The following is a 56,174-nucleotide window of genomic DNA, read 5'->3' on the forward strand; positions in this document are numbered from 1 at the left end:
ACCACCCGCTCGATCGTCTCCTTGTCATACTTCGCCGGCATAACCCTCATCCTCCTAGATGGGATCAGAGCCTCCACGGAACCCAGGACGGTTCAGCCATCGCCTGGTGCGCAGCCGACACCAACCACGACGTCCGCAACCGATACCCGCGCGGGAAACAGGGCGAACCGTGCATCCACCCCGTCACCGACGAGCCCATCCCCGGCCCGTCCTACGCACCCCTCACCACCATGTTCTGAAAGAGGAGCACTCCCGTGACTGAATCCGACACGCCCACCTCCACCATCAACGCGCACGTCGAGCAGGTCGCCGCGCTCCTGCCATTCCCCGTGGAGCTCGACGCCGACATGGGCGGCACCTTCGCGCTCCAAATCGACCTCGGACAGCGCGGGGGAGTAGACGACCCACACGACACCGCCGGCATCGACCCCGACAACCCCCGCTGGTGGATCGACATCGAAGGAGGCGAGAAGACCCTCATTTCCGACTACGGCCTCGACGAAGATCCCGCCAGCGTCGCTTCCTGGATCGCGCGTGTTGCCCGAGAGGAGTGCTGCCCTGCGGCGGTGTCCGGGTCTGAGCAGCGGGTCCGCTCGATCGTCAGCGCGTCATTCCCCGCCGTGGCTGGAGAACTATCGTCAGCGAAGCCCACCCTTACGGATGCTCCAGCGCCGACCACGAGGAAAGGACACGAGCGCTGACCTCACGCTAGCTGTGGCGAGCAGTACGCCAAGATGGTTCAGGCGGTCACGCGCGACTTCTTCTTTCGGTACATCAAGAGAAGTGTGCGCGGCAATGACGTCGACAGAGCTGAACGATTGACGGCGTCAGGGCAGCGGCTGGCAGGGCGGCCGCTGCTGAGGAAGCATTGGGGAGATGAGTGACGCCGACGATCATTGAGGAGCGGACGGTGAAATCACGGCATCGGGTCAAGACCTACGGTGAGGTGTTTACCCCCCGGCATATGGTCGATCGCATGCTGGACCTGGTTCGTGACGAGCTCGAAACCGGGCCCGACTTCGTCGGCAAGACCTTTCTTGAGCCGGCCGCAGGCGACGGCAACTTCCTCGTTGCGATTCTGCGTCGAAAGCTCCAGGCAATCCAGAAACGGCTCCCTGCCGACTCGTGGGCGTCGGAGTCGCTGTTCGCGGTCTCCTCGATCTACGGGATCGAGCTGCTCGAAGACAACCATGCGGATGCCAAAGAGGCCATGCTCGCCGAGTTCGTGGGTTTTCATACGCGCCACCGCACGGCTTTCGGTCCCGGGACGGACATGGCGCGTGCGGCAGCGTTCCTGATCGACACCAACGTCATCCGAGGCAACACCTTGACCGGGTTGGACTGGCGTGGCAACGAAATTCAGTTCTCGTGGTGGACCCGTGTCCCGGGTCGACCGGGCATGGTGCAGCGTGAGCCGTTCTCGCTCGCGTCTCTGCGCGCGAATAGTGGGTTCGACTTCACGGTGTACGACACCTATGCGGTGTGCCCGATCGACAAGGTCCATGAAGAAGTGAGAGCCGATGGCTAGTCCGAACATCAGCACGTTCCGCGAGGTCGTCCCGTACATCTATTCCTGGAAGACCCCCGACATCCCGAAGTATGACGGGTGGGAGAAGATCGGATACACCGAGCAGGAATCCGCCGAGAAGCGGATCGCGCAGCAAGGTAGTCAGCTGGGCATCACCAGGATCAAAGTGTGGGCGTACCGGGCGGCGTTCATCACCGAAGAAGGGGGAACGTTCCGCGACTCCGACTTCCACGCATTCCTCAAGCAGCAGGGCATTGAGCGGGAATACGACCCGACCCGCACACCCAGCCGCACCGAGTGGCACAAGTTCGCCGGCGCCCCGAAACCGAGCCAGCAGTACTTCTTCGACTTCGCCTCGAAGTCCTTCACCACACCGCTCGGGCCGACGCAGGACGAGTACACGCTGCGACCCGAGCAAAAGCAGGCGGTCGCCCAGGCTCTCGACGCGTTCGGTCACCGGGGCGCCAGCGAAGTGCTGTGGAACGCGAAGCCACGCTTCGGGAAGACGCTGACGACCTACGACCTGATGGTGAAGATGGACGTCAAGCGTGCACTGATCGTCACCAACCGGCCGGCGATTGCCAACTCGTGGTTCGACGACTACCAGCGGTTCATCGGCCACAGGACGACGTACCAGTTCGTCTCTGACTCTCCGTCGCTCGCTCAGCGCAGCCCGATGACCCGCGATCAGTGGCTAGCGTATCTGCGGGAGACAACCGATCAGGACCCTCGCATCATCGAGTTCGTCTCCCTGCAGGACCTCAAGGGGTCGAAGTACTTCGGGGGGTCCTTTGACAAGCTGCGGGACATCGCCGACGCAGAGTGGGACTTGCTCGTCATCGACGAAGCGCATGAAGGTGTAGACACGACCAAGACGGATGTCGCTTTCACGCAGATCACGCGCAGCCACACCCTGCACCTGTCGGGCACGCCGTTCAAGGCGCTGGCGTCGGGACGGTTCGGCGCCGACCAGATCTTCAACTGGACATACGAGGACGAGCAGAACGCGAAGACGTCGTGGACGGACTCGTCAATCGACAACCCGTACGCTCAACTGCCGACCCTGAATATGCTGACCTACCAGCTCTCCCGGATGGTCGCTGACCGGCTCGCTGAGGGTGTCGCGCTGGACGAAGACGCGGGAAACGTGGACTACACGTTCGATCTGGCTGAGTTTTTCGCGACCAAGGACAACGGCTACTTCGTCCACGAAGCGGACGTGGCACGGTTCCTCGATGCGCTGGCCACGCAGGAGAAGTACCCGTTCTCGACCCCCGAGTTGCGAGACGAGATCAGGCACTCGTTCTGGCTGTTGAACCGCGTTGCGTCCGCGAAGGCTCTGGAGCGGATGCTGAAGAAGCACCCGGTCTTCGGCGAGTACACCGTCGTCCTGGCAGCCGGTGACGGCAAGCCGATCACGGAGGACAGCGACGGGCTCGATGAGGACGCCGACGACTCGGTGACGGTGGGGCAGTCGCTCACCAAGGTCCGTGCCGCCATCAAGAAGGCCGAGGCCGAAGGGGGCAAGACCATCACCTTGTCGGTGGGTCAGCTCACCACGGGTGTCACGGTGCCGGAGTGGACGGCGGTGATCATGCTGTCCAACCTGTCTTCCGCCCAGCTGTACATGCAGGCGGCATTCCGGTCGCAGAACCCCTGCACGTTCACCCGCGGCGACAAGGTGTTCCAGAAGAAGAACGCGTACATCTTCGACTTCGCGCCCGAACGCACGCTGACGATCTTCGACGCGTTCGCCAACGACCTCGCCCCGAACCCACCGGTGAACGCCGGTGAGCGCAGGGAGAACATCCGCCGGCTGCTGAACTTCTTCCCGATCCTGGGTGAGGACACCGAGGGGCGGATGATCGAACTCGACGCCGCGCAGGTGCTCACCTTCCCCCAGGTGTTCAAGGCCCGGGAGGTCGTGCGGCGGGGGTTCTTGTCGAACCTGCTGTTCGCGAACGTGTCCGGCATCTTCCGAGCCGTCGAGCACTTCCAGGACATCCTCAACAAGCTCCCCGTCGCGAAGGAGAACAAGACCAAGAACGGCGAGCCCGTCGAGATCCCGGTCCCGCCGCCGACCACGGACACGGCCGGCAACGTGCAGGTCGACGTCGCCACCGTCATCAACCCGAAGATCGCCGAGCTCGGCAAGCCGATCTACGCCGACGCCGACGTGCCCTCGCTCGACCCGGAGACGACGAAGGCGACCGACGCAGCCAAACAGGTCGCGGCCATCATCACCGAGAAGGCCCGCGAGACACGCGCGAAGGCCGCCGCCGAGTACGGCATGAGCGCGAAACAGGTCGCGAACGACGAGAAGGCCACCGAGGCGCAGGTGAAGACCCAGGTGGAGCGCGCCTACATCGACCATCAGATCGCCCTGCACCACATCGAAGCCGAGTCCCGCGATGCTGCGACCGAGGCCGATTTCCTCGCCGTCGGAGCGAAGAAGGCGGAGGCGAAGGCGGAGCTTGACGCGCAGATCCTCGCGATTGTCCACCAGACCCTCGACAACGTCACCGAGACCGTTGTCACACGTGAGGAAACCAAGAAGGCCCAGTCACAGGCGGACAAGACGATGGATACCGCCCGTGACCACCTCCGCGGGTTCGCGCGCACCATACCCATGTTCCTCATGGCCTACGGAGACCGCGACACCACCCTGGCCAACTTCGACGACTACACCCCCGACGACGTGTTCGCAGAGATCACCGGCATCAGCGAAGACGACTTCCGAAAGCTCCGCGACGGCCGCGACATCACCGACGAGGACACGGGTGAGGTCACCCGGATCCCTGGTCTTTTCGACGAGGCCGTGTTCAACCAGGCGATTCAAGAGTTTTTCAACAAGAAAGAGGAACTCGCCGACTACTTCGACCCCGCGCTGACCGAGGACATCTTCGCGTACATCCCGCAACAGAAGACGTCGCTCGTGTTCACACCGAAGCCCGTCGTGCAGCTCATGTGCGACACGCTGGAAAAGCAGAACCCTGGCATCTTCTCTAACCCGGATAAGGCATTCGCCGACTTGTTCTCCACCGCCGGGCTGTTCCTCATGGAGATCGTTCGCCGGCTCGACAGGGGCCTAGCGGACACCATTCCCGACCAGAACGAACGGCTGCGCCACATCCTCACGAAGCAAGTGTTCGAGATGAGCCACAACAAAATCCTCCACGCGATCACCCTCGAGGCCGTCAGCGGCGGCGTACCCGACCGTCGAGCGTGGATCGAAGCCTCCGGGCACTTCCGAGTCGGGAACCTCGCACGAATGACCGCCGAAGAACGTAGAAATGTTGTCGACGAAATGCTGGGAGCGAACTGACATGGGCAGGAAGTTCGACGTCGTGATCGGCAACCCGCCCTACCAGGAAGAGGCCCAAGGTGGGGGGACCCGCGACACGCCGATCTACCACCGGTTCATGGACGCTGCCTACGAAGTCGGAGACAAGGTGGTGCTCATCACTCCAGCTCGCTTTCTATTCAACGCAGGCCTCACCCCGAAAGCGTGGAACGAGAAGATGCTCGCCGACCCCCACCTATCGGTCCCGCACTACGTGCCGAACAGCAACGAGCTCTTCCCGGGAACAGACATCAAGGGTGGCATTGCGATCACCTACCGCGATGGGGCTCGCGCTGATGAACCCATTGGGACGTTCACTAAGTATCAGGAGCTCAACGAGATCCTGCACAAGGTGCTCGAGGTGCACAGCACGTCGCTGATCCAGATCGGGATCACCAGCTCAAGGTCGTATCACTACACCGACCAGCTGTATAAGGAACACCCCGAGGCCGTTACGCTCCGCCCTGAAGGCAACGCCGCCCTCGTGAATACGAACGCCTTTGAGCAGTTCTCGTTCCTGTATAACGCAGCGAAGCCATCCGATGGTCACGACTACGTCCAAGTCCTTGGCCTCATCAAGAACAGGCGTACGTCCCGATGGATCCGCGCCGAGTACATCACGGGGCCCGAGAGTTTCGGCGCCTTCAAGGTAGTGGTTCCCGCTGCGAACGGCTCTGGCGAACTGGGCGAGGTGCTGTCCTCACCGCTCGTCGCTCCACCCCAGGTTGCAGTCACGCAGACCTTCATCACAATCGGGTGCTTCGAAGCAGAAGCGGCCGCTGATGCTTGCCTCGCGTACGTGAAAACCAAGTTTGCGAGAGCCCTGCTGGGTGTCCTAAAGATCACGCAGCACAACCCAGCGAAGGTGTGGAAGTACGTCCCCATTCAGGACTTCACGTCAGCCTCGGACATCGACTGGTCGAAGTCGATCCCTGAAATCGACGCGCAGCTCTATGCGAAGTACGGCCTGGACGACGCCGAGATCGCGTTCATCGAATCCCACGTCAAGTCGATGGATTGACTCAAACGAGGGTGGCAGCCGGCGTATTGCACACCGCCCGCCCGGATCTGGCAAGAACAGCCCACAAGGCAAGTCATCGCCCAGCATGGGGGAGGGGGTGCTGCGATGAGTCAGTAGCGCTCGAGCAGGTCCGCCTTTTTGGCGTCGAACTCCTCCGCGGTGATCAAACCTTCTTCGCGAAGTTTTGCCAGCTGCCTGATCTTCGTCACGGTTACATCAGAGTCGTCGTCCGGAGTAGTCGGAGACGGCGCCGCCGGCGCCGACGCATGCCTCGCCAAATTTGCGCGAACGGAATCCTGCCATGAGGGACCCTGAGCCACGGATGCAGCCCCGCTTGCCTGATTCACTTTCGCGACAAACTCACGCGCCGTGGCTGTGATTGCGGCGTGCCCCTTGACAGGGATGGCGCGAACAATGACCGTCTCAGGACCTTCGATCGTAAGGAACAACTCCCGATCGTCGATGCGCTTCGGCACGCCCGCGGCGAGCACACCGAGAGTCGCAATGCGCGTGACCGTGAAACGACGATTGACGGTGCCGCCTTCCTCCACCTTCGCGACCAAACCGGCCAGTCGGTGTCGCTGCAGCTGGCTTCCGCCCTGCTCTTCGATCAAGGCTTCCCGAGTGAGCCTCAGGGAGTATCCCTCTGACAGGTACAGCTTCGCGACTGAGTTTGGGTCGCCCCCCGCGCCGAATAGCGCTTGAAAAATCCGCTCCATGTGGGAAGCCTATTGACGCCGCCGGTGACTCACGATGAGTTCGCCGGCGCGGACGTCGGGACTCTCGCCGGGACCGTCCCAGATGGGGATCGTCTCGCGCGACAGCCGACGGGCGATCCAGGTGCGCGGACCCCGCGCGAATGAGTTGTGTCGTTTGGGGTGATCGCATTAAATCTCGCTGAGGCACGCCCATCCGCGATAGACGAGGGCTGTCTCGTATCTCTTGCCTTACGCGACAGTCCCCGTCTCTCGAAGGCTTGGCCGGTGAACGTCTCGTTCTCGGCGGCTCGTGCGGCACTGGACGACCGCGCGTAGGGAGGCCGCCAATTACGGCGCGATTTTGCGAGGTGGATACGCGTCCAACGGCGGTCATAATCGCAACGGCAGTGCCCGTGAACTGGTCCCTGCACGGTGCACGGACAAGCCGATCGCAACGTCTTCGACGTGATGAACTTTTCATGAACACCGCTGCGGCCGTGTAACCCGAAGGTCTATCGTGTCGTCATGGCAGAACTCGTCGGAATCACTCTGATTGCCGCGTTCTTCCTGGTTGCCGTCGGATGGCGGCTCCGCGAGGGCGCCCGAACTCGCGGCGCAGCGCGCGACGACACTCGTCGGGCTGGCGAGGCTACGGTTCTCACGTCCGACGCTGCGGCACGACGCGCAGAAGGCACTACGGCTTGGACCCGTATCTCTGGACCCTAGCCTGAACTATCGAGCTCGGTTGAGACGCTGTCAGTCGTGGGCCCCCTAGGCCGTGTCTCCCAAAGCACCACTGGCGGGTTGAGAGACTGTAGGACGTGGCGGGGTTTCATCATGTCGGGGTGAATCGCCCTGTGTCTAGTGGAGGGTCTGATTCCCAGCCAATCTGAGGCGAGTGCTCAATCGTGCGGTGGCTGGCCGTCTGGATCCGCTTCACCCAGGGCAGCTCGAAGCTGCTTTCTCGTTTTGGCGAGGCGGGATCGGGCTGTTGACGGGTTGATGCCGAGCACTGCCGCCGCTTCGTGAGACGGTAGTCCGTCCCAGTAGACGAGTCGCACTAGTTCAGCGTCGTCGGCGGGCAGTGCCGCTATTGCGCCTCTTAGTTCGGTTGAGACGTCGTCTATCGCGAAGGTCGGCGCGGTCGCTCTCATCTCGTCCGCGAGGCGCTGCACTGCAGCGGAGCGTCTGGCGACGGTGCGGCGCGAGTTCAACATCACGTTCCGCGCGGTCACGAACAGCCACATCCTCGCTTCGGTCTGATCGGCAGGAATCCGGCGCCGAAGTTTCCATGCGGTGAGCAGCAGTTCGCCAAACGCTTCTGCGGCGTCTTCGCTATCGAGGAGACGGCGTTGAAAGTAGCGGGAGAGGTCATCCTCGTTCTGTCGCACGAGCTCATCGAATGCCGCGGTTCGGGTCGTGACGGAGCCCATCAGCTGCAGTCGCTTGTCTGGCTCGAGAGGCTCACTTCCCGGCCCGGCTGCATTTCATTCACACGGTCACCCAGCCCCGCCCATAGCTGTTCGGCCACAAGTTGGTGGATCGCCTGCTGCTTGACTTCCGCATCACTCATTTCGATGGACGTGATCTCTCCGTCCAGATGCTCCACCGGCTCGGATGCCGCGAGGTCAGCCCGGATCTGTTCCTCCTTTGCGGATGTGTCCAGAGTCGCCAGATCGATTCCGCCGACAATCGCTTTGGCGTCCTGCACGAGCGGGTCGTCTTCGGAGAGACCTTCCCAGCGGACGACAATGCCCTGGAAACACGCAGATCCGTTGGTGCGCTCGATGGAGAACACGTTGTCGGCGACCCATCCCCAGGGCGTCTCATTCCCCGCACCCGCCATCGCGACCGAGCCGCCCCCGATCAACACCCCGGAAGCCGCGACACCGGCAGCCCAAACCCGAAGCCGCCGCCCACGCCGCCCACGTGCCTCCGCAAGGATCTGCGCTCGATGCGACGCCAACCCCGCCGGCACCGTCACCCGCGGCGCGGCATCACGGATACGCCTTCCCAGCTCGTCGTCTTCCAAGGCGCCCACTCCTTCACTGAGGAAATCATTCGCTCAGTACATGTCCGCACCACAGAGAACTGTCCAACACAGGCAGATTTGAGTTTGGATGCTCGGCGACTGCGGAAGGCACCACCACAGCGGGCTCCCGCGGCGCGAAGACCAACGAGCGGCCCGCGGACCTCACTGAGCTGCGCGGGATCACATCGGCCGAGCGAATAGCGCCGTCACGATCCAGGCGATCCCCGCCAGGACTGCCGCAAGCGCGAAAGGCACATGTATGTAAGGGTCTCCGAACACGGGGTTGGCGAGCATGATGCCCATCGAGATGAACGACCCGACGGACAGGATGCCGACGCTCGTCCCATGTCGGGGATCGGACCGAGAGAAGAACAGTCCGCTGCTGATCACTAGTGCGCCTGTCGCGAGCAGTACCAGCACAGCGCCCGGTATCGGGATGATCCATGCCAGATAGAACGGCCAACTCCAGTAGACGAGCCAGAGAGATCCGCCCGTTACGAGGGCCCACCAGCCGGTGCCGTCGAGCGGCACCATGCGAAGGAGCAGGAAGCCGACGAGGATGAGCAAGAACGCGACCCCTGTCATGGTGAAGTAGGTCGTCAACGGGACGGGGCTCATCGTATTGACAGAGAGGGACCCATAAAGATCGATCGTGAGAAGAACGGCCCCACCGATCAAAACGAGCACCGGCGGAATGACCGCAGACAACACCCTCCAAGTGCGCAGAAGGTCTTCGTTGCCGGACAAATCCCCTCGAATCTCCACGTCGGCCGAAAACGCAGTTCTGAACTCGAACGTACCTGAGCAATCGATTAGCCGATCTCGCGACGCGGGTGACCTGCGATCGCACGCCGACGGACCGTCCGTCTCGTATCCCTTGCCATGCGCTGCTCATGGTGTTGCGGAGACAATCCGCGTGCGCACGGGTTGCTCCATTTCACCCATCGCCGGGTCAGCAGCTCGGCACTCACTGTTGAGCACCAGGTAGATTTCAGTAGCACCCAACATGACTTCGAGGTGCAGAATGAACACCAGTTCACATCTTGCAGATCGTCGAAGGACCGCTATGGCCGTAGTTCCCTGGATCGAGTCCGCCTGGGCAGTCTTCCTGCAGACCTATTGGCCCACGACTGTGGCCCTCGTCGTCGGTATGGGAGCGATGGCCACTACGATCACCCTTCAAGCCGTGGCACCGCATCGCAGAGTTCGGATTAAGCAGCGCTCGGAGCGGTGACCGATCGACCCGCGCGCACAGGCCGGTGCGCGCGCGAATGTCTCGCGTTACTCAGCTCGAGATCGGTAGATGTCCACGGTGTCGCTGCGGACGCGCGCTGAGAGCACGAGGGCGATTAATCCGAGCCCGATGGTTTGCGCGAGGAATGCCAGCGCGGCTAGCAGGAAAGCCGCCTCGGCGTACCCCTGAAGGCCGGTCGAGGCAGCTGCCGGGTAGAGGAACTGCTGAGCAACAGCGGCGACAGACCATGCGATCAGTGCCCATAGCGGCGCCCACTTCCACGGCGACGGAACCGCCTTGGCGCGAGCGATCTGCACGCACGCGAGCAGCGTCGCGGCGACAGAGACCAGCAGGTTCACAAAGAACGCCGCGGTCAGGACGCGCCCGGCGTCCCGATACGCGTCGAGGCCCGCGTCAAACGTCGCGGCGTCCATGGTGGGCAACAGCTGAGCTACAGCCCGAATGAGAAGTGGCCACAGCGCAACGATGACGAGTGCCGCGACCCCGAGTGGTCGCCGCGCTACGACGCTTGACTGCGGGGACAGGCCGATCGCGAAAAGCAGCACCGACGCCGCGAAGACGGCATCGAGCACTATCCCTGTGACCTGGGCGATGCCGAAAACGGAGTACTGCAGCAGCCCGATCACGCCACACAGCACAAGGCCGACGCCTCCGATCGTCCAGGTCAGGCGCTGCTGTCGCATTCTCTGACCCTAGTGACCACACCGCGCGAGGTAGAGTCACCGCCCATCGGCACAAACCGATCGGCTCGCCGATCGCTCTCCTATCGAAAGGTAAGCCGGCGATGCACGTGGTCGTTGGCAGACGTCATCTCTCCGTCATCCGGCTTCTGGCACGACCCGTCCCGTGAGAATCGCACGGCGGCAGCGACGCGCGCACACCCTGTCTCGTATCCCTTGCCTTGCGTTACATCCCCTGTCGCACTTGGGATCTGCATACGGGTGGTGCGCGTTGACCGGGCCCTTATCGGCGCTCAGATGTCAGTTCGCGGAATCCGAGTCGAGCCGACTAGGGCGGCCTTGCGCCGCACGCCGCCCGGCTAGGAAGGCGACCGACAGGAGCCCGGTCATCAGAACAGCCAATCCGACGATCGTCGTGCGGGACAGGAAAACTCCGCCGCCGCCGGGAACGAACGTGGCATCGGCCAGTGGCTGATACGCGAACCAGCCGAACGTTACCGGCGTCAGCAATCCGAAGATCAGCACGACAGCGCCGACGCCGACGACGACAGTGGCGATCGCCCATGCCAAAGTCGCTCTCTTGCGTTCACTCACGCGTCGACACTATCGATGCACGTCAGCGCAGGATCGTTCAGCGGTCGCTCTGTGCGAGCCGCATCTCGATGTCGTTAAGTTCAGAACGGACGCGTTCGATCTGCTCAGGGATGAAGCGAATCACTTGTAAACGCAGGATGCCGTCGGCCGCGATCTCGGAGATATTGAACAACTCACGCAACCTCTGCACGGCGTCGGTCTCATCCCGGGAGCTAGCGCATACTGCCAGGACCTTCGGCAGGTTTTCGAGGGCATACATGTAAGCACGAACGATCTCGTGGCGCGCAAGCAGATTGCTTCTCTCGTCCATCGGCCTGAAGATAACCCATGTGTAATCTAGAAAGTGGCCAATCCAAAGAATTGGTACACAACACACACGAGTCGTGGGACGCGGCGTCTCGAGCCAGCTGTGCGGCAAGCTTGTGTAGTGAAGCCGAGCCGGGACTCATGGAAGTCGCTGAACGCTGAGGTGCTGCGTTTCCTCACCGACCTCGACCCCTACGGGCTCACCCCAGGCGCTCATGACGGCGCTCCCGCTTACGAGTACGACACGGAGGCGATCCCGATTGCCAGCATCCTCCGGAGGGACGGAATGGTCGCCGCCGAGCAGGTCGATGCTGTGTGGCAGAAGTGGTTCGGAGAGCCCCTGACCGCCGTCGTCGGCCGCGAGCGGGTCGACAAGCTCACCGCCGCGATCTGACTTCGCTCGGTCGACCGTGACATTGAAGGGTGTGCTGACGCACGCGAACTCAGGTCGCGCGTCAGAGGGGCAAACCAGGTCTCTCCTGACGCGTACATCTTCGATCGCGACCTGCCTCGTATCCTTTTCCTTCCGCTACGCCCGCTGTCGCGCTCGGTATCCCAAGAAGGTGGACGTCAACGGCGGACTTAGCTGAAGGCGAAGAGGTAATGCTCCTGTGCTACCGCGAACGCCGAGAAGAATGCCGCGCCGCCCACGACCGCGGTTGTCGCAAACGTCAGGGCACCCCAGCCCAGTCTTTTCGTCGTCGACCGCATCTTCGAGATGATGGCGACAGCGACCGCTCCGACAAGGGCAAAGACAACAGCGCCCCAAGCGAGATAGCCACCCGAGTAGTAAACGGCTTCCTCAGCTGGCGTCGCAGGCCACGGCATATCGCCTTGGACGGTACCGAGCAGGAACCCGCCGAAAGCGAGCAGGAGCGCGGACACCACGACCGTTACTGCGATCGGTAACCATGGGCCACGGACTCGACTAAGTTCTTCGCTCGCCCTTGCGTTGGCTGTGGGTGACGTTCGTGGATGAACCAAAGGGGATGGCGATTTCGTGTGGTCGCGGTGATGAGACCCGCCTCGACGATTGGGGCCCGCCCGACTGAGAACGAAGAACTTGCCCGGCATAACTGAGCACGGGAGAGATCGATCAGCGCTCGTTTGAAGGCTAAGCACAACGTGGGTGATGAGGGTTCAGTCGCCGCAGCTTGGGGGCAGTTCGTCTCGGTCCACCCTGACCGATACAGAGTCCAGGCGTGGGTCATTGCGGAGCTGTCTGAAGATCGGCAGCTCCGCGGCGATGACGAGGGAATCGGGGTAGAGGCGGCTGCCCCATGCCAACCGTCGGTCTGCGTCCCAGACAAATTCCGGGATGCGTCGCTCCGCCGCGATATCGGCGGGGACGAGATCGGCTTCGAAGTAGTCCTCTCCGTGCACGCGAACGGAAGGAGCGGTGGGTACCTCGCCGTATCCCACCCACCGGAGGCACCGCATCTGCAGGTCACCGATGGCGTCGCGGAGCGCTTGCGCGGTGGATTCGTCCGGCTGACCCATGCACGAGACCAGGTCGTCAATTCCGGGATGCTCCGCCACGAGGTGACGGGTCGCTTCGAACCAGCTCAACGACGCGGAGTTCTCCTCGACATCGACGTACTGCGACCAGCGGACGAAGCTGCCGTCAACGTCAATGAAGGGCAGGTAAACGCGCAGCATCGGCAAGTCCCGATGAGAGGCAGGGATGAAGTCGCGAGCCCAGGTGTGCCATCCGGAATCATCCAATTCCGCGGTCCTATCGATCATGCAGTCGACCGTAGCGAAGGCCGTTGCGCCGCCAAATGACCAGCCGCCGAGTCGTCCTTGGCGAGGCGATCGCACGCGCCGACGGACCGCCTGTCTCATATCCCTTGCCTTGCGCTAGGCACCGTTGCACTCGGGATCCGCAGCTGCCGCATGGCGGCGCGCTTCAATCGGCGAGCTTCTCATCTCGTGTTCGGGTGGGGCCAGATGGCGCGGATGATGCGGATGGTCTCTTCCATGGATGTGTTGTGCTCGAGGCTTGTGTCAACGAGGGCGCGAGCGTCTTGAAGGACGGCGCGGTGGGTGGTGGTCGCGGCGGGGCTCACGCGGGTGCCGGCGCCGGTGCGGGTGACGAGGAGACCTTCTTGCTCGAGGGCTCGGTATGCCTTGGCGACGGTCCCTGAGGCGAGTCCGAGGTCGTGTGCGAGTTGTCGCACCGAGGGTAGACGTTCGTGGCTGGCGAGTTGGCCGGAGGCAACGAGCCCACGGATCTGGTCGCGGATCTGGTCTGCGGGTGGGGCCGAGCCGGACAGGACGATCATCATGCGTAGGCCGGGGCTGGGACAATCCTCCGCGTCGGCAAGGCGGACAGCGCTACCGCAGTCCACAGACCGACTCCAAGTGCCGCAGCAACGTAGGAGCCGATGGACAGCGCCGCTTCGAGCGCAGCGAATGGCGTCCAGACGCTGTAAGTCCCGATGCTCGAGGAGAAGGACCCTCGCAGCGACGCGGTCCCCGCGAGCGACTGGAAGATCACGGCGAGATGGAGCGAGAGTGCGGCTGTGGTGGCGGCGACGACGTTTCGTGACCGAAGCCTGCGGGTGCGCGACTCCTCAGACGGATCCGTTCCTAGCCTTGGCCGGGCGATCGCGGCTAGGACACCAACAGTGATGGCCAGGAGAGAGACAAGGGCTACAAGGGCCGGAACCGAGTAGAACCAGCCATAGATGCCCGATCCCACGCTGTTCTCACCGCCCAGCTCGATCACGTATGCCGTGTAACGGCCGGTGACCTCATCTGGTCGTGACGCGAGGCCTGCCGGGATAGTCAGAAGGATGATCAGCCCCAGGATCATAAGTGGCGCGATGAACCATCGGCCCTGAGAGAAGCTGAACACTCCCCGCCGCGACAGCTCAGCCACACCCGCAGTCCGACGCTTCGACCATGGCAACGCAAGGACAGCGACCAGCACAACACCAACAACAAGCGGGGCGACGAACCGGAACTCTGAGTACCCCACCACGAGTTCGTACGGAATGGTCAGCCCGGCGGGGAACAGAAACGGGACGCTCAGTAACAAGGTGCATACATACGCCGCCAGCCCGAGGATGCCGACACCCGCTGTGACCCCTCTGACAACGCCACCCGACAGCCCTTCTCGACGGCCACGCACGGCAAACCACACCAACGCGGCACCCGCCCCGACGACCAGCGACCCGAACACAGTTATTACGAGCAAGCCCATCCATGCCTCCCCAGGTGACAACGCGGACAATGTATCACTTGAACAATACAAAGCGGTTACATCGGAAGCCCCCCACTCCCGGCCCTGCACGAGATCGGCAACAGGGCCACATGCGCCGCACTCCGCGAGTCACGATATGTCTCGTATCCCTTGCCTTGCGCGACAGTCCCCGTCTCTCGAAGGCTTGGCCGGCGAACGTCTCGTTCTCGGCGGCTCGTGCGGCACTGGACGACCGCGCGTAGGGAGGCCGCCAATTACGGCGCGATTTTGCGAGGTGGATACGCGTCCAACGGCGGTCATAATCGCAACGGCAGTGCCCGTGAACTGGTCCCTGCACGGTGCACGGACAAGCCGATCGCAACGTCTTCGACGTGATGAACTTTTCATGAACACCGCTGCGGCCGTGTAACCCGAAGGTCTATCGTGTCGTCATGGCAGAACTCGTCGGAATCACTCTGATTGCCGCGTTCTTCCTGGTTGCCGTCGGATGGCGACTCCGCGAGGGCGCCCGAACTCGCGGCGCAGCGCGCGACGACACTCGTCGGGCTGGCGAGGCTACGGTTCTCACGTCCGACGCTGCGGCACGACGCGCAGAAGGCACGACGGCTTGGACCCGTATCTCTGGACCCTAGCCTGAACTATCGAGCTCGGTTGAGACGCTGTCAGTCGTGGGCACCCTAGGCCGTGTCTTCCAATGCACCACTGGCGGGTTGAGAGCGCACTGGTGTGCGAGGGCTCGGGCAACGTCAAGGACGGCACGGCTGGTCTAGGCGGAGCGGCTGACGCGCGTGCTTCTAGCGGTGTTGGTGCTCAGTAGGCCACCGGCTTCTCGCGGTGGTCGGCGATCGGTGCGAGCACGGTCTTCAGGCGACTTATCGCTCGTTGGTACCGACCTCGGGCGGTGGACTCACGGATCCGCAGGATTGTGGCCGCTTGTGGAACCGTGAAGTCCTCCCAGAGCACGAGACGTACGAGCTCTGCCTGGTTGGGGGGCAGCTTCGCTAACGCGCGCTGCACATCGAGCTGGAGGTCTGACGGGACGCTTCCCGATACACCGGAGGTGTCGATGGTCTGTCTGAGCTTGGCTGCAAGCTCAGACTGTCGCCGCCGTGAGCGTCGGCTGTTCGAGAGGACGTGACGGGCAACACCGAACAGCCACATTCGGGCTTCCTCAGGTGGTGCGGGTAACGCTCCTCGTCTCGTAGCGACAAGAAACGTCTCGTTCAAGAGGTCGGCCGCGTCGGCAGGGTCGTCGACCCGCCGGCCAAAGTAGTTGAGCAGGTCGGCAGCGTTTGCCAAGTATGCGGCCGTCAGATCCGCTTCCGAAGAGGGAGCGGCCATCAATCGTCCGAGCCTTCAGCGGGTGAACATGTTCCCGCCACCTCGAGAGACACTCCGGGTCGGTCATATCCGGCGCGAAAGAATTCGTTGCTGATGCGATCGCCCATGAGCTGCCCGTTCACCGCGAGAGCGGTGGCGTTGGGATCTCGCTGCTGCTCCTCAGCGAGGGCTTCCGCGAGATCGTCTTCAGTGATCGAGGCGATCACCGAGTCCCAGTCGTGAGAAGCGAGATGTCTGCGCGCTTCCTCGGTTCGCCGCTCCGCTTCCGCGTTCGGGACCCCCGGCACTCGGTACACGGGGACCACACGCGCGACCACCTCGCAGTCACCCAGCACCGACCCCGACTCGGTGTAAAAGGTTCGCTGCGTCGCCGCATCTGGGGTGAACCTGGCCCACTCCACAAATGCGGGGGCCGCGACCGCCGCTGTGCCGCCCAGCGCCAGCAGCCCTACCCCCAGCCACAAGCCCAGCACCGTCGATCCTCGCCGCACCGGCTGACGATGAGCGGCAGCCAACCGAGCGAGAGCGACAGCTTCGGCCAACACGGTCGGTTCATCAGCCAGCGCCACCGGCTTCGCTTTCTGCACCAGCGTCTCTACTAGCACGTCGTCCATGCCAGCCCCCTCGATCGAGTCCTACCAAGTACATGTCCAGGACCCGTAGATCCTTAACACTTGATTCGTGGCCGTTACGCTGAGTTGAGGCCACCTCCGCGCGATCGCACCGTGCGCAGCAGCGCTCGGTGCGCCGCTCTGCCATTGCTCATTGCGATCGCACTCCGTTGATGCCGGCTTCTGTCTCGTATCCCTTCCCTATTGCGACGTCTCATTCACGAGGCGTCGTTCGCGCAGCACATACACCCAGAGCGGCTTGTGTAGGCGAGATCTCAGCACAGTTCAGGTGATGTGCGAGTCTCAGAACTAAGTCTCGCTTCCCCATTCCGCGGATCGTGCTTCGTCGATGGTTCTGAGACACGTCATAGCGAGAGGAAGGGCTCCTCAGCTGCGCTCACTGCTCCGGAGATTTACTTAAGCGAAGAGCGGCGCGGGAGTACGCTGACTCCTGCGCCGCTCTCCTGTCCTGATGGGTCAGCGCGCAACCCCAGCACCGGCGTACGAGGCCGGTGTTGCTACCGGCCCCGAGGCGTGAGTCTCGGGGCTAGTTGCTTTTGGGGCGCGTGTCACGTTGACGCTCGTGTATCTGAGTGAGGCGCCGACGGTGTCCGCGACGATGTCTCGCGTCTCGCGAGTCTGGCCGGTCTCCTTGTCTGTGTACGACCCGAACCGAAGATCGCCGGCGACGAGCACGCTGTCTCCCTTGCGGAGCGACTCAGAGACGTGGCGCGACTGCTGACTAAACACCACCACGCGGTGGTAGACCGTGCCAGCGTCTTCCCACCGACCTGTCGTTTCGTTGAGACGGCGGTCGTTGACAGCGACCGTGAAGCGGGCGTACTCGTTGCCGGCGTCACTTGCTCCGTGTTCAGGGTCACCGGTGAGGTTGCCCTCGATCGTGACCGGGATTTTCGTAGCCATCCTTTTCCTTTCTTTTTGGGACACCGTGCGGTGCCTCAGTGAGCGTGGCTCTGTGTGATCCACGCGTCCCACTCCTCCTCGGCGGCGTCCTTCGGCCACGGGCGGGAGGGATGCTCTCTGTGTCCGTTGCTGCATCCGCCGGCGTATGCCTTCGCCAGCCGTTGCATCGCAAGAGCGAGCCGCTCGTGCCATCCGATCGGACCGTTGCCGCTGTCAGAGGGGTCATAGGCTGCTCGATGGGCGCAGTGGAGGGCCGAGATTTCCTCGACGAGCTGGCCGTGCCGGAACCAGCAGGGCGGAACGATCGTCTCGGCGACGCGGTATCGACGCACGAACCACTCGGTCCAATCACGCAATGCGGCCCACTCGGCGGGTGCCTGCTCGTCAGTCATGGTGCGCCAGTTCGTCGCACGTCCGCCGATCATCGCCGATGGCCCGCGGCCCGGCCGTGGGTAGTCGTCAGGGAGCTGCGGCAGACCCGCCGCGTCGTCGGCGAACAGGCGGCTGGGTTGGTAGTCGTCGCCGGTCACCGCGTCTCCTTGGAGTTGAGCGCATCACGGATCCGTGCAGCGGCGATCGTGGTCGCGTCGTGCCGGGTGCGTTGGCGCGAAAGGACTGTGTCACGGTCGATCAGGCGGTGGACCAGGTCGTGGCAAGTCGGGTGCATCGCCACCAGGTCTGCGTGCTTTTCCTGTGCCCGCCATCTCCCGGCGACGAGAGTCACCCCCGCGTAGTCCAGATGGTGAAGTTCGAGATCCGATGCGGATGCCGCGCCCCCGCAGACTCCGCACATCGGGGTCCGTCCGCGGCGCTGTTCCGTCAGGAACCACCGATTTCGGCGGGCAAACCATGCCCGAGACCGGAGGTACTCGGACCGATAGGTGGTGGCACCCGTGACACGGCGATTGCTCATTCGGGCGCTTCGATCTTTGCGGCGGCATCAGCGGTGTGGCCCGTCATCGGACGATCGGCTGTGTCGCGGAACACTCCTTGCTGCTCTTGCTCGGTCGCGCGCTTGCCGGACTGGATTGCCCGCGCGTCGCGGCGGTCGTCCCATCCGGCGAGGTCGAGAAGCACCCCGCGGCGGTTGCGGTAGGCAAGGAGGCCGGTGGTCTGCGGCATCCGTCGAATCTCGTCGACCGACATCAGCGGCCGGCGTTCGTGCTGTTCGCTGGTGTTGTGGCCCGCCTCGCGGGTCGACCACGACCGTTGGGTGCGCCGAGTATCGCGCGAGCCCAGCAGTGTCTCCACATCGCGTAGGTGATCTACGTGGGACGCGCCGCCGAGCAGGACCTTCGCCGTCGCCGCAGCCCAGATCGTGTCGGCCTCGGCGCGAGACCACGCCGTCTCGGCTTGCGAGAGGGCCTGCAGGACGACGAAGGTGCAGATGCCTCGCCCGCCGCCGTCGGCCATCACGCGCGGTAGGTTGCCCCACCGGAACATGTTGGCGATCTCGTCCAGGATCAGTCCGAGCGGGAGAGCGAGACGCGAACCGGGCGAAGCGAGCGCGCGGACTCGAGCGACCTCGACGATGTCATCGACGATCGCCCCTAGGAACCCGCCCATTGCGGACGCGCCCGACGATGAGCCGATGAGATACAGGGTGTTCGAAGCCTGCAAGAACTCGCGCGCGTCGAACACGGGGTCGCCACGCCGTGGCATGAGCGCGTCACGGATTTGGGGGACGGCGAGTGGGGCGACGGCGCCGGACACGCCGAACCAGATGGACGAGACGAGCTTGTCGTCGCCCGCGATTGTTGCTTCCAGGCTCTCCGCCCATCCCGGCGCACCTCCGTCGCGAAGGTACTCGATCGCATCTCGGGCAAGGGTAGGGCTGTTTCCCCAGGAGTAGAGATCGCCAATCGAGCATCCGCCGACGGCCGCGGCGTGCAGCAGCCGTCCGAGAACGACACCCGAGGCCTGCGCCCACTCGGCGTTCGTCGACGAGGTGCCGAGTGCCGTCCCGGTGATGATCGCGGTGCCACGCTGAATCGCCACGAGCGGGTCTTCGCACCCGGTGAGCAGGTTGATGCGGAGAGGGTGGCGGATGCCGGAGAGCCCTTGGGGGTCGAAAACGCGCACGTCGCCGCGGCTCTGTCGCATGCGCATTGTGGCGGTGAGGTTGTCGTTCGTCGTCGAGGTCGTGACCAGCGGGCCCGACCAGTCGAGGATTGCTGAGATCAACACTCGGTATCCCTTGCCCGAGCGCGGCGGCCCCTCGAGCGCAACGGAGTCTTCGATCGACACGTACACTCCCATGCCACGCGACTTCCCGACCCGCCATCCCACGTCGGACGGCAGCGGGTGCGTCAGATCGGGTCGCAACTGACGAGCGCGCTTGAGAACGGCCCTCGCGGACAGGTGCTCGCGGATTTCACTGGAGCGCGCGAACCCGGGCCGTGTGCGCAGGTCTGCGATGAAGGACGCATCCGACTGCTGGTACTGCCGCACCTTGGCCAGGATGAGCGCCGCCAGCGCGCCGAAGGCGAGCAGGGCGAGCGCGTCGGCAACGCGGATTTGCCACAAGGGGAGCGCGCATGCGGCGGGCGCGGTGTAAGTCGTCGGGTCGCCGGTGAGCGCGAGCCAGAGTCCGGAAAGTGGACTCGATGCCACGCCCCTTGCTCCGCACAACAGCTGGGTGATCGCGTCCGCGATGAAGGTCGTCGCCAGTCCCACCACGGCAACAACCGCAATGAGGATGGCGATCAGCTTGCCGAGCAGTCCCTGGTTCATCGTGCGTTCTCTTCCCGCCTGAGCGCTAGCCGGTCTGGCTCGTCCCGTGCTGCGTTCAGCCAGTCGGTGCCGAGCTCCGCGGCATCCATCAACGGAGCAGTGGCATCGAGGTGGTCTGCGGTCTGCACAGCTTCGTCAGTCTTGAACAGCTCGTACTCCCAATCGGTGGACGTCGCGAAGCAGTCGACGAGGTAGGAGTATTGACCGACGTATGCGAGGAACTGCCCCTTGGCTAGCTGTCTCGCCATGTCGACGTGCGGGGCGGGCATGTTCAGGCGCTGGCGAAGGCTGGTCTGCTCCTGGTGGTTGACGCGGAAGATGAACTTGTTCTCGATGTCGCCGACGATCGAGTATGCGAGGTTACGTTCCTGCGAGTCGGCGTCGCCCACGGCGTCGAGGTCGCCCATCTTGTGCAAGATGACGATGTTGCTGATCCCGTAATGGCGTGACAACTTGAGCCACTGCTGATACATCTGCAGGGCAGCCAGTGAAGTCATGTCGCGCCATCCCTCTTCTCGGATGACGTAACGCGTGCGTTTCGCCGAGCGGTCGGAGACGACCGCCTGGATCCACGCCGTCGTGCACACCTGGGTGAGCTGTGCCACGAGATCACCGCGCGAAAACAGCTCAGAGGTGTCGACCACGACGATCGGAGCATCCTGATCGAACGACACCGTGGATTCGTCCTCGAAGAGTCCCGACAGGTCGCCGTCAACGAATCGGCGAAGCACGAAGCGCGGCTGCACAGCGCCTTCGGAGAGCCGGAAATCACCTCCGGTGTCGGCGACCATGAGCCCAAGTTGGTCGTACACGCCACGGAGCGTCGGGCGGTCATTGGTGTCATGAATGCAGCGGCCAAGCGCTTCATGCATCGCCGCGTGCTCGACGGCGGTGAGGCGAGTCTTGCCCAGCGCCATCTCGACGAGGGCGATGAGTGTTGCGATGCGGCGTTGTCGGACCATCTGTTCGTGTTGGTCGTCTGTTGAGTTGCTGCGCCGTGGGCCACGGTCGAGCGGATTGAGCCGGGCGGAGGTGCCGTCGCCGAGACGGATGACAGTGCCGCCAGGGATGGCGTCGGCGATGACGACCCACTCGCCCTTCGCGTCAGAGGGGACGACGGCCTGGTGTCCGAATGCGAGTGACCGGGTTACCAGGGTTTTCACGGCGGCGCTTTTCCCTGCCCGGTAGGCGCCGAGCACGAGGATGTTGGTTGAAAACGATCCGCGCTCGGTGACGTCGGTGTACGACTCCCATGGCGAGAAGTGCCATAGCGAATCGGCGTTCAGGTCGACGCCGACGATGGGGCCTCGTGAACCGAGACCGGCGTCGGCCACGAACGGGTAGATCCCGGCGATGTGCTGGGACGTTGCCTGATGCGGCGGGACCGAGGGACGAGCGAGGTTCCAGTAGTTGCCGTCCACCAGGCCGGGGCCGAATGGGCCGGGGACGAGCGGCTCGGGAAGTCCGCGCTCGCGGCGCGGGGTGCGGGCGTCGGGGCGCCTGTGTTCGGCATCCCAGACGGCTCGGCGTAGTGCGCGACGTTCCTCGTCGGTGAGGCCGGACGGGGCGAAGACGACGGTGCGGCGGGCCATCACTTCATCCCCAAGCCGATGGGCAAGGCGTTCACCATGAGCGCTTCCGCCTGCTGGCAGTACAGGATCTGCGCCTCCATCCCCATGCGCGCGAGTGCGTTGCGCATGCCGGCGATGGCCTGGTCAAGGTGCTCTTCGTCCGGAGCGCTGACCGTGAGGTATGCGCCGTACCGGAACTCGCCGTGACCGGCGACGATCTCCTCCTCTTGTTTCTCGAGGGCGGCCCAGTCCGCCGCATCCGCTGCAGATCCATCCGCGCCTCGCTTGGCGCGAAGCCGCTCGTTGCCGCGCCATACCTTCTTTTCGTCACGGATCCGTCGCAACGCACTTGCCACGGGGACGGGAGTGAGAACGAGAGAGAAGATGTGAGTGACGGCCTCATGAGTGTGCGGATGCCGCGCGAACACCAGGGGGGCCACGAACCCGACCGGCGCGTCGGAGCGCGGCCACTCGTGAATCCACATGGTTGTGTGCACGCCGGAGTCGGAGCAGACGATCCCGTTTCGTCCTTTTGGTTCTTCCAGATACATGGGGCCAATGGCGGAGGGATCGACGCCGCCACGGATGTCGGGCCGGTTCTGCACGTTCGGCGCTGACTCCGGATCCATGGCGAGGCGGCTGAGCGCAGCGAGGTCACGCGAGGACAGCCAGCGCCGCACCTTGACCTTCGCCGACTGCAGTGCGTCGGCGAGATTGCTGGCCTCGAGCCGCGCGAGGTCGATGATCGCGTCCTTTCCGCCCCCGAGTGCTTTCACCTGCGGAGTGAGAGCGACGAGGTCGAGGGTGAATGTGAGGTAGTTGCGATGGGCGACCGCGAACCGCTCCGAGCGATTCATCACTTCCTCGTAGTTGGCTGCCGCGGGCGATGCGGGGTTGAGCCCTCGACGGCTGACGACCGTGTCGTAGTGGTCGCGGGCCGTTCGAATCGTCGTCGGGAGAGTGCGCTCCTGCAGCGTGATTCGCTTGATCCCGGCGCGCTGTGTGAACGAAGCGAGCACCTTGGACCATTGCTGCGCGAGGTCGAATCGTTCTGGAGTGTCGTGCATGAGGAACCCTTGCACCTCGAGTTCGGCCATCACTGACACGCTTCGGTCGTGGGGGTTGTAGACGCACGCGATGCCGTTGCTCTCCCAGAGTTGTAGTGACGCGCGCGTCCCCGGCAGATTGAGGGTGCCCATGAGCTTGGGCTGCTCGGGCCGGAAGGTGTAGGCGGTCGCGCCCATCGCATGGCGCAACTGCTTCATCGCCCACGCTCCCGCCATCCGAGGTGCCGAGATGCCGTGCACGGTCTTCAGCGCTGTCGCGCCGAGTGCGAGATAGAGAGGCGCCGTCCACAACAGCCCGAGTGGCCCGAATCGATTGACACTGATGAGGATGACGACGCCAGCGGCGGCGATGAATGCCAGCTGCCAGGGATCCATGCCGAGCACGACGCCTTGCCGTGATCGACGGGGGAGCCGGACCGGGCGGCTCAAGTCAGAGGTCGAAGTCATCGCGGACTCCTTTCAACGGGGCGCGGAGGTGATGGTGGTGCGGCGGGCTGCGGTCGCGCAGGTGACGTGGGTCGAGGGGTCGACGCGGCGCCTTTTCCTGCGGGGCCGCTTGCGGTTGTCGGGGCCGACGGTGTCGAGCCCGAACGTGTCTGAGGGCCGCGCGTCGAGGGTGCTGAGCCGGCTGTCGCACGCCCCCCACTCGCGCTTGACCCCGCAGGGGTCGAGCCCAGTCGGGTTGGCAGCTGCATGGCCGAGCGAGAAGCGGAGGAAGCGACCCTCCCGGCGCCCGAGCCGAGCCGGCTGCCGATGCCATCCGCGGCGACCGCTCCAACGAAGCTGAACAGGCCGAAGATCGCGAACGGCGCAAACGCAATGAGGGCAAGTCCGATCAGCAGTGGCCACGCTTGCGGATCCCAAATCGTCTTCACCGAAGCGAGCCCATTGATGATGAGGGTGACGAATCCGACGGTCAACGGGCCGGTGAGCAGTAGAACGACGACCGCGGACACGTAGCGTACGACCCACTGCGGCCCGACCCCGCGGACGGGAAACAGCATCCATGCCACAGGTCCCACCGCGATCAGTGCGGCCAAGACAATGTTGCGGAACGCGAAGACCAGCGCCAGGAGCAGCATGGCGATCAACAAGAGACCATGGATGAGGAAGGCGAAGAAGTAGTTCGCTTGCCCGCCCGCCCACATGACGCTTTGCAGGGTCGTGAAGATCTCGAATGGGCCCTGTCCGCCGAGGATGTACCACGTCATGTCGTCGATCGCGTTCAGGAGATGCCCGGTGACCCATAGCGTGAGCGGAACAGCGGGGATCGCGATGAACGACCGCAGGAGTGCCCCGACGAGCTGCTCGCGATCGCCGGAAACTATCGCCGCCGCGATCGCCCACAACATGGCGCCGAACAGCACCATGAGGATCGCCCACTGCCAGAACGACCATTCGCTGACCGCTGCCGTCCATAGCAACGTGCTCGTGTCGAACTGCATATTCTGAGCGACGAGGAACATCATCCCGGTCGCACTCAGCGCCATCCCCCGGCCAGCGTTCTCAAACGTGACGCACACGACGTCGCCGATGCTGCAGCCGTACGCAACGGTGATGGGCTTACCGCCCGATGCCTTGAGGGCATCAACATGCCCCTCGTAGGTCGTGCAGACGGTCGCGCGGGTGCCATCGGAGATGAGTCCAATCAAGCACTGCTGCGGTTTGACCAGTGCCGGGTCAGTGGGAGTGCAGCTGATCTGTCCGCCGGCTTTGAGGCACTTGACCGGGTGTGACGGTGCCGACCACGTTTCGCCGGAGATTTCGGTCGCTGTCGTGGCGCGCGCGGACGCGGCATCCGCTTCGACTGCCAGCGCAGGCGACAGCGCGCCGACCGTGAGAGTCAGCCCGAGGGTCACCCCAGCCGCGATGGTACGCCAGAGCTTCATCAGAAGCCGAAGTCGAAGTTCACAAACCAGGCGAAGAGCCCAGACGCGGCACCCAGGACCGCGGCAGCGATGAAAATCCAGAGGATGTTCTCTCCAGCCCATGTGCGGACCCGGTCGGAGGCCAGCCCTCGGAAGGCAAGGGCCGCTCCTGCGATGATCAGCATGATCAGGACGACGAGCATCGCGCCGGCGAGGATGTAGGACGCGATGACCTGGAATCCCTGGAAGAAGGGCGCAGAGAAATCGGGTTGGATGTCGGGGATGTCGACGTCGGTCGAGAGGATGCCGGTCACGGGGGTTCCTTTGTTCGTTGTCAGGTCAGGAGGATGCCGCGCGCGGCCATGAACGGGACGGGGTCGATCGATACCCCGTCGTGAATGACTTCGAAGTGGAGGTGGCACCCGAACGAACGGCCGGTGTTGCCCTCGGCGCCCAAGGGCGTGCCGGGTGTCACAGCTTGCCCCTCACTGACGCGGAGTGAGCCCCACTGCATGTGCCCATAGAGGGTGATGAGGCCGTCGCCGTGGTCGATGCGGACGGTGTTGCCCCACCCGCTGAGGGCACCAGCGCTGAGCACCGTGCCAGGACCGGCGGAGAAGATCGGCGAGCCGCACCCCTGAGACATGTCGTAGCCCTTGTGCTGTACTGAGCAGAACCCGCACCCGGTGACGGGGTTGTGTCCGAACCCACGGCCGAAGGAGTACGGGCCAGCCATAGGGAGGCCCCAATCGCCTTGGGCCGTGGGAACTGGGCGTGTTGTGTCGGGCCCGTTGGCGACCGAGCTGCCTGCGATCGCGAGTGGGATCGCGATGAGCGGGGTGGCGGCGAACGCCGATACGAGAAGAACGAGGGTCAGTGCCCCGATCGCGATCTTGCGACCAATCCTCGTTTGGCCGAGGGCGGCGATCGCGGTGACCGGGGCCGGCATGTCAGGGCTCCACCGGCTCTGAGAGCAGTCGGACCACCTTGCAGTCCCCGGCCGCCTGGCTGGAATCGGGCGTGGGAACAGATGCCTCTCCGCACAGCACCTGCACGCTGAGGCGGGTCTGCTCCTCGTATGAGACCTCGCCGCCGGCGCCGTCGGAACGGGTGAAGGTGATTGTGATGTCGGCTGTGCCGATCGACATATCGCCCGATTGGTCCTCGGGGACCGGCGAGAAGACGACGTCGCCGGTCGTTACGGAGCTGACTCTGCCGTCCTCGCCCGCGAGAGAGTCCCACTCCGCTTCCGGCAAGACGACGGTCTGGCGCATCTCGAGCTTCGCCGCTTCGAGTTCGGCGATGCGGTCAGCCTCTGAGGCGTAGCGCGTGTCCGGCGTGAACCACGTACCGAGGTAGGCGATCCATTCCTCGTACTCGGCCTTCGTGGTGTCGAAGGTCCCCGCCGCGGCTAGAGCCGCGCGGACGTATGCCTCGGGATCCGTAGTGATCGGCTCGGGCACCCATCCGCGGTTGATGACGGACTCGTCGACCACCGCGGTTGTGAGCGTGGGAGCCGGGTCGGGGGTGCTGGCGGAAATCGTTGTCGGATCGGGAGTGGGGGGAGCGGAGCCGGCATTGCTCAGCGAGGCGATGATGAGCGCCACGATGCCGATGATGAGGACGATTGCACCGATGACTGCCCACGCGATGCTGCGCCGGATCGTGCGTGCCGTCATGTCTGCTCCTCGCCTTCGAGAGCAGCGAATGTGCTGACCCAGGTCACCGGTCGTGACAGACGCTGTCCCGGCATCCTAAGCACGCAGGGAGTGGATCGCGAAAATCTATCTGATCTGGGATTTATCGCGTGCGCAGCGATAGCGCGAGGCGCCCGAGGGGTTGGCATCATCGCGTTGCGTCCCGATGCTACGTCGGCCCTCGTTGCCGTGTCTGTAGGTCTTTTGGGGGACAAGGTGACGCAGGCCGATCGAGCATCCCGTGCTCGGGCGGACGTTGTTAGCCTTGACATGAGTGCATGGTACATAGCTACACTCGCGGAGCAAAGCATTTTTTCATGCGGTTCTCTGGACTGACCCGGTGGTCAATCGAGAGAATGGGGTGTGCCCAAATACGCCCGCCCCGCGAACAGCGATCGCGCGGAGGACCCTATCGAAGCGTTCGGGAACCGGCTACGAACCGGCATCATCGGCTACTTGAGAGAGCATCCGAACTCGTCTCGCGCTGAGATCTCCGCTGCGCTTGGGGTTCCCTCGCCAACCGTCTTCAACGCACTGGAAAAAATGTTGGATGCCGGGCTGCTCGTTGCAGACCCGCCGCGCGAACAGTGGGAGCGAGGGGGTCGGGTCCGTTACAGCGTGGACGGCCAGTTGGTGTCGCTGCTCTACCTGCAGCTCGGGCAGGCGCTCGGGGAAGTGTAGGGCCGTCAGCGAAGTCGCGTTGCCTCTCGCAACTGAGCCACCACGGAAACACCTTGCCGTGGAATTCTGCCCCATCGTCGGCGCTTGGAGCGCCAGTCCAGGCCGCGGATTCGATGACGGCGTGGACAGTTCGTGCGCAGAGTTGTCAGTCGTCCTTGGCTGTAGCGAGATAGGTCGCTCGAGCCGAAGCTCAGCGGTCCGCGGCCAGGCTCGTTTTGTTTGCCGGCGACGTCGTCATCGTCACCGTGGGCGCGTGCCGTCGCGTAGATCGCGGGGAGGCTGAGGTGTCGCTGGCGACGGCTTGAGCGGCCGTAAGGAACACCTCATCGTGACGACCTGCGTGTCCCTCGGGCTGTCATAGCCATCATCGTCGGAGCCGCGCTCGGGCTGGCAAGTGCAGTGATGCAGTGTCGACAGGCGAGGCTCTCGCGGATCTCGGGATCCACGGCGACTCAGCGGGTGCCCTGTTGTGCGGTGGGAGCCGGTGTTGCGGTGACGGGGGTGACGTCCGCGGCGGTTTCGTCTTGGCCCGGTGCCGAGAGGGCGTTCAGAGTGTCGGCCGGAGGGAATCGTTACGCACGACCGGCAATGCATACCGGAGGTGTGTTCAGGGGGAAACCGGCCACACCGCTCGCGTACGTCCTCAGACGAGCGATACCACAAAGAGAAACCCCGGGTCTTTCAAGAGTAGTCACTCCCGCCACACATGGGTCCCAGGCGCGACGTGGATGATTGACCGGCGCGAGAGGTCCTCGGCTCTGGGACTTTGATCTTTGAGAGCGCTGTCCACGGAGATGGTGGGGTCGAGCAGAGTGGCGGCGTCGACGTCGCGGTCGAAGGTGCTCACTGTCTCCTGTTCAAACGCAGTCGGCCGGGGAGGGTCATCGACAGAAGAACCTGGTGGCGGGGGGCGGCTTCCAGGGGAGGGTCGGCTGCTGCGTTCGGCAGTTCGGGTGAGGAGTGCGGCGGCGACGCCTGCGCGGCCGAGGGTATTTGCGTGGGCGAAGGCGTGCTGTACGTGGTGGTGGGTTCCTTGCCAGGGCTGTTGTGTCCAGGGCAGGGTGGGGTCTTGGTAGACCGTGAGGACGGCGTAGAGGATGAGTTGTTCTGTTGCCGCGAAGGAGGTCCTTTTTTGGGGACCGATGTTGCGGAGCAGGAATAGTCCGCCGCAGAAGGGGTCGACGGAGGCGGCATGGAGGAGGTCCGCTGCTTCCGGCGTCCCGGTGGCCAGGTGGCGTAGCCACGCGTGAACGAAGTTATTGATGTCGAGGTCGCCGAGGATGTAGAGCAAACGGCCTTCTCCTTCCGACCAGGGGAAGCGATTGCGTGCGGGGCCGGTGACGCGAAATGGGGGCTATCAGGTGTTCACAGTCGTACAGATTCGCGATTGCGGGAAGGACTTTCGTCCTACCCGCGGCATTTGGACCCCACGGGTGGGGCCCGGCACAAGCGGTCTGCACGTTTCTGGTGATCGCCTGGATCGAGACGGGAGTGTCGATGTGCTCGGACAGCCGCCAGCGTGGTCACGGCGGACGCGGTCGCGCGTACACAGGCATCACCCCGCGTCCGCCCGTGTCTGGCGGACGCGGGGTTTGTCGCCCGCCGGGTGAGGATGATCCCCAGGGAGGGGTCCACCCCGGGGGATCATCACCTAGCGAGCTTTTAGCGGTCCATGGGGCGGGCGTCGTCGTCCAGTTCGATTCGTTCTTTACGGACGTCGGCGTCGACAGTCTCGGTGTCAGTGACGGCCTCGGTGTCGAGTCGGACGCGTTCGACGGGAACGGTCTCTTTGTCGATCACCGGGCGTTCTTTGGTGAGGACGACTTCGTGTTCTTCCTCGCTGATGTCGGGACCGGTGAGGGCGTCGTCGGCGTTGGCGTCGGTGATGGGTTCCCGCTCGAGGCGCACCTCTTCTCGGGTGACGGGCACGGTGACGGTTTCGTGTTCGGTGACCACGTACTTCCGGAGCCTGGCCCGCCCGGTCTCGACCCGTTCGGTGCCCACGCGCAGCTGCTCTTCGGAACGGGTCATCGCGTCATCCGTGGTCGGCCCTGAGGTGTCGTACCCGTCTGACGCAGACGCGTACGCGCCGGCATCTTCACGGCCGATGCCACCGCCACTGAAGGTGTCGGCGTCGTCGGCGGGGGCGCTGCTGACCTGGTAGTACTCATACAGTTGATCTTCTTCGGCGTCGGTGAGGTCGGTGTCGGTATCGACGCGGGGGGCGTCTTTGACTTCGTCCTTCGAGTAGGGGACCCGCAGCTCCCCGTCCGCGGTAGCGTCGGCCCGGTCCAGCGGGACGAAGGACTCGGAGGTGCCGAACAGGCCGGTGACAACAGTGGCCCAGTTGGGGCGGCCGGTGTCGGGGTCGACGTAGATCTGTCCGACGGTTCCGATCTTGTGACCATCGGTATCGGTGACGTTTCCGCCGATGAGGCTGGCGATGTTCTGTTCACTGATCATTCGTGTGCTTCCTTTCAGGAGAGAGGTGTCGCGGCGAGAGGATCATGGGGGAGGGGTTAGCGGCCGAGGCCGACGCGGTCCACTTTGCGGTGGTACCGCATCCCGGCGAGACCGCCGAGGATGGCGCCGAGGAGGGTGATGAGGGCGGCGCCGATGGCGGTGAGGATGCCGGTCGTGGTCGCGGTTTCAGGGGTAACGGGGATGCGGGGGAACCCTTGCAGGTTTCCCAGGATGTCCCACTGGGCGCCGGCGATGGCGGTGATGATGGCCACGACGATGGCGATCACGATCGCCCACAACCACACCGCGATGCCCTGCTTGGCGCCGCTGAACCGTGCCATCCGGCCGGCGACGTACCCGCCGGCAAAGTACGCGATCAGCAAGACGAGGCCGATCACGATCGCGCTGACCACGGTGGCGGTGCCGGGGTCACTGGCCGCGGCGTCGGCGGCTTCGGTGGGGTTGGTGTTTGTGCCTAACCCGATCGCTCCACCGATCGCGGCGACCAGGGCGGTGAGGAGCACGGTGGTGCCCATAGCGGTGAGCCACCCGAAGAACGCGGAACCGAATTTGAAGCCCCCGAACTCGGCTTTCTCCCGCTCCACCACACCGTGTCGAGCGGTGTGTGTCTTTTCAACATGGACGGCGGCGCTGTCTGAGGTGGCGTCATAGACCGGCGCGCCCGGCGCCCGGTCAGGAGTGTCATGGCTGCTCATGCCCCCGAAGGTAAGCGGCGCACCACGGTGTACGGAGCCCGGTTGCCCGCACCACAGTTTCCGCGTACCCTTCGCCCGCTTACACCGTAAGCAACTGGTGCGACGTCCGACCTGCATCTTGTCGCGCGTCCGTCGGGGCGTCCCCCCGGCCGCTGGCTGGGGTGGCCGATTATTGGGTGAGTTCGTGGTTGAGGCGGTCCAGGAGTGCTTCGAGGGAGATCTCGAATTCCTCGGCCGCGCGATCTTCGCTCAGCAGAGGGCGGAGGCGGTTGACTTCCGGGAAGTTGTCGAGGTCGACGCGGCCGTCCCGTTCGGGGAGGGCGGCGTCTCCTTCGTCGAGGGGTTCTTCGACGGGGCTAGTTTCGGCGCCGCGGACGGCGGCTTCTAGGAGCAAATGACCGAGGAGGAAGCTGCTGAACGCACGGTAGGCATTCACCGCTTGAGAGTCGGTGAACCCGTGACCGAGGAGGGTGGCCAGGAAGGTGTCCACGACGTCCACGCTGCGTAGCGGTGGCCGCAGCCACGGCGCAGCGGGGTGGCGGGTGGCGACCAGCGGAAACGCATGGGGGTGGGCGATCGCGATCCGGCGGACACGGTGCGCCATGGCTTGCAGGAAGCCCTGCCAATGAACGGTGAGGTCCTCGTCGAGGCCTGTGGTGAGGTCTCGCATCAGCAGCGCCACGATCCCCTCGAGGAGATCTTCACGGCCATGCACATGCCGGTACAGCGACATTGCCTCCACGCCGAGCTCCTGCGCCAGAGACCTCATCGACAGCCCCTGCGCGCCGGACTGATCGATCTGCGCGAGCGCGGTGGTGATGATGAGGTCTCGGCTCAGTCGGCCCCCCGGCTTGCCATCCGCGGTGTTCTTCCTCGTCCCTGCCATCGTCCTACTCTCCACCCATCCGACCGCTCCGTGGCGCGGGTTGCTTCACACCGCCGACCTGATCCTCTTGTCGAGCAGGCTCCGGCAGCACATGCGAAGCGCCTTTACCGGGTCGAGATCGCCGATGTCAATGCGGTTTTTGAACTCACCTGCGACCGCCATGCTTACGGCGTAAGCGCAAATCGAGGGAGGCGATCTCCCCAGCGAGGGCGTGTCTTAGAGCGCACCTCACGCGGATGATCGTCCCCGTTTCACAGTGCGTGCGGGTGTCCGTGCGCTGTTACTCGAAGGAAACCGCTAAATGAATACTCTCCCCGCCCTCCAGGACGCGTTGGCGGCCGTGCTCGCCTTCGTGCCGTTGTTCTTGTTGTTCTTGTTGATCCTGATCGTGGGTCTGATCGTTGCAAAGCTCCTATCGAAAGGGTTGGAGAAGCTGCTGGAAAAGGTCGGCTTCGATCGACTGGTGGAACGCGGCGGAATCAAAGGCGCGCTGGCGAAGTCGAAGCTGGACGCCTCCGACATCGTGGCGAAGATCGTGTACTACACGCTGGTGCTGTTCGTGCTGCAGTTCGCGTTCGGTGTCTTCGGCCCCAACCCGGTCAGCGACCTGCTGGAAGGGATCATCGCGTTCCTACCCAAGATCATTGTGGCGATCATCATCATCGTGATCGCGGCAGCGATCGCGGCGGGCGCGAAGACCCTGATCCAGAACACCCTCAGCGGGCTGTCCTATGGCAAAGTGCTCGCCAACATCGTGGCGGTGTTCATCCTGTTCCTCGGCGTCACCGCCGCGCTGAACCAGATCGAAGTGGCCACCACGGTCACCACCCCGATCCTGATCGCCGTGCTCGCAATCATCGCCGGTGTCATCATCGTCGGCGCCGGCGGCGGACTGATCAAGCCCATGCAGCAGCGATGGGAAGCGATGCTCACCAAGGCCGAGCAGGAAGCCCCCAAGATCCAGCAGGAAGCACAAACCTCCCCCACCGTGGGTGAGCAGGCGCAGCAGGCAGCGAACCGGGTGCAGTATGCCACCCGCGAACAGCCGCAGCGTCCCCCGCTTCCCCCTCGCCCGTAACTCAGACGTGGTCAGCCCGGGAGCGTCCCCATCGCGGGGCACCGCTCCCGGGTTGACCGCCTTATGGATGTCGGGCAAACCGACTACACGATCAGGGGAGAGGGGACCCCTCAACGCATCCCGACGCTGATATCGCCCGCGAGTCAACTCCAAGGGTGTGGTTGACGAGGCGGTCGCGAGCTGTCATTGTCTCCATCACTTTGGGAGGAAGGAGTGAGCGTGCATGCCGATGAGGTGACTGTCGATGTTGGCACCGCCAGGGCCTTGATCACGACACAATTTCCCCGCTGGGAACACCTCGAGATCACCCCCGTCGGCGGCGCCGGGACGGTGAACACGATTTTCCGGATCGGCGATACCCTTACCGCCCGGTTCCCTCGACAACGTGCCACCCCCGCGGTGGGCCACCGAGCGATCCGGGAAGAGGCGGCCGCCCTGACGGAGTTCGAAAGGGTGTGCCCGGTCGCGGCTCCCCGTCCCGTCGCGCTGGGACACCCCGCCGCGGGGTACCCGATGCCGTGGCTGGTGCAGACCTGGGTGCCCGGGGATGTGACCACCCCGACCAGTGTCGCGGACTCGGCCAGTATCGCCTTCGACCTCGCCGAGCTCATCCACACCCTCCGCCACACCCCGGTGAAAGGTCGACGGTTTCGTGGGCGGGGAAGAGGGGGGAACCTCGGTGATCACGATGCCTGGGTCGCGCATTGCATCACCCAGGTCACCCCCCTCATGGATCCGCAACCGTTGCGGGAGCTGTGGGAGTACTTCCGTGCCCTGCCACCTAGCCGTCCGCACCTGATGACCCACAGCGACCTGACCCCCTTCAACCTCCTCGTCAACGGGGAACAACTATGCGGGGTGCTCGATGCCGGCTGGTTCGGACCGGCCGACCCCGCCTTGGACCTCGTCTGCGGGTGGCACCTTCTCGACCACCCCGCTCGCACCGTGCTGCGGGGGGCGTTACAGTCCAGCCCGGTGGAATGGGCCCGCGGCGCCGCGTGGGCGTTCGTGCAAGCCATCGGCTTGGTCTGGTACTACCGCGCCACTAACCCCGCTATGGCCGCTCTCGGTGACACCACCCTGCACCGCCTTCTCACGAACACCGACATCAACCCCGACTAAACGAACCCGGGCGCGATAGATGCGGTAGCTCTCTCCGTCCGGGGCGCTGGGATGCTCACCCGGTCGGGTTACCGGCTGGGTGCGGGTGCGCCCGGCTCGGGGAGAAGCCGAAGCCGTCCCGTGCTCGCAACCGTCTCGCTGAGCAGCTTCAGCCATGCCATGTTCAATGAGTCATCGGGGGCTTTGTCGTAGCTGAAGTACAGCGACGCGCCCTGCGAAATCCACACCGCCCCAAAGTCGCCACCCTTCTTGATCGCATCGTCACCGTCGATGTCAGGCTCAGACTCCCACTCGAAACTGAAACTCTCATTGCGGCGCAGCTTGGCCAGAACGACCGCCTGCAAATGCCGCAACGCCCGATCATTAACACGGATCGCCGGAGCGACCCCATAGATCAGATGCCCCATGTTTCACGCTTCGTTCAGGCCCCGCCGATGAGCCGTAAGTGGGAGACGACGCAGCCAAACCGTCCTGCGTACAGCGTCAGTCTATGGCCTCGTCTCGTGAGGCGAGAGACCGCCGGGACCTCATCCAAAAAGTGCGAAGCAGTCATCTGGCGGCGGACTCATTCCGGCAGATCCTGGCCCAGGAGAATACTGTCTAGGGAGATATCCGGGTCGAGAAGCGCCGCCGCTCGAATGTCACGGTCCACCGCGAAGGCTACCTGCCTGTCATGGGCAGCCAGCTTCGCCGGATTACCGGGTGACGGGGCCGGAAGCAGAGGATACTCCGGCAGCCGCGGGGCGGTGCTCCGATCGGCGATCCTTTCCAGCAGCACGCGGGCCACCCCGGAACGCCCGAGCTTGTTTGCGTACTCGAACGCGTGGGCAAGGTGCTGATCGATGCTTTCCCAAGGTTGCTCACCCATCGCAAATCCCGGTCCTGATACACCGCGAGCACGGCGTAGAGCACAAGCTGCTCACGCGCCGCTAGGGCAAAACCGGGGTTCAAGCCGATGTTACTGATCAGGAACAACCCACCGGACGGCGGATCATCGGCCGCGGCATGGAGAAGATCCCACCGACTCACGTCTCCTGTCGCCAGATGCCGCAACCACGCCCGCACATAGAGGTCAATGTCAAAGTCGCCCAACACGTACCGCAAGGTGAGACCCTCCCTGGCGAGGGAATCACTCCCAACCTGGACACCCCTCGAGCTTTGCGACGCCCGCTCAAAGATGGTGTCACACCAGACCACAGTGATCGATGGGTGCCCGCCAACAAAGCCAGACGCTCGCGCCGTACTCGCGATCCCTACCCTTACATTTGCAAGATGCTGCAAATGTAGCTATGCTCGCGTCATGGTGGCAGAGGAACGAGTGTGGAACGCCATCAGCCACGTGAAACGTCGGGAGATCTTGGACCTGCTCCTCACCACGGGCAGTCTCGCGGTCGGGGACATCGCGGCGGGCGCTCAGCTGACCTATCCCGCCACCTCGCAGCACCTGGCGGTCCTGCACCGCGCCGGCCTCGTGGTGCCCACCGCCGTCGGACGCAAGCGGTGCTATCGAGCGGAGCTCGCCCCCCTCGCGGAGGTGGCCTCCTGGCTGACCGTCACCGTCGCGACGTGGCAGGGCCTCACCGGACGACTCGCCATCTACCTTGACCAACGGCACCCGGATCCCCACCAGGAGGACGAATGAAGATCACCCAACGGCGCACCTACCGCCACACCCCTGACGTGGTGTGGCGGGCGCTGACCGATCGCGACGCGATACGGCAATGGTGGTTGGACACTAACTTCGAACCCGTCCCGGGCAAGGAGGTTTGGTTCCAGGACAACCCGCAGGGTTCCTGGGACGGCCGCTCGGTCGGAATCGTCTTGGATGCCGACCCGCCCCGGCGGGTGAGATTCGGATGGAGCGGCGGCGGCCAAGACATGATCGTCACCTACACACTCACCCCGACTCCAGAAGGAGGAACCACCGTCACCATCACCCAAGACGGCCTCCGAGGCGTGAACGGACTGTTCTTGTCTGTTCTGCTGCGACTGGGATGGCGCAGCTACCTCCGACAGCAGCTCCCACACATCGCACACCACCTCGCCGAGCACCCGACCATGGACGGGTACCCCGTCCCGCCGAAAGCTGAACGAGCGAAACAGTAAGCCGTCGTCATGTTCGGCTGACGCACCTTCCCGGGTGGCGTACCGACCTCGATCACCCTACCGTCGGGCTGCCGGCGGGTCTGTCCTATTGACGGTGGATCTGGCCGAGCGCATGGTTAAACTGATTCGGCCGTCGAAGGCGATCGCAAACGCGTTAAGCGCGGGCTTCCACCTCGACGCCCAGCGGGCTCTGCCCTGACCTGTCGAGTAACGTGAGCGGGTCGCCAGGTTGAGGCACTGCAACGCGGCAGCGTCGTCGGGGACTGCCCGCTGGCCACGGGCGGCCCGGCGGGAGCGGAGCGAATCTCGAGTTCGACGGCGGTCTGCCTGGCCGTATGAGCCGACGGTGAGCGGGTGACGGTACGCGCTCAGGCTCCGCGCGAGCCAGTGTTGGTCGCGTTGGTGTTGGCGCTGCGACTGAGCGCCGAGGCGGTGTCGCTGGCGGAGAGTTCCATCAGGGAGTGCATGCAGGCTTGGGCTGCATGTCCGTCTCCGGCGGCTATTGCGTCGTACACTGCGCGGTGGGCATCGAGAAAGGCAAGCGTGGTGATATGACGCTGCGCGAGCCGGTCGCGCGCGTGCAGGGCGGGGGCCAGAACCACCTCGAATTGTTCTAGGAGTTCGTTTCCCGCGGCGGTGAGAATAGAGCGGTGGAATTCGAGGTCTGCGTCGGCGTGATCGGGTCGGTCGGGCTGATCGCCGCGATAGGACTTCTCGAGCTGCTCCCAGGCTCGTTCGATTCGCGCAAGCTGTCCTTCGCTGCGGCGTTCTGCGGCCATGCGCGCGGCGGCGGGTTCGATGACGAGGCGCACTTCGTCAAGTTCGGTCACCAGGCGGGGGTCGGGGTCATCGCCGGCCCGCCATGTCATGACGTCGGCGTCGAGGAGGTGCCAACGGTTCCGTTCCGTCACGTACGTTCCGAAGCGGGGCCGCGCACCGACGAGTCCTTTCGCGGTGAGGGCTCGCAGGGCTTCACGTACGACGGTGCGGCTGACATCGAAGTCGTTAGCAACTTGGTCCGGATCGATGGTTGTTCCAGGTTCGAGGTCCCCCCGCATGATCTGGGCGCCGAGCTCGTTGACGAGTTGGCCGTGTAGGCCCCGCGCACGGAACGTGTTCACGGTGCTGAGCCTACTGTTGCGCTCCAATAACTTCCTCGCTTCTAACGCCGATTGCACCGTTGTCGGCGGCATCTTTGATGCGTTGCTCGCTCCATCCGAGTTCCGTGAGGATCGCGATGGTGTCTGAGCCCAGTGCGGGTGCGCCACGTCGGATTGCGGGCGGCGTGGCGGACATTCGCAGCGGCGGGCGGACCGTGCGGATAGAGTCGCCGTGGTCTCCGTAGGGCTGATCCACCAGCATGCCAGTGGCTTGGACGTGCGCGTCGTTCGCGACGTCGGCGTAGTCATACACGGGGCCGGCCCAGACGTTGACGGCGTCGCACCGCTGAAGCCAGTGCTGGGTGTTCTCGTTCTCGAAGGCGTGACGGATGTGCCGGTACACCTGGTCGCGATGCGTATGCCCGTCGTTGTAGTCCGTGAGGGAACGGAGCCAATCGTCGTTGAGCACTTCGCCCAGAGCGGTCAGCGGGCTCATGGCGATAGTGACCCAGCCGTCGTTTGTACGGTAAACGCCGTAGGGGGCAGGGATGAATGCGTGTGCGGATGGCTCAGAGGTGCGCTGCGGTTGGCGGCCGGTGTTGAGGTAGGTCACCATTTCTTGCAGTTGCGCGTCGAGCACGATCGACAGCATGTCGACTTCGACCTTTTGACCGACACCGAGTCGGTCGCGTGCCTGCAGCGCCGCGAGGATGCCGATGGCTGCTTGGTAGCCGGTCATCACGTCGGCCGCCCATAGTGCACCAGGCTCCGGGGCGTCGTCTGCGCTGCCGACGGAGAACATGGAGCCGGAGTAGCCCTGCACGACGAGATCTTGCCCGGGGCGGTCCCGATACGGCCCGAAGGATCCGTACCCGGAGATGGAGCAGTACACCAGCTTGGGATTGAGCTCCTTCAGCTGGTCGTAGCCGACACCGAGTCGTTCTGCCGTGCCGTGTCGGAAATTTTGAATGAACACGTCTGCGCTGAGGACCAGGTCCCGGATGATCTGACCGGACGCAGGGTTCTTCAGGTCGATTGCGAGCGAACGCTTGTTGCGGTTAACGGCCATGAACGTGGTCATTTCGCTGTGGATTCGGAGATCGTCGAATCCATGTGTGCGATTGAATTCGCCGCCGCGCGGCGACTCGAGCTTGATGACGTCGGCACCTAGGTCGCCGAGTCGTGTCGCTGCGAGTGGCCCAGCGAGCATCTGTGTGGCGTCAAGGACGCGCAGCCCGTCGAGCGCGCCGGGTGTAGGGGAGGTGTTGTCCATGTGTATCTCCTTTGATTGTGGTCGGGGTGGCCAGTCACCATTCGGCGATGGAGTTGTCGGGGTGTCGCCAGATGGGTGCGCGCCAGTCGTGAGGTGTGGAACTCGCCTGAGCGAGCGCGGCCTCATTCAATTCGACGCCCAGTCCGGGTCCGGTCGGGATAGTGAGGGTTCCGTCGGTGTACTCGAACGGCGAGTCGAGGACGTAGTCCAAAAGGTCGCTTCCGGTGTTGTAGTGGATTCCGAGACTCTGCTCTTGAATGACCGCGTTGTAGGCCACTGCGTCGATCTGGAGGCAGGCGGCTAGAGCGATCGGGCCGAGCGGACAGTGCGGCGCGACGGCGACGTCGTATGACTCTGCCGTTCCGGCTAGCCGCAGCGTCTCTGAGATCCCACCGATGTGCGCGGGGTCGGGGTTCAGGATTCGGATGGCTCGTGATTCCAGCAGAGTGAGGAACTCCGCGCGAGTATGCACTCGTTCTCCCACGGCGATGGGAATGGAGGTGGATCGTGCCGCTTCGATGACGGCACCGGGGTTGGAGGCGGGAACAGGATCTTCTACCCACATCGGACGGAACGGTTCGAGTTCACGAAGAAGTTGGGTTGTGGTAGGAGTGTGCACTCTTCCGTGAAAGTCCAGAGCAAGGTCTAGACGGGTCCCCACCGCGTCACGGACCGCGCCGACGCGGGCGACGGTCTCATCGATCGCAGCGACTCCACCGATCATCGGAACCGCGCCCGTCGCGTTGAATTTGACCGCATCGAATCCCTGTTCAAGCGCGTGGAGTGCGTGCTGAATAAGGTCAGTGGGTGAATCGCCACCGATCCACGTGTAGGTGCGCACTCGGTCCCGTTGCCCGCCGCCAAGAAGTGCGTGGATGGGCGTGGCGTGAATTTTGCCGAGGAGGTCCCACAAGGCGGTGTCGATACCAGAGATAGCGGTCATCAGAAGAGGCCCGCCGCGGTAACAGCCGTTCCGGTACAACATCTGCCAGATGTCGTTGATTCGTCGGGGGTCGCGACCGATGAGCAGGTCAGCAAGTTCCCTGGTGGTTGCCTCCGCGCCGGCGGCGTGGCCTTCCAAGACTGCCTCCCCCCAGCCGTGGTACCCGCCGTCGGTCTCGATCTTCAGGAAAAGCCACCGGGGAGGAACCCGGTAAGTGCGAATGCCGGTGATTTTCACGATCGGACCGCCGTCTGCCTCTCCCACCGAGCAAAGTCGTCCTCGAACACCACGACGAAGCGGTCAATCATTTCAAGCTCTTCACGGTCAAGGACCCACCCCGGGCCTCGAGTCGCGTCGGTGGGGATCAGTCCGCGAAGGTAGGAGATTCGTTTCTCGGCCGCAATGACGAGCTCGACGTGTTGCATCCAATAGGAGAGATACGGCAGCAGCCGGGAGTGCTGTGCGGCGAGTCCGTCGAAATCTTCCTCAGTCCACCGCAGCCACAAGTCGAGGTAAAGCTCCGTGAATGAGCATCCCGGCTGAACTCCAACCGCGCCGCGGCGAAGCGCATCGGGTAGTTGCAGTCCCGCATAGCCCACGAGACAGTCGAGGTCTGGTGCAGTGTCCCGGAGTGCGGCGATCAGCCGTCCAGGCGGCGCGGACTCCACCTTGACCTGGACAAGGTTTGGGGCAGCGCTGGAAAGCTCGGCGATCGTGGCCGCGTCCATCGCCGTGCCCGTCTGAGCAGGTGCAAACTGCAGAATCGCCGGCGTCGGCGCGACGGCGTCCAGAAGCGTCCGCACATGGGTGCGTGTCGCCGCCGCGGACGGAGCGAGCAGATACGGCGGCAGTACGTTGATGAGGTCGGCTCCCCACTCTGCGTAGCGCGCCGCTCGCTGCGCGGCGACGTGAGTGGCGTGATCGCTGACGGACGCGACGACGAGCATGCCGTGACCTTTGGCACGGTCAATCACCAACCGTGTCAGTTCGTCGCGTTCATCATCAGTGAGCTTGAGTGCCTCCGACGCGAACCCTGCATACATGACCGACGGCGTCCCGATCGACCCCAGGTGATCAATTAGCCCCGCCATAGCGGCCGCATCGACGTGGCCGGCGCTGGTGAACGGGGTTTCCACCACGGGACACACGCCGCTTACTCGACGCATGCTCTCGCCGCTGTTGCTGTTCGACGGCGCTCGTCGTGCGTCTTTTCGCTGTTCCTGGTCCCACTTGCGCATGAACCACATAATATGCTTATTCTTGGCCTAGTCGAGCGCGAATCCGAAGCGCGCCGCACGAACTGTTCGCAAAGGAGCAACATGCAGTCACAGCGCAAGACCCGCCGCGCGGCCTTGGGTGCCGCCGCCGCGGGCGTCCTGAGTCTCGTCGTGGCATTGGCCGGGTGCGGGACGGTCGACGACACCGCCGACACCAGTGCAGGTGGAAGCGACGACTCGACAATTCGCATCGCCTATATCCAGAAGCAGGGCGATCAGCAGTACTTCATCGACCAGGCGGAAGGGGCGAAGGAAGCTGCCGCTGAGCTGGGTGCGGAGGTCACAGCAATCAACGTCGGTGACGACGCGAACGAGGCTATCTCGCAGCTCGAGACCGTCATTTCGCAGGGTTACGACGCGATCGCCATCGTTGTCCCTGACCAGAAGATCGGGCCGCAGGTTATTGAGTTGGCCGCGGAGGCGGGGATCCCGCTCGTCGCTACTGACGACGCCATCGAGGACGCCGACGGCAACCCCGCTCCGTTCGTCGGGTTCGACGGGCGCGCGATGGGCGAAGAGGTCGGCGCGGAAGCAGCTCGCCTCTACTCCGAAACTGATTGGACGCCTGAGAACACTCGGTTCCTGAGCGTGAGCAAGCAAGACCTCCAGACCTGTGAGGATCGTGTGGACGGCGCATACGATGCGTTCACTGAGGCGACGGGAGTCGATCTGGAGCGGGTCATTGTCGGATCTGACGCCTCGAACGTTGACTCGCAGGATCAAGCTGCAGCGGCGATCACCGGCAACCAGGGTGTCGAGAACTGGGTTGTCGTTGGCTGCAACGATGAGTCGGAAACGGGCGCGGTCACCGCACTGCAGAACGCCGGCTTCAGCCCTGACAACATCATCGGCGTCGGTCTCGGTGCCTATCTCACTTGTAAAGACTGGCAGGCAGGTGTGGAATCCGGGAACAAGGCAGCGCTCTTCATCAGCGGCGTAGATGTCGGCCGGGCTGCGGTCGAAGTTCTCGTCGACGCGGTCCAGAACGGCACCGAGCTTCCCGCCAACACCATCGCGGATACGACTATCGTCACGCCCGAGAACTGGGAGGACGAAGGCGTCGTCTGCACGTGACACATCTCGGTGGGGTGGACGCGTGCCGCGTCCACCCCACCGTCCTGAACGACGAGGGAGTCGGTTTTGACCACCACAGTTTCCATCAGCAACCTGACGAAGAGCTTCACAGGAGTCCGTGCGCTCCGCGGGGTCGATCTTGAGATCCGAGCCGGCGAAGTCCTCGCCCTACTCGGAGAAAACGGCGCAGGAAAATCGACGCTGCTGAAGATACTCTCCGGGGACTATGCGCCGGATGCTGGCACCATCTCGCTGAACGGTGACCCGGTTCACTTCCGCTCCTCAACCGATGCCCGCCGCCGCGGCGTCCGTGTCATCGCGCAAGAACCTGAAATCGTGTCACACGTCACAGTCGGGGAGAACATTTTCATCGGTAAGTTGCCTACTCGCGCCGGAGTCTTCTCTGCCAACAGGCTCTCCGACGCCACACGAGCAGTGCTGGCTGAGTACGGGTTCGCTAGCGTCCTCGAGGCAGATGCGCTGGGTAGCGCACTATCACCCGCGCAACGACAGCTCGTCGAAATTCTCCGGGGCCTCGTCGATCGGCCGGACGTGATCGCTTTCGACGAGCCGACGTCTTCACTCACGGAGCAAGAAGTCGACGCGCTCTTCCGACTCATCAGCCGGCTCCGCGCCGAAGGCGCCGCGATCGTATACGTATCGCACCGAATGGCGGAAATCTTCCGCATCGCCGACCGCGTCGCTGTCCTTCGCGACGGGGGACTCGTCGGTGTCCGCGCGCTGGCCGACACGACCGAAGCTGAACTTGTCCGGATGATGGTCGGTCGTGATCTGGGCAGCCTTTTTCAAAGGTCTCGGGTGGCCGGAGGGGCGGAGGTCCTCCGCGTGGAAAAGCTTGATAGCGATCTGGTACACGATGTCTCATTCACCATCCATGCCGGAGAAGTCGTCGCGTTGGCCGGCCTGATTGGAGCCGGACGATCCGAGCTTGCCCGCACACTCGTCGCCGACTTACCCCATCGAAGCGGAACCGTGGCCGTGGAAGGCCGCCGACTCACCCTCCGCTCACCCCGAGACGCGATCCGCGCTGGAATCGGTCTGGCTCCGGAGGAACGAAAAGCCCAGGCACTGCTTATGCAGCGATCTGTTCGTGACAACCTCAGCCTCGCCATCCTCGATCGGCTGTCCCCGTTCCGAATCATCCGCCGCGGGGAAGAGCGTCGAATCGCACAGGGAATGGTCCAACGTATGCGAGTGCGCACGCCGAGCATCGAAACAGAAGTACGCACGCTCTCCGGCGGCAATCAGCAGAAGGTCGTCCTCGGGCGCTGGCTCGCTCGCCGACCAAAAGTTCTCATCCTCGACGAACCCACTCGCGGAGTAGACGTCGGAGCGAAAGCAGAAATCTACGCCGTCATCGATGAACTGGCGCAGTCCGGCGTCGCCATGCTCGTCATTTCCTCCGAACTCCCCGAGGTGATTGGGCTGGCCGACCGAGTGCTCGTCATGCAGGGCGGCGAAATCGTCGGAGAACTCAACCACACCGAAGCGACCGAGGAAGCCATCCTTGCACTCGCCCTCCCGCACGCGGAACCCGCCGCAGCCTAGCTCCCACATGCCGATTAGGAGAGACACTGTTGTCCACTACCACTACTGATCCCGCCGTGGAAAACCATGGTCCGGAGCGTCAACCCCCACGCCGAGTCGGCCCGTTCCGGGCGGTGCTTAACCGGATTGGGGTTCAGAACCTTAGCTTGCTCATCGCCCTGGTCCTTCTCGTGGCGATCATCGGCGCTCAGGACCCGAACTTCTTCCGCTACCAGAACCTGCTCGCCATCGGCACGTCCATAACCGTCTTCGGCATTCTCGCCGTCGTGCAAACGCTCGTCATCCTTCTCGGTGGTCTGGACATCTCGGTGGGATCGATGGCTGGGCTTACGTCCGTCGTCACTGCGATGGTCTTCACCGCAACTTCATCCTCGGCCGTCGGTATCGGAGCAGCGCTGCTGGTCGGCCTCGCCTGTGGCGCGCTGAACGGCGTCATCATTGTGTACGGGCGGGTGAACGCGGTGATCGCCACCCTCGCCACCCTCGCGGCATACAAGGGGTTGGCTCAGATCCTCTCCGGGGGCCGCTCGCAGGGGTACACCGGCGATGACCCCGTCTTCACGGCTCTTGGCCGAGGTACCTTCCTGGGTCTGCCTGTCCTGATTTGGATATTCCTGCTGGTCGCGCTGGTGGCCTTCCTGGTCCTGAAGTACACCGACATCGGTCGCAACATCTACGCTATCGGCGGCAACCCCACCGCCGCCCGTTTGTCCGGCATCAACCTCAATCGGTACATCGTCGGTGTGTACATCGTTGTCGGAACAGTCGCCGGACTCGCCGGCGTGCTGCTGACCGCTCGGACAGGGAGCGGGCAACCGGTGTCCGGAAGCGAAGGGCTCGAGCTCGACGCCATCACCGCGGCCGCACTGGGCGGCGCCGCCCTCACCGGCGGCAAAGGCAGCATTGCCGGCACCGTGCTGGCCGTCATTCTGCTGGGCGTCCTCTCAAACGGTCTCACGGTACTTGGAGTGAACTCGTTTTGGCAGAACGTCGCCAAGGGCGCCCTGCTCGTTGTCGCAGTGGTGATTCAACAGCGGCGCAGCGGCCAGCGTTCCGTAGGAATGCCCGCGTGATCTTAACGACTCTCCAAATCGAAAGGAACGTCTCGGATGACTGACCACGCCACCGGAAACGTGCGCCTCGAACGTGATGGACATCTCGCACACGTCGTCATTGACAGGCCCGCCAAGCTCAACGCGATGACTGTCGCGATGGACCACCAAATGAACGACCTGATCTTCGAGATCAACAACAACCCCGACATCCGGGTGGTGGTGCTCCGCGGCACCGGGGACCGAGCTTTCAGCGCTGGAAGCGACCTCACTGACCTGGACGAGTACGGCGATAACTGGAGCTACCGAAATCGCTTCGATAATCGCAGTGACTATGCGCGCGCGGTCTGGCTGCTCCGCAAGCCGGCGATCGCTGCGGTACACGGGTACTGCATCGGGGGGGGACTTGAGATGGCCAGCGGCTGTGACATCAGGATCGCCAGCCGGGATGCCTCTTTCGGGGCTGGAGAGATCCGCTGGGGTTGGCACGGAGGATCGGGGCAGACGCAATTCCTCACTCGTCTGGTCGGTCCGGGTCACGCGGCAAAACTGCTGCTGACCGGCGATCGGATCGACGCTTCCGAGGCGTACCGCATCGGACTTGTGCAAGAACTTGTCGACCGCGAACAACTGGTCGACCGTGCCGTCGAGCTTGCACAGTCGATCGCCGAAAAGTCTCCCATCGCGACGCAACGCACAAAGTACATGGTGCGCGTGGCGCAAAACGTTGGTCTCGACGCGGCACTACTGGTGGAGAACGACTCATTCTCTTACTTGATGCTGACCGAGGACGCGAAAGAGGGACAAACCGCGTTCGCTGAGAAGCGGCAACCGATCTTCAAGGGTCGATGACCATGATCGACACAGCCTCCCCGCAGACGGTCGAGCCCGTCGAAGTCGCCCCCGACATCTATCGCATCGACACACCCCTCGGTGATCGTTTCGCCAGCCTGTACCTAGTCGCTGGCGCGACCAGCACGCTTCTGTACGACACCGGCGTCGATGGGACGATCCCGGCATACGTGTTGCCGGCGTTGGCTCGACTCGGCCGCACCGCGGCCGAGGTCACGACCGTCGTTGTCTCTCACTGCGACGTTGATCACTTCGGCGGAGTAGCGGATGCTCGTGACGTGTTCCCACATGCCCGGATCGTTGCCGGTGAAGCGGATGTGCCCCTTATCGAGAACTTCGACCGTTACCTCGCCGACCGCGCTCGAGAGTTCCGTGAGCCCTACGGATGGGATGAAGATCCCGCCGTCCTGGCATGGTGCCGGGACGTGACGAGGGAAACTCGACTCGACGGTCCAGCCGCCGACGGAGAATGGATCGACCTCGGCGGGCGCGTAGTCCAGATCGTGGCCGTTCCCGGTCATACGCGGGGCCATCTCGCGGTGGACGTCAAGTCGGCGGACGCCGTTCTGGTCGGGGATGCGGTGCTGGGCGCTTCCGTGAAGCATGCCGACGGGACGACCGCGTTCCCGCCCACCTATCGGTACGTTGACGACTATCTCACGACGATCGCTCGGCTCGAAGAAAAAAACCGGGAACTGCTGCTCACTGCGCACTACCCCACAATGCGCGGAACAGACGCGAGCAAGTTCCTGGCCGTCAGCCGTCGGTTCGCCGAGCGTCTCGATCAGCAGGTTCTCGAGGTGTTGACGGCGGCAACCGACGGGTTAACATTCGCGGAGCTTCTTTCCCTCCTCAACCCGTCAGTAGGGGACTGGCCCGTGGACGGGACGGAGGGGGCACTAGCGTTCCCCGTCGCCGGACACCTCGAGCGGCACCTCGTCGCCGGCCGGATCCGGCGAACCGGTGCTCGCGGCGGCGTCGCGGTGTGGGCGACCGCATGAGCGGGGTGGCGTGGGGTGTCGACGACTATGTCGCCGAAGCTGACGCAGCTGCCGCGCTGCGCGATACCCGCCGCGCAGGACCCGCACGGCAGCATTCCGACACCCCTCTGCTGGCGGAGCAGGTGGCGGACGCCCTCCTCGATCTGCAATTCAAGACGTGGGATTTCGGGGATTCGGTTGCATTCGAAGCACTGATCGCCGCATCAGAACGGCTCGGATTGGACCGGTGGGAACGCTTCGCGCACGGATGGGGCCGCGCGTGGGCGACCAGATCCCGCCCCTTCGCGCGTCTGGACTGCACAGTCCCCGGCCGCGCCCTCACGCTCCTCTCCGAGCGGCACCGTGACTGGCAACTTATGAACACCCTGATTCCACTTGCTGAGTTTCTCCGCCAGCGGCGCACGTTGCACGGCGTGTACGAGACGTGGGACGCCTCGCCGATTCTTGCCCCCTACGGTAATCCGCCGGTGACCGCCCGCGACCGGTCCCTCGTCGAAGCGCCACCGCCAGGCGTGTTCGTCGATTGCCTGCACTTTGACCCGCCGTTCTTCGCCGCCCTTGGGCGTGTAGCGCAAGACGACGAGCTGACGGCGGACGGTGTGATGCAGGCGCTCGGTTACATTCGACTTCTGCAACGCGACGACGGGCTCTTCGACCACTTCGTGCTCCGTGGTGAAGAAGGATCCTTCGGTCCGGGTTGGGGTCGGGGGCAGGGCTGGGCGGCTCTGGGGCTGCTGGAGGTGGTGATCGAACTCCGAGCCCGCCGCGAGGCGGGGGGCGACGGGCGTTTCGACGGAGACGAGCTCCAGCTTGCCGACGCCGCGGCCCGACTTCTCGAGCGGATGGCACAGCTGCAGCGATTGGATGGGCACTGGGAGGTGATCGTCGACCGAGCAGACTCCGGGGATGAGTTTTCCACTGCCGCGTTCATGGCTCACGCCATGCGCGAAGCCATCGCATTGGGGGTCGGTGACCGCACTGTACTGGCCGGTTCCGCGGTGGCGGCCCGGTCCGCGGTGCTTGCGTCCCTCGACGGCAATGGGCAATTGCGGGAGGTGTCCGCCGCGGTTTATGCCAGCACCGTTCCCGAACATTACGCGGCCGTTCCGCGCGGGTATGTCGTGCCGTGGGGTCAGGGACCGGCGCTGCTTGCGCTGGTGGCAGATGCGGAAGAGGCCGGGACGTGACCCGCGTCGTGCTCGTTACCGGTGCGGCGCACGGTATCGGCGCGGCAACCGCCCGCGCCTTCGCGGCGGAGGGTGATGATGTGCTGGTGACCGACGTGGACATCCGTGCGGCAAAGGAAGTCGCGGGCGGCATCACAGCAGCGGGCGGAAGGGCAACAGCGCACCGGTTGGACGTGGGAAGCGACACCTCGTGGCAGGTACTATCCGATGAGGTCCGCGCGGAGCACCGCCCGCCCGGTGTGATCGTGAACAACGCTTATCGCAACACCGTCGCGCGTGCCGATGAACTTCCCGCTTCGGACTGGGAAGCCACTCTCAACGTCACCCTCGGCGGGGTGTACCGCTCGGTGCGCACCTTTCACGACACCCTCACCGCCGCGCGCGGGGCGGTTGTGAACGTTGCAAGTGTGCACGCGCTGCTGGCCTGGCCGGCGCATCCGGCTTACGCTGCGGCGAAGGGTGGGGTCGTCGCGCTGACTCGGCAACTTTCATTCGATTATGCGCCGGAAGTCCGAGTGAACGCCGTCCTGCCAGGCTCGATCGACACTCGGGTGTGGGACACAGGGACTTCCGCTGACCGTGCCCTAGCGGAGCGTCAAGCGACGCTCGGCCGCTTCGGTCGCCCGGATGAGATCGCGTCGGTGGTCCTCTTTCTTGCCGGCGACGCCGCGTCCTACATCACCGGCGTCGCGATCCCGGTCGACGGTGGTCAGACTACGACGGTCGCAACGTGACCCGGCTCTTGCTCACGGTGGGTGAGGCGCTGGCGGTGTTTCTTGCCGAGACCGCACCCCTGGCTAGCGCAAACCGGTTTGAACGGATCGTTTCCGGAGCTGAAGTCAACGTCGCCGTCGGTTTCGTCCGCGCCGGTCACCGGTCCAAGCTCGTCACTCGCGTGGGTTCCGACGCGCTGGGCGACGCGGTTGCGCGGCAGCTCACCGCGTGGCGGGTTGACCTTCACGCCTCACGCGATCCGGACCGGCCAACCGGGGTTCTGATTCGTACCACAGGGGGCGCGACCCGGGGAGAGGCGATGCATCTGCGCCACGGCGCCGCAGCGGAGACGCTTCAGCCCACCGACGTTGACGCCGTATGGTCCGACGAGGTCGATGTCGTCTTCGTCTCCGGCGTGACCGCCGTCCGCTCCGCCTCAGCAGCTGCAGCCGTCCGACGCACTGTGGAGCTCGCCCGAAGCACCGGCGCCCTTGTCGTTGTCGACCCGAACCTTCGCCCAGCGCTGGCGCCGGCTGAAGCTTTCGCCCGAGAACTGGCACCGCTGCGAGGTCAGATCGACATTGCGATCGGCGATGCGACCGAGCTTGCTCTGCTGGCCGGAACATCCGAGCAGAGAGCTGTGGCGACACTCCTTGAACAAGGAGCGCGCCTGGTGGTGGAAAAAGGCGGCGCTGACGGCGCGATCGCGTACGACGGCAGGCAGCGCCTCACCGAACCAGCACACCGGGCGGGTTCTGATGTTGTGGACAGCGTAGGGGCCGGCGACGCGTTCGCCGCCGCGCTGATCGCGGCAGTCCTCGAGGACGCGCCACTGCGCCACGTCCTCAACCGGGCGGCTGCCGCTGCCGCACGTGTCGTCACCATCCGTGGCGACCTTCCCGCCGAAACACCCAGTTAACGAAAACGGAGGGTACCCATATGACATCCGCCCCAAGCAACGCTCTGGACGTCATTCGCGGTCAGGGAGTGGTCGCGATCGTCCGCGCCCGCACCGCGGACGATGCCGCCTCGACCGTGGATGCGCTCTTGGAGGCGGGAATCCGCGCAGTAGAGGTCTCCCTCGTCACGCCTAACGCGCTCGATGTCGTGCGCGCGGCGGCCGCTGCTGCCCCGGATGATGTCGCGGTGGGCGTGGGCACGGTGCTGAGCGTGAACGATGTAACGGCGGCGGTCACGGCGGGAGCGCGATTCATCGTCGCGCCCGCGTTCGATGCCTCTGTGGTCCAGGCGGCTATCGCTGCGGGTATTGACGTGCTTCCGGGTGTCGCGACGCCCACCGAAGCAGTCACCGCGGTCGCTGCGGGCGCGACTGCGGTCAAAGTCTTCCCCGCATCGCTGTGGTCGCCCGCCGTGCTGCGGGAAGTGAGGACTGCCCTGCCGTGGCTTACCACCGTGCCCACTGGCGGGGTGAGCCTTGAGACGGCTCCGGAGTGGATTCGAGCTGGAGCGGCCGCGGTCGGCATTGGATCTGCCCTGACCGGGTCGGCCAATCCCGGTGCCACGGCCGCCCGTCTCCTCGACGCCATCCATGACGCCCGAACCGGAACATGATCTCTGTGCCTGGTCCAGCGCTGTCGGCCATCATCGACCCGACGCGTGGTGCGAAGATCACTTCTCTGAAAGACCCTCGTGGAGTTGAATGGCTGACCCAAGCGGCCGCAACAGCCAAGCCCGGCACGCCCTTCATCGACGCGGAGATGGCGGGTTGGGATGAATGCGCCCCAACCATCGTCAGCTGTCGTGTCAACGGGTGCGATCTCCCCGACCACGGCGACCTGTGGGACTCCTCTTTCGCCGTCGACAAAGACACCAGCACCGTCTCCGCTATCGGCCACTCGCTTGGTTACGAATTCCGCCGACGGGTGACCGCTACTCGGACGGGACTTTACCTGGAGTACCAGGTGACCGCTCTTGACCGACCGGTTCCCTTCCTCTACGCAGCTCATCCGCAGTTTCTGGCTCAACCGGGAACCCATGTCGACGTGCCCCGTCTGCGGCACGTCGTCGACGTACTCGATCCCACATTGCCTCGGCACGAGTGGTCTGCGCCCCTCGCGACCATCGACACGGTTGCCCCGGGCGGATACCGAAAACTCTATGCCGACCCCGATAAGCCCACATACTCAGCACGCCTCATCCACCCGGACGGCGCATCTCTCGAAATGAACTGGTCAATGGCGTGCCCCTACCTGGGAATCTGGTTCGACAACTCCGCTTACAGTCGCGAACCAGTCATCGCGATCGAACCTGCCACCGGCTACTTCGACGCGCTCGATACCGCTGTCGCTCACGGCCGTGCGCCGCAGCTTCAACGGGGGAAACCCTTGTCGTGGTGGATCAAGCTAACAATCACAACGGCGAACGCTTCACGGGGCGTTTGACTGCATCATGCTTGATCGAAAAGTCCTTTTGTAGTATTAAAGATTTAGTTCGACTGACAACGCCGTCAAAGGGGAACAACGTGAGAAGCATCCGCCGAGCAATCAGCCTGGCCATCACCGCAGTGGTTGTCGCCGCCGTCACCAGCACCGCGATTGCCGGCCCAGCCGCCGCAGCAAGCCCGACCGTCGCGCCGATCAATTGGTCTTCCTTCACCGGCGGCACCCCCAATGATGCGAACGCGGTCAGGGTGCGTCAGATTCTTGCCAACACCAACGAATACGCCCTCACCACGTGGTGGAACACGGTGAAGGACTTTGACGCACAGGGCTCGTCGACCTATCTCAACTTCGGCGGAACCGCGGAAGGCAACATTCGACCGCCCGCAGGCGAAGCACTCGCCCTCGCGACCGCGTTGTCAACGGGCGCATATGACGCAACCAGCACGGGAGTGTCTACCGCGAGCGCTACCGGCACCGCCCGCAAACTCATCCGCTCCCTCGCTTACCGCCACCTCTCCAACAGCGGCGGAGGCTGGGGCGACACACGGCAGTCCGCGCTGTGGGCAAGCTACGCCGGAATGGCCGGGTGGCTCATGTGGAATTCCCTCCCCGCCGCCGACGCCGAGCTTGTCCGAAAGATGGTCGAACACGAAGCGAACCGATTCATCACCACTCCCGCGCCCTACTGGAACACCAGCGGAGGGGATAGCAAAGGCGAGGAGAACTCGTGGAACGCCATGATCCTGCAGCTGGCTACGGCGATGATGCCGGACCATGCTAACTTCGCGAACTGGAAAGACCGCGAACTTGAGTACATGATTTCCGCGTACTCTCGACCCGGGGACTCCTCCAGCGGCACCGTCGTCAATGGCAAGCAGCTGTCGACGTGGATTCCCGCCGGCAAATACAACGTCAACAGCGATGGCACCATGATCAATCACGACCTGGTGCATCCCGACTATATGGCGACCCTGGTACAGAACGTCAACTCCGCCCTCACGAGCACCCTCGCCGGCGAGGTGAGAATCCGAGAGTCTCGAGTGGATGAGCTTGGAGACAAGTCGGACGAGGAACTCGCTGAGATCGCATCCGAGTACGAGATCGATGAAGGATGCTCAATGGCGCTACTTTTATCACGGCTCCATGGATCCTGAGGAGTTCAGGGATCTAATCGCTCCCTTCCTGAACCCCTCCGCTCAAGAGGTGCTAGAAGAGCTGTACCGCGATGCAATTAATCGCGAGGGGGATCTTCCGGCACAGCTACGCCACGCTCGAATCGTCTATTGCCTCCAGCGGTTGGCCAGCGTAAAGGCGCCGCGTCCCCTGGCAACGATCCTCGGGGCGTTGCGCGACTTCCCGGACGAGACGGACGAGCTTTGCTCCTACCTACTTAGTCTGTGCGAGACAGACGCGGATCGCGTTGCGGCGATCTGCGGTGAGTTCCTCGTGGAGACCACCTACATGACCGATTGGCAGCAGGCGTGGGTCCTTCGCGTTCTCAGCCGATGCGTCTCATCAGCAGAGCCGACCACGGTCGCAAATGTCACGGCGTTTGTGAGTGAGCCCGCAAGGGGCTGGCTGCCGCGGCTTGAGGCGGCACGCGTCCTGGCTGCAAACGGGACGCTGCGGGCTGAAGATGCTCGTGCCCTTAGAGTGCAAGCTCCCGAGGCCTACAAGAGCGATATCGCCGGCCTCGTGGCGGCCAATCACGATCGACTCGCCTGGTCCGAGAGCTTCCTCGACGGCATCCGCGAAGATCACCTAGCGGACGTGGTGATCAAGGGAATCATTGATTCAAAGTCGTAGACGACCGCGATCCCGGACAGGACAGCGGTCGTCCACCGAACGCGTGCGGGCGGTGGCTGAGTGATCAGTTGGTGTCCGCCCGCCCCCGCAAGCCGGTCGCGATTCGTTCTCTTTGGGCGTGCGGGAAGCAGAGGCGCACGGGTGAAGGGAACCAGGCGCACATTCACTTCTTTGATAGCGACGAGCGGAGCGAGGCACTCCGCCTGGGAGCGCCGAACGGAATCAGCGTGCGGACGATGAGCCATGTTCTCTTCGATCTTCAGCAACCCAGGTTGACCCTCGACCACTCGTGATGAAGTCGAGGCTTCGTAGCCCGGGGAACGGTCCTGTCAACCAACGGAATTTAGACGGGGCTGTTCGTGCGTCAAGAAATGCGTTTCGTCAATTCTCACTTCATCGGCGTCCGCGGCCCGAGAAGACCAGCCTCAGGATCTGGATGAGAGAACGGCGGTTGGTGGCGCGCGGGATCGCGGGCCGGTCCGCCGCTTGACGGTCGCTCGCGGCAGATCTCACGACGGCCTCGGTGGACCAGTCGGCAGCCCATACAACGCGGTTGCGACGGATGATGTAGTGCGACCGGCACGGCAGCCCCCAGTTCCCGACTGACGGACTAAGGCTCACGGTGGTGCCGTCGAAAGTGAGTGTCCATTGTCCCGGGTGAAGGGGTGTGGAGACCCGCTCACCGCACCCGTCGAAGCAGAGGTGGACGACGGCGCCGTACTCGGCCGCGATGTAAAGGATGCCTTCCTCGAGCTCATTCGGAATGTAGTCGACGAACAGGAACTCGATCTCTTCGTGGCGGGTCATTCGGTCTGGTCCTCGTTCAGGAGGTGGTTGCCGTCGATCGTGAACGCAGCGTAGTGCTCGTTCTCGAGGTCGGCGTAAAAGTCGAACAGCTTCTTCCACTTGATGACGGCGAGGGCGGCATTGAGCGCATTGAGATCGGCGATCTGAATGTTGAGGTCGTAGTCGTCGGCCTCGTCAGTCTCAGAGAAGTCGATGCGTCCGGTGATGTGGTCGGCCTTGGTGTCAGTTCCCGTTGTGACGGCGAGGATGCCGTGGAGCCGCCCGTCATGAGGCCTCAAACCCATTCCGACGTCGACGAACGGGATGCCGGCCGCCTGCAGGCGTTCGATGATCAGTTGTTTCGTTGGACCACCCTCTGCAGCCAGGAAGACGAAGTTCATGTCGTCGAGCTCGGCGACCGTCTGCGCGTCGATGTCGTACGGGTGCGGGTAGATGCCGCGGCGCATCGCCGAGTAGATCTGAGAGAAGTGGTCGACTTTGAACGGCATGCTGGCGAAGTCGCTCTGCTTCGCGGCCCCCGGGGCACGGAAGGCGTTGTGCTGGAGGAAACGGTCGCCGTCGAAGAGGTGGATCTCGCGCACCGGGGTCTTCGCGGTGAAGTCGAGGATGTAGGAGCCGGTGCCGCCGACGCCGACGATCGCGATCTTGCCGAGGCGCAGCTTGTCGTTGATGGCTGCGATCCCCGCGCGCGACGACGCGGAGTCGGCGTACAGGAACACCGAGTCGGGATCGTCGTCTTCGTGCACGACGTACGTCTTCGGTGTCGCTGCCGGGTCGAGCTGGAGCGCATTGCCCAGCAGGATGCTCAGGTACGAGGTCATCTTCTCGTAGTAGTCGGGGAACCCGGCGTCCGGCTTGTTCGAGAACGAGAAGTCTGCGGTGATCGTCGAGGTGAGCTGGATTGGCCCCTGCTGATGCAGCAGGTTCGGAACTTCGGAGCCGTCGGCGCGGGACGGCCGCTCGCCGATGAACGAGACCACATGCGTGTCCGGAGCGAGCGTCTGGTCGTCGTTGAGGTGCAGGGTCGAGATCAGCGTGCCGTACGCCACCTCCCGGGTGGGGGTGACGTACGGCACGTGGTGCACGAGAAGGTGGTTGTCACGGATCTCGATCTCGTAACCCTCGGCGCGCAGCCGCTGCAGATCGCTGCTACGAGCGACGGGTGAAGGTGACATTGATGATCGTTCCGCGGTGCTTGACCTCGACCGAACCGCCCTCGGCAAGGCTGCCTTCCTTGGGGGAGTGGGCCTTGCGGTACGTGATCACGAACGTGAGGTCGGTGTTGCTGGAATGCTCCGGGAACGCGAGCGCCACGATCTGCTCGAAGGTGACCGTCGCCGACGGGACCTCCTGGACCTGGCCGTTCACGATGATCTCGTAGCGGCTGGGGTTGTCCGGCTTCTCCGGCTTGCTGGGCTTGTCTTCGGGTGACATCCTCGCTCCTTCCGTTAGACTTAAGGCGTCTGATTGCTAATGTGAAATCCACACTAGACTATCGATTGCAATATCGCAATTTCGAAGGGATGACATGGACAAGGTTGGTTCGTTCGACGCCGAGGGCTTTTACGAGGCTCTCGATGCGCAGCGCCAGAGCCGCCGCTTGAACTGGAAGCAGGTGGCAGCCGCGTCGGGCGTAAGCGCCTCCACCTTGACGCGCATGGCGCAGGGGAAACGCCCCGATGTCGACGGGCTGGCAGCACTCGCCGCATGGTCGGGCCTCGCGGTCGACGACTTCGTGCGGGGTGCCGACACCGCTGTTCGGGAGCCAGATTCGCTCGCGAAGATCTCCACCTACCTCCGCTCCGACCGCAACCTATCGCCGGAGGCGGCGACAGCGTTGGACGGTCTGATCAAGGTCACCTACGAGAGACTCCGAAGCGATAGCGAGTAGCACCATGGCATTTCAACGCGGCTTCAAGACCTGGGCGAACACCATTGCCGCGGACGCGCGCGCCGAACTCGGTCTGAGCCTCACCGCACGACTCGACCCGATCGTGCTGGCGGAGTCGCTCGACATTCCGGTGATCCCGCTCTCGGAGTTCGCAGCCGTCGCGCCCGAGGTCGAGTACCTCATCGACGGGGAACCGGAGGTCTTCTCCGCGATGACCGTCTTTGCCGGGCGCCGTCGGCTCATCGTCCACAACGACGGGCACACGCCGGCGCGTCAGAACAGCAACATCGGACACGAGCTTAGTCACGGTCTCCTCGCCCACCCACCCACGCCCGCGCTCGACGACGCCGGATGCCGCATCTGGAACCAGGACATCGAGGACGAGGCCGGGTGGCTCTCCGGCTGCCTCCTCATCCCCGAGCCCGCCGCGCTCGCTATCGCCCGAGGCCGCTGGACGGTCGAAGGAGCAGCAGTCCACTTCGGGGTCAGCACAGCCATGGTCACCTTCCGTCTGAACGCGACGGGGGCGCGCAAGCGTGCCGCGCGCGAGCGTAGCCGACGAGCGGCGTGAACCATGAAGACGCTCTTCCGCGTTGTTGCAGGCGGGGTCACCACGTTCGCCGTCACGTTCATCTCGGCGGCTCTCATGACGACGTTTGGGCAACCGCTCATCGATCAATTGCCGTCAGGCGCCTGGGGCATGGACCGGATGCAGGAGGTGGTCGCGTGGCTCGTCGGCCCGTACTCCGCATTCTGGCTTGCCGCTGGAGCGACCGCCTCGTTCGTCCTCTGGTTCGCCAGGCGAGCGTCAGTCACCCGAACCACTGCGTGGAACGTGTGCCTTTGGCTCACCGCTGGAGTCCTCGCTGGCGCTCTCGTGAGCATTGAACGCCAGGCCCCGCTCTCGAGCCCGTGGACCGATTCAGCGACGTGGCTTCTCGCCGCCGCCTACGTTATGCCCGTCGTCACCGCTGTGATCTGGTGGACGGTGCCAGCGGCGATAGATCGGCTTGCCGCGCGCATTCAAGAACGCTCCGACCCCGCGGAGCGGTCCGCAGTACCCCGGCCGAGCGGAATCGTCCGTCGAGCGGCACGAGAACAGTAGGCGTACGGCGCGCCGCGGCATGCCCGCCACTCTCGCGCGTTCCCAGCCCCCGTGGTGACCAATACGCGCCGTAGCGCGCACGCAACCCGGTCCTCAGACGCACGCGGTTCAGTCAGATTAGCCGTCCTGTGTCGCCCCGATCCAGTCGACAACCTGGTCCGAGAGGGACAGTGTCAGATCCTGACTTGCCGACCTTCCACACGGAGCCGGAAACTGGGCGATCTTGCTCAGCCGTGGGTCGCGAGGTCCGCTCGCCGCGCTTCTGCATCTCGGCTCCGTCGGAGAAGCTGCCTGAGGATGAAGTCCATCGCAATTTGGTCGCCTGTCCTTCGATACAGTCGGGGCGTGGGGCGATCACTGATTGGTAAGCGGATCTTTGTCGCGTCGCCAGGGGATGTGGCCGCCGAACGCAAGCTGGTCGGCAGCATCGTGGACGAGTTCAATGCGACGGATGGTTTTGAGCAAGGCACGGCGTTCTTTGTGCGCGGCTGGGAGCATCTCAGTGGCACGGTTCAACGCCCACAAGAAGCGATCAACGAGCTCGTTCTCCATGACTGCGACTACGTTGTGCTTATTCTCGGATCGCGCTGGG

The 56,174-nt window shown here is 64.1% G+C and carries 61 protein-coding genes (1 of these 61 running past the window's edge); 26 read left to right on the forward strand and 35 right to left on the reverse strand.

Annotated features, from left to right (window positions below; genetic code table 11):
• The first annotated feature begins 254 nt into the window (after positions 1-254).
• The 4 genes from HDC37_RS06555 (at position 255) to HDC37_RS06570 (ending at position 5,892) form a co-directional block, all read left to right on the forward strand.
• On the forward strand, positions 255-701 hold the full coding sequence (locus tag HDC37_RS06555; protein ID WP_179559617.1) for a hypothetical protein: 447 nt from the start codon (positions 255-257) through the stop codon (positions 699-701).
• A gap of 179 nt (positions 702-880) precedes the next feature.
• On the forward strand, positions 881-1,528 hold the full coding sequence (locus tag HDC37_RS06560; RefSeq protein WP_179559618.1) for a methylase: 648 nt from the start codon (positions 881-883) through the stop codon (positions 1,526-1,528).
• Positions 1,521-4,853 (forward strand): DEAD/DEAH box helicase, encoded by a 3,333-nt coding sequence (locus HDC37_RS06565; protein WP_179559619.1) that lies wholly within the window; start codon positions 1,521-1,523, stop codon positions 4,851-4,853. The genes HDC37_RS06560 and HDC37_RS06565 overlap by 8 nt, the downstream gene beginning before the upstream one ends.
• Position 4,854: 1 nt before the next feature.
• On the forward strand, positions 4,855-5,892 hold the full coding sequence (locus tag HDC37_RS06570) for an Eco57I restriction-modification methylase domain-containing protein (protein ID WP_179559620.1): 1,038 nt from the start codon (positions 4,855-4,857) through the stop codon (positions 5,890-5,892).
• A 110-nt stretch (positions 5,893-6,002) separates the two neighbouring features.
• Here the strand turns inward: HDC37_RS06570 and HDC37_RS06575 are convergent, their stop codons facing one another.
• The 7 genes from HDC37_RS06575 to HDC37_RS06610 form a co-directional block, all read right to left on the reverse strand.
• Positions 6,003-6,611, reverse strand: coding sequence for an SHOCT domain-containing protein (locus HDC37_RS06575; protein WP_179559621.1), 609 nt, complete (start codon positions 6,609-6,611; stop codon positions 6,003-6,005).
• Between the two features lie 881 nt (positions 6,612-7,492).
• A complete protein-coding gene (locus HDC37_RS06580) occupies positions 7,493-8,023 on the reverse strand; it encodes an RNA polymerase sigma factor (protein ID WP_179559622.1) in 531 nt (176 codons plus the stop codon).
• Positions 8,023-8,622: a hypothetical protein gene (locus tag HDC37_RS06585; protein ID WP_179559623.1), complete on the reverse strand. Its 600-nt coding sequence runs from the start codon at positions 8,620-8,622 to the stop codon at positions 8,023-8,025. The genes HDC37_RS06580 and HDC37_RS06585 overlap by 1 nt, the downstream gene beginning before the upstream one ends.
• Before the next feature lie 180 nt (positions 8,623-8,802).
• On the reverse strand, positions 8,803-9,240 hold the full coding sequence (locus tag HDC37_RS06590; protein ID WP_179559624.1) for a hypothetical protein: 438 nt from the start codon (positions 9,238-9,240) through the stop codon (positions 8,803-8,805).
• 663 nt (positions 9,241-9,903) lie between these two features.
• The gene (locus HDC37_RS06600) at positions 9,904-10,560 is read right to left on the reverse strand and encodes a hypothetical protein (RefSeq protein WP_179559626.1); all 657 of its coding nucleotides are present in this window, start codon (positions 10,558-10,560) and stop codon (positions 9,904-9,906) included.
• A gap of 297 nt (positions 10,561-10,857) precedes the next feature.
• Entirely contained in the window at positions 10,858-11,151 is a 294-nt protein-coding gene (locus HDC37_RS06605; RefSeq protein WP_179559627.1) for a hypothetical protein, read from the reverse strand.
• Between the two features lie 37 nt (positions 11,152-11,188).
• The gene (locus HDC37_RS06610) at positions 11,189-11,461 is read right to left on the reverse strand and encodes a hypothetical protein (RefSeq protein WP_179559628.1); all 273 of its coding nucleotides are present in this window, start codon (positions 11,459-11,461) and stop codon (positions 11,189-11,191) included.
• 117 nt (positions 11,462-11,578) lie between these two features.
• Here HDC37_RS06610 and HDC37_RS06615 point away from each other — a divergent pair, with 117 nt between their 5' ends.
• Positions 11,579-11,851 (forward strand): hypothetical protein, encoded by a 273-nt coding sequence (locus HDC37_RS06615; protein ID WP_179559629.1) that lies wholly within the window; start codon positions 11,579-11,581, stop codon positions 11,849-11,851.
• Positions 11,852-12,039: 188 nt separating this feature from the next.
• Here HDC37_RS06615 and HDC37_RS06620 read toward each other — a convergent pair whose 3' ends face one another.
• From HDC37_RS06620 to HDC37_RS06690, 15 genes are all read right to left on the reverse strand, one after another.
• Positions 12,040-12,342 (reverse strand): hypothetical protein, encoded by a 303-nt coding sequence (locus HDC37_RS06620; RefSeq protein WP_179559630.1) that lies wholly within the window; start codon positions 12,340-12,342, stop codon positions 12,040-12,042.
• 255 nt (positions 12,343-12,597) lie between these two features.
• Positions 12,598-13,203, reverse strand: coding sequence for a hypothetical protein (locus HDC37_RS06625; RefSeq protein ID WP_179559631.1), 606 nt, complete (start codon positions 13,201-13,203; stop codon positions 12,598-12,600).
• 179 nt (positions 13,204-13,382) lie between these two features.
• Positions 13,383-13,742, reverse strand: a complete 360-nt coding sequence (locus tag HDC37_RS06630) for a GntR family transcriptional regulator (RefSeq protein ID WP_179559632.1) — start codon at positions 13,740-13,742, stop codon at positions 13,383-13,385.
• Positions 13,742-14,665 (reverse strand): hypothetical protein, encoded by a 924-nt coding sequence (locus HDC37_RS06635; protein ID WP_179559633.1) that lies wholly within the window; start codon positions 14,663-14,665, stop codon positions 13,742-13,744. The genes HDC37_RS06630 and HDC37_RS06635 overlap by 1 nt, the downstream gene beginning before the upstream one ends.
• A gap of 810 nt (positions 14,666-15,475) precedes the next feature.
• Positions 15,476-16,006: an RNA polymerase sigma factor gene (locus tag HDC37_RS06640; RefSeq protein WP_179559634.1), complete on the reverse strand. Its 531-nt coding sequence runs from the start codon at positions 16,004-16,006 to the stop codon at positions 15,476-15,478.
• Positions 16,006-16,620, reverse strand: coding sequence for a hypothetical protein (locus HDC37_RS06645; RefSeq protein WP_179559635.1), 615 nt, complete (start codon positions 16,618-16,620; stop codon positions 16,006-16,008). The genes HDC37_RS06640 and HDC37_RS06645 overlap by 1 nt, the downstream gene beginning before the upstream one ends.
• Positions 16,621-17,094: 474 nt before the next feature.
• Positions 17,095-17,604: a single-stranded DNA-binding protein gene (locus HDC37_RS06650; protein ID WP_218869461.1), complete on the reverse strand. Its 510-nt coding sequence runs from the start codon at positions 17,602-17,604 to the stop codon at positions 17,095-17,097.
• Complete coding sequence (locus tag HDC37_RS17500) at positions 17,577-18,071, reverse strand: hypothetical protein (protein ID WP_179559637.1); 495 nt, start codon at positions 18,069-18,071, stop codon at positions 17,577-17,579. Before HDC37_RS17500 ends, HDC37_RS06650 begins: the two co-directional genes overlap by 28 nt.
• 379 nt (positions 18,072-18,450) lie before the next feature.
• Positions 18,451-20,274: a type IV secretory system conjugative DNA transfer family protein gene (locus HDC37_RS06660; RefSeq protein WP_179559638.1), complete on the reverse strand. Its 1,824-nt coding sequence runs from the start codon at positions 20,272-20,274 to the stop codon at positions 18,451-18,453.
• Positions 20,271-21,866, reverse strand: coding sequence for a hypothetical protein (locus HDC37_RS06665; protein ID WP_179559639.1), 1,596 nt, complete (start codon positions 21,864-21,866; stop codon positions 20,271-20,273). Before HDC37_RS06665 ends, HDC37_RS06660 begins: the two co-directional genes overlap by 4 nt.
• The gene (locus HDC37_RS06670) at positions 21,866-23,359 is read right to left on the reverse strand and encodes an SCO6880 family protein (RefSeq protein WP_179559640.1); all 1,494 of its coding nucleotides are present in this window, start codon (positions 23,357-23,359) and stop codon (positions 21,866-21,868) included. The genes HDC37_RS06665 and HDC37_RS06670 overlap by 1 nt, the downstream gene beginning before the upstream one ends.
• Positions 23,356-24,903: a hypothetical protein gene (locus HDC37_RS06675; RefSeq protein WP_218869462.1), complete on the reverse strand. Its 1,548-nt coding sequence runs from the start codon at positions 24,901-24,903 to the stop codon at positions 23,356-23,358. The genes HDC37_RS06670 and HDC37_RS06675 overlap by 4 nt, the downstream gene beginning before the upstream one ends.
• Positions 24,801-25,094 (reverse strand): hypothetical protein, encoded by a 294-nt coding sequence (locus HDC37_RS06680; RefSeq protein ID WP_179559642.1) that lies wholly within the window; start codon positions 25,092-25,094, stop codon positions 24,801-24,803. Before HDC37_RS06680 ends, HDC37_RS06675 begins: the two co-directional genes overlap by 103 nt.
• 20 nt (positions 25,095-25,114) lie before the next feature.
• Positions 25,115-25,729, reverse strand: coding sequence for a M23 family metallopeptidase (locus HDC37_RS06685; protein ID WP_179559643.1), 615 nt, complete (start codon positions 25,727-25,729; stop codon positions 25,115-25,117).
• A gap of 1 nt (position 25,730) precedes the next feature.
• A complete protein-coding gene (locus HDC37_RS06690) occupies positions 25,731-26,459 on the reverse strand; it encodes a hypothetical protein (RefSeq protein WP_179559644.1) in 729 nt (242 codons plus the stop codon).
• Between the two features lie 381 nt (positions 26,460-26,840).
• Between HDC37_RS06690 and HDC37_RS06695 the strand changes: the two genes are divergently transcribed.
• A complete protein-coding gene (locus HDC37_RS06695; RefSeq protein WP_179559645.1) occupies positions 26,841-27,158 on the forward strand; it encodes a winged helix-turn-helix domain-containing protein in 318 nt (105 codons plus the stop codon).
• Positions 27,159-27,849: 691 nt separating this feature from the next.
• On the opposite strand, the gene HDC37_RS06700 is transcribed toward HDC37_RS06695, so the two are convergent.
• The 4 genes from HDC37_RS06700 to HDC37_RS06715 form a co-directional block, all read right to left on the reverse strand.
• On the reverse strand, positions 27,850-28,449 hold the full coding sequence (locus HDC37_RS06700) for a hypothetical protein (RefSeq protein ID WP_179559646.1): 600 nt from the start codon (positions 28,447-28,449) through the stop codon (positions 27,850-27,852).
• 371 nt (positions 28,450-28,820) lie between these two features.
• On the reverse strand, positions 28,821-29,621 hold the full coding sequence (locus HDC37_RS06705; protein ID WP_179559647.1) for a DUF2382 domain-containing protein: 801 nt from the start codon (positions 29,619-29,621) through the stop codon (positions 28,821-28,823).
• Positions 29,622-29,677: 56 nt separating this feature from the next.
• Positions 29,678-30,337 (reverse strand): hypothetical protein, encoded by a 660-nt coding sequence (locus HDC37_RS06710; RefSeq protein WP_179559648.1) that lies wholly within the window; start codon positions 30,335-30,337, stop codon positions 29,678-29,680.
• A 169-nt stretch (positions 30,338-30,506) separates the two neighbouring features.
• The gene (locus HDC37_RS06715; RefSeq protein WP_179559649.1) at positions 30,507-31,223 is read right to left on the reverse strand and encodes a TetR/AcrR family transcriptional regulator C-terminal domain-containing protein; all 717 of its coding nucleotides are present in this window, start codon (positions 31,221-31,223) and stop codon (positions 30,507-30,509) included.
• A gap of 301 nt (positions 31,224-31,524) precedes the next feature.
• On the opposite strand from HDC37_RS06715, the gene HDC37_RS06720 reads away from it, so the two are divergent.
• Together HDC37_RS06720 and HDC37_RS06725 are read left to right on the forward strand one after the other, a co-directional pair.
• Positions 31,525-32,301 carry a hypothetical protein gene (locus HDC37_RS06720; RefSeq protein ID WP_179559650.1) on the forward strand — a complete coding sequence of 259 codons (777 nt, stop codon included), beginning with the start codon at positions 31,525-31,527 and terminating at the stop codon, positions 32,299-32,301.
• A gap of 234 nt (positions 32,302-32,535) precedes the next feature.
• Complete coding sequence (locus HDC37_RS06725; RefSeq protein ID WP_374939157.1) at positions 32,536-33,423, forward strand: phosphotransferase; 888 nt, start codon at positions 32,536-32,538, stop codon at positions 33,421-33,423.
• A 68-nt stretch (positions 33,424-33,491) separates the two neighbouring features.
• On the opposite strand, the gene HDC37_RS06730 is transcribed toward HDC37_RS06725, so the two are convergent.
• Together HDC37_RS06730 and HDC37_RS06735 are read right to left on the reverse strand one after the other, a co-directional pair.
• Complete coding sequence (locus HDC37_RS06730) at positions 33,492-33,830, reverse strand: hypothetical protein (RefSeq protein WP_179559652.1); 339 nt, start codon at positions 33,828-33,830, stop codon at positions 33,492-33,494.
• 158 nt (positions 33,831-33,988) lie between these two features.
• A complete protein-coding gene (locus HDC37_RS06735) occupies positions 33,989-34,291 on the reverse strand; it encodes a hypothetical protein (RefSeq protein WP_179559653.1) in 303 nt (100 codons plus the stop codon).
• A 432-nt stretch (positions 34,292-34,723) separates the two neighbouring features.
• Here HDC37_RS06735 and HDC37_RS06740 point away from each other — a divergent pair, with 432 nt between their 5' ends.
• A complete protein-coding gene (locus HDC37_RS06740) occupies positions 34,724-35,065 on the forward strand; it encodes a helix-turn-helix transcriptional regulator (protein WP_179559654.1) in 342 nt (113 codons plus the stop codon).
• Positions 35,062-35,529, forward strand: coding sequence for an SRPBCC domain-containing protein (locus HDC37_RS06745; protein WP_179559655.1), 468 nt, complete (start codon positions 35,062-35,064; stop codon positions 35,527-35,529). Before HDC37_RS06740 ends, HDC37_RS06745 begins: the two co-directional genes overlap by 4 nt.
• 368 nt (positions 35,530-35,897) lie before the next feature.
• Here the strand turns inward: HDC37_RS06745 and HDC37_RS06750 are convergent, their stop codons facing one another.
• Genes HDC37_RS06750 through HDC37_RS06765 form a run of 4 tightly spaced genes read right to left on the reverse strand, consistent with a single transcriptional unit; the run spans position 35,898 to position 40,083 of the window.
• On the reverse strand, positions 35,898-36,650 hold the full coding sequence (locus HDC37_RS06750; RefSeq protein WP_179559656.1) for a FadR/GntR family transcriptional regulator: 753 nt from the start codon (positions 36,648-36,650) through the stop codon (positions 35,898-35,900).
• Positions 36,651-36,660: 10 nt separating this feature from the next.
• Complete coding sequence (locus HDC37_RS06755) at positions 36,661-37,902, reverse strand: CaiB/BaiF CoA-transferase family protein (RefSeq protein ID WP_179559657.1); 1,242 nt, start codon at positions 37,900-37,902, stop codon at positions 36,661-36,663.
• A gap of 34 nt (positions 37,903-37,936) precedes the next feature.
• Positions 37,937-39,082 carry a galactonate dehydratase gene (gene dgoD / locus HDC37_RS06760; RefSeq protein ID WP_179559658.1) on the reverse strand — a complete coding sequence of 382 codons (1,146 nt, stop codon included), beginning with the start codon at positions 39,080-39,082 and terminating at the stop codon, positions 37,937-37,939.
• Positions 39,079-40,083, reverse strand: a complete 1,005-nt coding sequence (locus HDC37_RS06765) for a dihydrodipicolinate synthase family protein (RefSeq protein ID WP_218869465.1) — start codon at positions 40,081-40,083, stop codon at positions 39,079-39,081. The genes dgoD and HDC37_RS06765 overlap by 4 nt, the downstream gene beginning before the upstream one ends.
• 81 nt (positions 40,084-40,164) lie before the next feature.
• On the opposite strand from HDC37_RS06765, the gene HDC37_RS06770 reads away from it, so the two are divergent.
• From HDC37_RS06770 to HDC37_RS06825, 12 genes are all read left to right on the forward strand, one after another.
• Positions 40,165-41,196 carry a substrate-binding domain-containing protein gene (locus HDC37_RS06770; RefSeq protein ID WP_179559659.1) on the forward strand — a complete coding sequence of 344 codons (1,032 nt, stop codon included), beginning with the start codon at positions 40,165-40,167 and terminating at the stop codon, positions 41,194-41,196.
• Between the two features lie 66 nt (positions 41,197-41,262).
• Entirely contained in the window at positions 41,263-42,765 is a 1,503-nt protein-coding gene (locus HDC37_RS06775; RefSeq protein ID WP_218869466.1) for a sugar ABC transporter ATP-binding protein, read from the forward strand.
• 146 nt (positions 42,766-42,911) lie between these two features.
• Positions 42,912-43,838 carry an ABC transporter permease gene (locus tag HDC37_RS06780; protein ID WP_179559660.1) on the forward strand — a complete coding sequence of 309 codons (927 nt, stop codon included), beginning with the start codon at positions 42,912-42,914 and terminating at the stop codon, positions 43,836-43,838.
• A 36-nt stretch (positions 43,839-43,874) separates the two neighbouring features.
• The gene (locus HDC37_RS06785) at positions 43,875-44,669 is read left to right on the forward strand and encodes an enoyl-CoA hydratase/isomerase family protein (RefSeq protein WP_179559661.1); all 795 of its coding nucleotides are present in this window, start codon (positions 43,875-43,877) and stop codon (positions 44,667-44,669) included.
• A gap of 2 nt (positions 44,670-44,671) precedes the next feature.
• Positions 44,672-45,670, forward strand: coding sequence for an MBL fold metallo-hydrolase (locus tag HDC37_RS06790; RefSeq protein WP_179559662.1), 999 nt, complete (start codon positions 44,672-44,674; stop codon positions 45,668-45,670).
• Positions 45,667-46,857, forward strand: a complete 1,191-nt coding sequence (locus HDC37_RS06795; protein WP_218869467.1) for a glycoside hydrolase family 88 protein — start codon at positions 45,667-45,669, stop codon at positions 46,855-46,857. Before HDC37_RS06790 ends, HDC37_RS06795 begins: the two co-directional genes overlap by 4 nt.
• Positions 46,854-47,591: an SDR family NAD(P)-dependent oxidoreductase gene (locus tag HDC37_RS06800; RefSeq protein ID WP_308472126.1), complete on the forward strand. Its 738-nt coding sequence runs from the start codon at positions 46,854-46,856 to the stop codon at positions 47,589-47,591. Before HDC37_RS06795 ends, HDC37_RS06800 begins: the two co-directional genes overlap by 4 nt.
• Complete coding sequence (locus tag HDC37_RS06805) at positions 47,588-48,490, forward strand: PfkB family carbohydrate kinase (protein WP_179559665.1); 903 nt, start codon at positions 47,588-47,590, stop codon at positions 48,488-48,490. Before HDC37_RS06800 ends, HDC37_RS06805 begins: the two co-directional genes overlap by 4 nt.
• 20 nt (positions 48,491-48,510) lie before the next feature.
• Positions 48,511-49,143, forward strand: a complete 633-nt coding sequence (locus HDC37_RS06810; protein WP_179559666.1) for a bifunctional 4-hydroxy-2-oxoglutarate aldolase/2-dehydro-3-deoxy-phosphogluconate aldolase — start codon at positions 48,511-48,513, stop codon at positions 49,141-49,143.
• Between the two features lie 5 nt (positions 49,144-49,148).
• On the forward strand, positions 49,149-49,973 hold the full coding sequence (locus HDC37_RS06815) for a hypothetical protein (RefSeq protein ID WP_179559667.1): 825 nt from the start codon (positions 49,149-49,151) through the stop codon (positions 49,971-49,973).
• A gap of 80 nt (positions 49,974-50,053) precedes the next feature.
• Positions 50,054-51,127: a hypothetical protein gene (locus HDC37_RS06820; RefSeq protein ID WP_179559668.1), complete on the forward strand. Its 1,074-nt coding sequence runs from the start codon at positions 50,054-50,056 to the stop codon at positions 51,125-51,127.
• Positions 51,117-51,779 carry a hypothetical protein gene (locus HDC37_RS06825; RefSeq protein WP_179559669.1) on the forward strand — a complete coding sequence of 221 codons (663 nt, stop codon included), beginning with the start codon at positions 51,117-51,119 and terminating at the stop codon, positions 51,777-51,779. Before HDC37_RS06820 ends, HDC37_RS06825 begins: the two co-directional genes overlap by 11 nt.
• 393 nt (positions 51,780-52,172) lie before the next feature.
• Here HDC37_RS06825 and HDC37_RS06830 read toward each other — a convergent pair whose 3' ends face one another.
• From HDC37_RS06830 to HDC37_RS06840, 3 genes are read right to left on the reverse strand one after another with little or no spacing between them, the layout of a single operon-like run.
• The gene (locus HDC37_RS06830) at positions 52,173-52,586 is read right to left on the reverse strand and encodes a DUF6527 family protein (protein ID WP_179559670.1); all 414 of its coding nucleotides are present in this window, start codon (positions 52,584-52,586) and stop codon (positions 52,173-52,175) included.
• The gene (locus tag HDC37_RS06835; protein ID WP_179559671.1) at positions 52,583-53,761 is read right to left on the reverse strand and encodes a ThiF family adenylyltransferase; all 1,179 of its coding nucleotides are present in this window, start codon (positions 53,759-53,761) and stop codon (positions 52,583-52,585) included. Before HDC37_RS06835 ends, HDC37_RS06830 begins: the two co-directional genes overlap by 4 nt.
• On the reverse strand, positions 53,736-54,020 hold the full coding sequence (locus HDC37_RS06840) for a multiubiquitin domain-containing protein (protein WP_179559672.1): 285 nt from the start codon (positions 54,018-54,020) through the stop codon (positions 53,736-53,738). Before HDC37_RS06840 ends, HDC37_RS06835 begins: the two co-directional genes overlap by 26 nt.
• 94 nt (positions 54,021-54,114) lie before the next feature.
• Between HDC37_RS06840 and HDC37_RS06845 the strand changes: the two genes are divergently transcribed.
• The 4 genes from HDC37_RS06845 to HDC37_RS06860 all read left to right on the forward strand — a co-directional run.
• Positions 54,115-54,477, forward strand: a complete 363-nt coding sequence (locus tag HDC37_RS06845; protein WP_179559673.1) for a helix-turn-helix domain-containing protein — start codon at positions 54,115-54,117, stop codon at positions 54,475-54,477.
• A 4-nt stretch (positions 54,478-54,481) separates the two neighbouring features.
• A complete protein-coding gene (locus tag HDC37_RS06850) occupies positions 54,482-55,048 on the forward strand; it encodes an ImmA/IrrE family metallo-endopeptidase (RefSeq protein WP_179559674.1) in 567 nt (188 codons plus the stop codon).
• A 3-nt stretch (positions 55,049-55,051) separates the two neighbouring features.
• The gene (locus HDC37_RS06855; RefSeq protein WP_179559675.1) at positions 55,052-55,582 is read left to right on the forward strand and encodes a hypothetical protein; all 531 of its coding nucleotides are present in this window, start codon (positions 55,052-55,054) and stop codon (positions 55,580-55,582) included.
• Between the two features lie 345 nt (positions 55,583-55,927).
• Positions 55,928-56,174, forward strand: the beginning of a protein-coding gene (locus tag HDC37_RS06860; protein ID WP_179559676.1) for a DUF4062 domain-containing protein. 1,382 nt of this gene lie beyond the right edge of the window; the window shows 247 of its 1,629 coding nt (coding positions 1-247); its start codon is at positions 55,928-55,930; the stop codon falls past the right edge of the window.

The organism is Microbacterium sp. AK009 (assembly GCF_013410955.1).
GTDB lineage: Bacteria > Actinomycetota > Actinomycetes > Actinomycetales > Microbacteriaceae > Microbacterium.

Coding starts and splice junctions, on each gene's coding strand:
- HDC37_RS06625 (WP_179559631.1), bottom strand. CDS start 13,203: ATGATCGATAGGACCGCGGAATTGGATGATTCCGGATGGCACACCTGG.
- HDC37_RS06580 (WP_179559622.1), bottom strand. CDS start 8,023: ATGGGCTCCGTCACGACCCGAACCGCGGCATTCGATGAGCTCGTGCGA.
- HDC37_RS06715 (WP_179559649.1), bottom strand. CDS start 31,223: ATGGCAGGGACGAGGAAGAACACCGCGGATGGCAAGCCGGGGGGCCGA.
- HDC37_RS06745 (WP_179559655.1), top strand. CDS start 35,062: ATGAAGATCACCCAACGGCGCACCTACCGCCACACCCCTGACGTGGTG.
- HDC37_RS06855 (WP_179559675.1), top strand. CDS start 55,052: ATGAAGACGCTCTTCCGCGTTGTTGCAGGCGGGGTCACCACGTTCGCC.
- HDC37_RS06710 (WP_179559648.1), bottom strand. CDS start 30,337: ATGAGCAGCCATGACACTCCTGACCGGGCGCCGGGCGCGCCGGTCTAT.
- HDC37_RS06825 (WP_179559669.1), top strand. CDS start 51,117: ATGGATCCTGAGGAGTTCAGGGATCTAATCGCTCCCTTCCTGAACCCC.
- HDC37_RS06575 (WP_179559621.1), bottom strand. CDS start 6,611: ATGGAGCGGATTTTTCAAGCGCTATTCGGCGCGGGGGGCGACCCAAAC.
- HDC37_RS06765 (WP_218869465.1), bottom strand. CDS start 40,083: ATGCGCAAGTGGGACCAGGAACAGCGAAAAGACGCACGACGAGCGCCG.
- HDC37_RS06660 (WP_179559638.1), bottom strand. CDS start 20,274: ATGAACCAGGGACTGCTCGGCAAGCTGATCGCCATCCTCATTGCGGTT.
- HDC37_RS06570 (WP_179559620.1), top strand. CDS start 4,855: ATGGGCAGGAAGTTCGACGTCGTGATCGGCAACCCGCCCTACCAGGAA.
- HDC37_RS06830 (WP_179559670.1), bottom strand. CDS start 52,586: ATGACCCGCCACGAAGAGATCGAGTTCCTGTTCGTCGACTACATTCCG.
- HDC37_RS06705 (WP_179559647.1), bottom strand. CDS start 29,621: ATGATCAGTGAACAGAACATCGCCAGCCTCATCGGCGGAAACGTCACC.
- HDC37_RS06670 (WP_179559640.1), bottom strand. CDS start 23,359: ATGACTTCGACCTCTGACTTGAGCCGCCCGGTCCGGCTCCCCCGTCGA.
- HDC37_RS06735 (WP_179559653.1), bottom strand. CDS start 34,291: ATGGGTGAGCAACCTTGGGAAAGCATCGATCAGCACCTTGCCCACGCG.
- HDC37_RS06790 (WP_179559662.1), top strand. CDS start 44,672: ATGATCGACACAGCCTCCCCGCAGACGGTCGAGCCCGTCGAAGTCGCC.
- HDC37_RS06835 (WP_179559671.1), bottom strand. CDS start 53,761: ATGTCACCTTCACCCGTCGCTCGTAGCAGCGATCTGCAGCGGCTGCGC.
- HDC37_RS06640 (WP_179559634.1), bottom strand. CDS start 16,006: ATGGCCGCTCCCTCTTCGGAAGCGGATCTGACGGCCGCATACTTGGCA.
- HDC37_RS06610 (WP_179559628.1), bottom strand. CDS start 11,461: ATGGACGAGAGAAGCAATCTGCTTGCGCGCCACGAGATCGTTCGTGCT.
- HDC37_RS06675 (WP_218869462.1), bottom strand. CDS start 24,903: ATGGGCTGGAGAGAACATCCTCTGGATTTTCATCGCTGCCGCGGTCCT.
- HDC37_RS06755 (WP_179559657.1), bottom strand. CDS start 37,902: ATGGACAACACCTCCCCTACACCCGGCGCGCTCGACGGGCTGCGCGTC.
- HDC37_RS06565 (WP_179559619.1), top strand. CDS start 1,521: ATGGCTAGTCCGAACATCAGCACGTTCCGCGAGGTCGTCCCGTACATC.
- HDC37_RS06630 (WP_179559632.1), bottom strand. CDS start 13,742: ATGATCGTCCTGTCCGGCTCGGCCCCACCCGCAGACCAGATCCGCGAC.
- HDC37_RS06740 (WP_179559654.1), top strand. CDS start 34,724: ATGGTGGCAGAGGAACGAGTGTGGAACGCCATCAGCCACGTGAAACGT.
- HDC37_RS06840 (WP_179559672.1), bottom strand. CDS start 54,020: ATGTCACCCGAAGACAAGCCCAGCAAGCCGGAGAAGCCGGACAACCCC.
- HDC37_RS06690 (WP_179559644.1), bottom strand. CDS start 26,459: ATGACGGCACGCACGATCCGGCGCAGCATCGCGTGGGCAGTCATCGGT.
- HDC37_RS06645 (WP_179559635.1), bottom strand. CDS start 16,620: ATGGACGACGTGCTAGTAGAGACGCTGGTGCAGAAAGCGAAGCCGGTG.
- HDC37_RS06665 (WP_179559639.1), bottom strand. CDS start 21,866: ATGGCCCGCCGCACCGTCGTCTTCGCCCCGTCCGGCCTCACCGACGAG.
- HDC37_RS06810 (WP_179559666.1), top strand. CDS start 48,511: ATGACATCCGCCCCAAGCAACGCTCTGGACGTCATTCGCGGTCAGGGA.
- HDC37_RS06770 (WP_179559659.1), top strand. CDS start 40,165: ATGCAGTCACAGCGCAAGACCCGCCGCGCGGCCTTGGGTGCCGCCGCC.
- HDC37_RS06590 (WP_179559624.1), bottom strand. CDS start 9,240: ATGAGCCCCGTCCCGTTGACGACCTACTTCACCATGACAGGGGTCGCG.
- HDC37_RS06635 (WP_179559633.1), bottom strand. CDS start 14,665: ATGGGCTTGCTCGTAATAACTGTGTTCGGGTCGCTGGTCGTCGGGGCG.
- HDC37_RS06795 (WP_218869467.1), top strand. CDS start 45,667: ATGAGCGGGGTGGCGTGGGGTGTCGACGACTATGTCGCCGAAGCTGAC.
- HDC37_RS06845 (WP_179559673.1), top strand. CDS start 54,115: ATGGACAAGGTTGGTTCGTTCGACGCCGAGGGCTTTTACGAGGCTCTC.
- HDC37_RS06730 (WP_179559652.1), bottom strand. CDS start 33,830: ATGGGGCATCTGATCTATGGGGTCGCTCCGGCGATCCGTGTTAATGAT.
- HDC37_RS06600 (WP_179559626.1), bottom strand. CDS start 10,560: ATGCGACAGCAGCGCCTGACCTGGACGATCGGAGGCGTCGGCCTTGTG.
- HDC37_RS06720 (WP_179559650.1), top strand. CDS start 31,525: ATGAATACTCTCCCCGCCCTCCAGGACGCGTTGGCGGCCGTGCTCGCC.
- HDC37_RS06685 (WP_179559643.1), bottom strand. CDS start 25,729: ATGCCGGCCCCGGTCACCGCGATCGCCGCCCTCGGCCAAACGAGGATT.
- HDC37_RS06785 (WP_179559661.1), top strand. CDS start 43,875: ATGACTGACCACGCCACCGGAAACGTGCGCCTCGAACGTGATGGACAT.
- HDC37_RS06850 (WP_179559674.1), top strand. CDS start 54,482: ATGGCATTTCAACGCGGCTTCAAGACCTGGGCGAACACCATTGCCGCG.